49 protein-coding genes (2 of these 49 running past the window's edge) are annotated in these 57,671 nt (G+C 65.0%); 33 read left to right on the top strand and 16 right to left on the bottom strand.

All coding sequences use genetic code 11. The annotated features are described in order from the left end of the window. The 3 genes in view from GGD62_RS26280 to GGD62_RS26270 are tightly spaced (at most 54 nt apart) and all read left to right on the top strand, a layout consistent with a single transcriptional unit that may run on beyond the window. Window positions 1-209: the final stretch of a substrate-binding domain-containing protein gene (locus GGD62_RS26280; RefSeq protein WP_026201771.1), read on the top strand. Its footprint begins 619 nt before the window's first position; the window shows 209 of its 828 coding nt (coding positions 620-828); the start codon falls outside the window, past its left edge; its stop codon occupies window positions 207-209. A 54-nt stretch (window positions 210-263) separates the two neighbouring features. Next, window positions 264-1,370: a molybdopterin-binding protein gene (locus tag GGD62_RS26275; protein ID WP_183710996.1), complete on the top strand. Its 1,107-nt coding sequence runs from the start codon at window positions 264-266 to the stop codon at window positions 1,368-1,370. Between the two features lies 1 nt (window position 1,371). Next, window positions 1,372-3,333, top strand: a complete 1,962-nt coding sequence (locus GGD62_RS26270) for a molybdopterin biosynthesis protein (RefSeq protein WP_183710994.1) — start codon at window positions 1,372-1,374, stop codon at window positions 3,331-3,333. A 26-nt stretch (window positions 3,334-3,359) separates the two neighbouring features. On the opposite strand, the gene mobA is transcribed toward GGD62_RS26270, so the two are convergent. Continuing rightward, entirely contained in the window at window positions 3,360-4,001 is a 642-nt protein-coding gene (mobA, locus tag GGD62_RS26265; RefSeq protein ID WP_183710992.1) for a molybdenum cofactor guanylyltransferase MobA, read from the bottom strand. Continuing rightward, window positions 3,982-4,872 carry a formate dehydrogenase accessory sulfurtransferase FdhD gene (fdhD, locus tag GGD62_RS26260; protein WP_183710990.1) on the bottom strand — a complete coding sequence of 297 codons (891 nt, stop codon included), beginning with the start codon at window positions 4,870-4,872 and terminating at the stop codon, window positions 3,982-3,984. The genes mobA and fdhD overlap by 20 nt, the downstream gene beginning before the upstream one ends. Before the next feature lie 208 nt (window positions 4,873-5,080). On the opposite strand from fdhD, the gene mobB reads away from it, so the two are divergent. The 11 genes from mobB (at window position 5,081) to GGD62_RS26205 (ending at window position 19,672) form a co-directional block, all read left to right on the top strand. Then, window positions 5,081-5,608 (top strand): molybdopterin-guanine dinucleotide biosynthesis protein B, encoded by a 528-nt coding sequence (gene mobB, locus GGD62_RS26255; RefSeq protein ID WP_183710988.1) that lies wholly within the window; start codon window positions 5,081-5,083, stop codon window positions 5,606-5,608. Window positions 5,609-5,617: 9 nt separating this feature from the next. Further along, on the top strand, window positions 5,618-6,874 hold the full coding sequence (gene glp, locus GGD62_RS26250) for a gephyrin-like molybdotransferase Glp (RefSeq protein ID WP_183710986.1): 1,257 nt from the start codon (window positions 5,618-5,620) through the stop codon (window positions 6,872-6,874). Window positions 6,875-6,919: 45 nt separating this feature from the next. Beyond that, window positions 6,920-7,153, top strand: coding sequence for a sulfurtransferase TusA family protein (locus tag GGD62_RS26245; RefSeq protein WP_183710984.1), 234 nt, complete (start codon window positions 6,920-6,922; stop codon window positions 7,151-7,153). A gap of 139 nt (window positions 7,154-7,292) precedes the next feature. Then, window positions 7,293-8,726: a sigma-54 dependent transcriptional regulator gene (locus GGD62_RS26240; protein ID WP_183710982.1), complete on the top strand. Its 1,434-nt coding sequence runs from the start codon at window positions 7,293-7,295 to the stop codon at window positions 8,724-8,726. Next, window positions 8,719-10,743, top strand: coding sequence for a cache domain-containing protein (locus GGD62_RS26235; RefSeq protein ID WP_183710980.1), 2,025 nt, complete (start codon window positions 8,719-8,721; stop codon window positions 10,741-10,743). Before GGD62_RS26240 ends, GGD62_RS26235 begins: the two co-directional genes overlap by 8 nt. 343 nt (window positions 10,744-11,086) lie before the next feature. Beyond that, a complete protein-coding gene (locus tag GGD62_RS26230; protein ID WP_183710978.1) occupies window positions 11,087-12,739 on the top strand; it encodes an OFA family MFS transporter in 1,653 nt (550 codons plus the stop codon). 84 nt (window positions 12,740-12,823) lie between these two features. After that, window positions 12,824-13,105, top strand: coding sequence for a hypothetical protein (locus tag GGD62_RS26225; RefSeq protein WP_018317018.1), 282 nt, complete (start codon window positions 12,824-12,826; stop codon window positions 13,103-13,105). Between the two features lie 284 nt (window positions 13,106-13,389). Beyond that, the gene (locus tag GGD62_RS26220) at window positions 13,390-15,096 is read left to right on the top strand and encodes an NADH-ubiquinone oxidoreductase-F iron-sulfur binding region domain-containing protein (protein ID WP_179736901.1); all 1,707 of its coding nucleotides are present in this window, start codon (window positions 13,390-13,392) and stop codon (window positions 15,094-15,096) included. Next, window positions 15,093-17,861, top strand: a complete 2,769-nt coding sequence (fdhF, locus tag GGD62_RS26215) for a formate dehydrogenase subunit alpha (RefSeq protein WP_018317020.1) — start codon at window positions 15,093-15,095, stop codon at window positions 17,859-17,861. Before GGD62_RS26220 ends, fdhF begins: the two co-directional genes overlap by 4 nt. A 233-nt stretch (window positions 17,862-18,094) precedes the next feature. After that, window positions 18,095-18,568: a Cys-tRNA(Pro) deacylase gene (gene ybaK, locus GGD62_RS26210; RefSeq protein WP_018317021.1), complete on the top strand. Its 474-nt coding sequence runs from the start codon at window positions 18,095-18,097 to the stop codon at window positions 18,566-18,568. An 18-nt stretch (window positions 18,569-18,586) separates the two neighbouring features. Next, window positions 18,587-19,672, top strand: coding sequence for a HupE/UreJ family protein (locus GGD62_RS26205; RefSeq protein WP_183710977.1), 1,086 nt, complete (start codon window positions 18,587-18,589; stop codon window positions 19,670-19,672). 10 nt (window positions 19,673-19,682) lie between these two features. Here GGD62_RS26205 and GGD62_RS26200 read toward each other — a convergent pair whose 3' ends face one another. Further along, window positions 19,683-20,366, bottom strand: coding sequence for a GntR family transcriptional regulator (locus GGD62_RS26200; RefSeq protein ID WP_183710976.1), 684 nt, complete (start codon window positions 20,364-20,366; stop codon window positions 19,683-19,685). A gap of 153 nt (window positions 20,367-20,519) precedes the next feature. Between GGD62_RS26200 and tcuA the strand changes: the two genes are divergently transcribed. Together tcuA and tcuB are read left to right on the top strand one after the other, a co-directional pair. Beyond that, a complete protein-coding gene (gene tcuA / locus GGD62_RS26195) occupies window positions 20,520-21,911 on the top strand; it encodes an FAD-dependent tricarballylate dehydrogenase TcuA (RefSeq protein ID WP_183710975.1) in 1,392 nt (463 codons plus the stop codon). Further along, window positions 21,898-22,998, top strand: coding sequence for a tricarballylate utilization 4Fe-4S protein TcuB (tcuB, locus tag GGD62_RS26190; protein ID WP_183710974.1), 1,101 nt, complete (start codon window positions 21,898-21,900; stop codon window positions 22,996-22,998). Before tcuA ends, tcuB begins: the two co-directional genes overlap by 14 nt. Window positions 22,999-23,002: 4 nt before the next feature. Here the strand turns inward: tcuB and GGD62_RS26185 are convergent, their stop codons facing one another. Next, window positions 23,003-23,677: a triacylglycerol lipase gene (locus GGD62_RS26185; protein ID WP_183710973.1), complete on the bottom strand. Its 675-nt coding sequence runs from the start codon at window positions 23,675-23,677 to the stop codon at window positions 23,003-23,005. Between the two features lie 5 nt (window positions 23,678-23,682). After that, on the bottom strand, window positions 23,683-27,087 hold the full coding sequence (locus GGD62_RS26180; RefSeq protein ID WP_183710972.1) for an acyl-[ACP]--phospholipid O-acyltransferase: 3,405 nt from the start codon (window positions 27,085-27,087) through the stop codon (window positions 23,683-23,685). 651 nt (window positions 27,088-27,738) lie between these two features. Between GGD62_RS26180 and GGD62_RS26175 the strand changes: the two genes are divergently transcribed. Further along, complete coding sequence (locus GGD62_RS26175; RefSeq protein ID WP_026201775.1) at window positions 27,739-28,371, top strand: TetR/AcrR family transcriptional regulator; 633 nt, start codon at window positions 27,739-27,741, stop codon at window positions 28,369-28,371. A gap of 13 nt (window positions 28,372-28,384) precedes the next feature. On the opposite strand, the gene GGD62_RS26170 is transcribed toward GGD62_RS26175, so the two are convergent. The 4 genes from GGD62_RS26170 to GGD62_RS26155 all read right to left on the bottom strand — a co-directional run bounded on the left by GGD62_RS26170 (window position 28,385) and on the right by GGD62_RS26155 (window position 35,222). Next, entirely contained in the window at window positions 28,385-31,051 is a 2,667-nt protein-coding gene (locus tag GGD62_RS26170; RefSeq protein ID WP_312014296.1) for an autotransporter domain-containing protein, read from the bottom strand. 293 nt (window positions 31,052-31,344) lie between these two features. Further along, the gene (locus GGD62_RS26165; protein WP_183710970.1) at window positions 31,345-32,658 is read right to left on the bottom strand and encodes a GGDEF domain-containing protein; all 1,314 of its coding nucleotides are present in this window, start codon (window positions 32,656-32,658) and stop codon (window positions 31,345-31,347) included. 249 nt (window positions 32,659-32,907) lie between these two features. Continuing rightward, window positions 32,908-34,212, bottom strand: coding sequence for a nicotinate phosphoribosyltransferase (gene pncB / locus GGD62_RS26160; protein WP_018317032.1), 1,305 nt, complete (start codon window positions 34,210-34,212; stop codon window positions 32,908-32,910). Between the two features lie 89 nt (window positions 34,213-34,301). Further along, window positions 34,302-35,222 carry a LysR family transcriptional regulator gene (locus tag GGD62_RS26155; RefSeq protein WP_018317033.1) on the bottom strand — a complete coding sequence of 307 codons (921 nt, stop codon included), beginning with the start codon at window positions 35,220-35,222 and terminating at the stop codon, window positions 34,302-34,304. A 103-nt stretch (window positions 35,223-35,325) separates the two neighbouring features. On the opposite strand from GGD62_RS26155, the gene pcaH reads away from it, so the two are divergent. Both pcaH and pcaG read left to right on the top strand, forming a co-directional pair. Next, window positions 35,326-36,114, top strand: coding sequence for a protocatechuate 3,4-dioxygenase subunit beta (gene pcaH / locus GGD62_RS26150; protein ID WP_018317034.1), 789 nt, complete (start codon window positions 35,326-35,328; stop codon window positions 36,112-36,114). A gap of 3 nt (window positions 36,115-36,117) precedes the next feature. Then, the gene (gene pcaG, locus GGD62_RS26145) at window positions 36,118-36,744 is read left to right on the top strand and encodes a protocatechuate 3,4-dioxygenase subunit alpha (RefSeq protein WP_183710968.1); all 627 of its coding nucleotides are present in this window, start codon (window positions 36,118-36,120) and stop codon (window positions 36,742-36,744) included. Between the two features lie 24 nt (window positions 36,745-36,768). Here pcaG and GGD62_RS26140 read toward each other — a convergent pair whose 3' ends face one another. Continuing rightward, complete coding sequence (locus GGD62_RS26140; protein WP_183710966.1) at window positions 36,769-37,380, bottom strand: NYN domain-containing protein; 612 nt, start codon at window positions 37,378-37,380, stop codon at window positions 36,769-36,771. A gap of 355 nt (window positions 37,381-37,735) precedes the next feature. Continuing rightward, the gene (locus GGD62_RS26135) at window positions 37,736-38,641 is read right to left on the bottom strand and encodes a helix-turn-helix domain-containing protein (protein ID WP_183710964.1); all 906 of its coding nucleotides are present in this window, start codon (window positions 38,639-38,641) and stop codon (window positions 37,736-37,738) included. 50 nt (window positions 38,642-38,691) lie between these two features. On the opposite strand from GGD62_RS26135, the gene pobA reads away from it, so the two are divergent. Next, entirely contained in the window at window positions 38,692-39,864 is a 1,173-nt protein-coding gene (gene pobA, locus GGD62_RS26130; protein WP_183710962.1) for a 4-hydroxybenzoate 3-monooxygenase, read from the top strand. A gap of 26 nt (window positions 39,865-39,890) precedes the next feature. Here the strand turns inward: pobA and GGD62_RS26125 are convergent, their stop codons facing one another. The 3 genes from GGD62_RS26125 to GGD62_RS26115 all read right to left on the bottom strand — a co-directional run bounded on the left by GGD62_RS26125 (window position 39,891) and on the right by GGD62_RS26115 (window position 44,038). Further along, entirely contained in the window at window positions 39,891-42,041 is a 2,151-nt protein-coding gene (locus GGD62_RS26125) for an adenylate/guanylate cyclase domain-containing protein (RefSeq protein WP_183710960.1), read from the bottom strand. A 20-nt stretch (window positions 42,042-42,061) separates the two neighbouring features. Further along, on the bottom strand, window positions 42,062-42,730 hold the full coding sequence (locus GGD62_RS26120) for a hypothetical protein (protein ID WP_183237524.1): 669 nt from the start codon (window positions 42,728-42,730) through the stop codon (window positions 42,062-42,064). Window positions 42,731-42,916: 186 nt separating this feature from the next. Next, on the bottom strand, window positions 42,917-44,038 hold the full coding sequence (locus tag GGD62_RS26115) for an HD domain-containing phosphohydrolase (RefSeq protein ID WP_183710958.1): 1,122 nt from the start codon (window positions 44,036-44,038) through the stop codon (window positions 42,917-42,919). 271 nt (window positions 44,039-44,309) lie between these two features. Between GGD62_RS26115 and GGD62_RS26110 the strand changes: the two genes are divergently transcribed. The 13 genes from GGD62_RS26110 to GGD62_RS26050 all read left to right on the top strand — a co-directional run bounded on the left by GGD62_RS26110 (window position 44,310) and on the right by GGD62_RS26050 (window position 57,097). Continuing rightward, entirely contained in the window at window positions 44,310-44,633 is a 324-nt protein-coding gene (locus GGD62_RS26110) for a lipid asymmetry maintenance protein MlaB (protein WP_183710956.1), read from the top strand. Continuing rightward, complete coding sequence (locus GGD62_RS26105; protein WP_018317043.1) at window positions 44,633-44,998, top strand: response regulator; 366 nt, start codon at window positions 44,633-44,635, stop codon at window positions 44,996-44,998. The genes GGD62_RS26110 and GGD62_RS26105 overlap by 1 nt, the downstream gene beginning before the upstream one ends. Next, the gene (locus GGD62_RS26100) at window positions 44,995-47,070 is read left to right on the top strand and encodes a chemotaxis protein CheA (RefSeq protein WP_183710953.1); all 2,076 of its coding nucleotides are present in this window, start codon (window positions 44,995-44,997) and stop codon (window positions 47,068-47,070) included. Before GGD62_RS26105 ends, GGD62_RS26100 begins: the two co-directional genes overlap by 4 nt. Then, entirely contained in the window at window positions 47,070-47,531 is a 462-nt protein-coding gene (locus GGD62_RS26095; protein WP_177237422.1) for a chemotaxis protein CheW, read from the top strand. The genes GGD62_RS26100 and GGD62_RS26095 overlap by 1 nt, the downstream gene beginning before the upstream one ends. Window positions 47,532-47,568: 37 nt before the next feature. After that, window positions 47,569-49,266, top strand: a complete 1,698-nt coding sequence (locus GGD62_RS26090; protein WP_183237533.1) for a methyl-accepting chemotaxis protein — start codon at window positions 47,569-47,571, stop codon at window positions 49,264-49,266. Window positions 49,267-49,328: 62 nt separating this feature from the next. Then, window positions 49,329-49,817 (top strand): chemotaxis protein CheW, encoded by a 489-nt coding sequence (locus GGD62_RS26085; protein WP_038949575.1) that lies wholly within the window; start codon window positions 49,329-49,331, stop codon window positions 49,815-49,817. Between the two features lie 61 nt (window positions 49,818-49,878). Next, on the top strand, window positions 49,879-51,684 hold the full coding sequence (locus GGD62_RS26080) for a methyl-accepting chemotaxis protein (RefSeq protein WP_183710951.1): 1,806 nt from the start codon (window positions 49,879-49,881) through the stop codon (window positions 51,682-51,684). 136 nt (window positions 51,685-51,820) lie between these two features. Next, window positions 51,821-52,675 carry a protein-glutamate O-methyltransferase CheR gene (locus GGD62_RS26075; protein ID WP_028142306.1) on the top strand — a complete coding sequence of 285 codons (855 nt, stop codon included), beginning with the start codon at window positions 51,821-51,823 and terminating at the stop codon, window positions 52,673-52,675. 16 nt (window positions 52,676-52,691) lie between these two features. Further along, complete coding sequence (locus tag GGD62_RS26070) at window positions 52,692-53,783, top strand: chemotaxis response regulator protein-glutamate methylesterase (RefSeq protein ID WP_179736942.1); 1,092 nt, start codon at window positions 52,692-52,694, stop codon at window positions 53,781-53,783. A 5-nt stretch (window positions 53,784-53,788) separates the two neighbouring features. Next, window positions 53,789-55,516 carry a chemotaxis protein gene (locus GGD62_RS26065; protein WP_183710948.1) on the top strand — a complete coding sequence of 576 codons (1,728 nt, stop codon included), beginning with the start codon at window positions 53,789-53,791 and terminating at the stop codon, window positions 55,514-55,516. Window positions 55,517-55,657: 141 nt separating this feature from the next. Continuing rightward, window positions 55,658-56,107, top strand: a complete 450-nt coding sequence (locus GGD62_RS26060) for a hypothetical protein (protein ID WP_183710945.1) — start codon at window positions 55,658-55,660, stop codon at window positions 56,105-56,107. Window positions 56,108-56,216: 109 nt separating this feature from the next. Beyond that, window positions 56,217-56,498: a hypothetical protein gene (locus GGD62_RS26055; protein ID WP_018317053.1), complete on the top strand. Its 282-nt coding sequence runs from the start codon at window positions 56,217-56,219 to the stop codon at window positions 56,496-56,498. A gap of 152 nt (window positions 56,499-56,650) precedes the next feature. Next, window positions 56,651-57,097 carry a CHRD domain-containing protein gene (locus GGD62_RS26050; protein ID WP_038949582.1) on the top strand — a complete coding sequence of 149 codons (447 nt, stop codon included), beginning with the start codon at window positions 56,651-56,653 and terminating at the stop codon, window positions 57,095-57,097. Between the two features lie 45 nt (window positions 57,098-57,142). Here the strand turns inward: GGD62_RS26050 and GGD62_RS26045 are convergent, their stop codons facing one another. Both GGD62_RS26045 and GGD62_RS26040 read right to left on the bottom strand, forming a co-directional pair. Next, window positions 57,143-57,508 (bottom strand): antibiotic resistance protein VanZ, encoded by a 366-nt coding sequence (locus tag GGD62_RS26045; protein WP_018317055.1) that lies wholly within the window; start codon window positions 57,506-57,508, stop codon window positions 57,143-57,145. 139 nt (window positions 57,509-57,647) lie between these two features. Continuing rightward, a protein-coding gene (locus GGD62_RS26040) for an EAL domain-containing protein (protein WP_183710943.1) crosses the window boundary here: on the bottom strand, window positions 57,648-57,671 show its final stretch. Its footprint extends 1,563 nt past the window's final position; the window shows 24 of its 1,587 coding nt (coding positions 1,564-1,587); its start codon lies off the right edge, out of view; the stop codon is at window positions 57,648-57,650.

Below are 57,671 nucleotides of genomic sequence, written 5' to 3'. Positions count from 1 at the left end.
TCGATATCGTCGTCGAAGGCGACCGGCGGCTGCTCAATCAGTATGGCGTGATGCTGGTGAACCCCGAGAAGTTTCCGAACGTGAAGAAGGATCTCGCGCAGACCTTCATCGATTGGCTGACCTCGCCGGAGGGGCAGACGGCGATCGCAGGCTACAAGGTCGACGGACAGCAGCTGTTCTTCCCCAATGCGGACAGGTCGGGCGGTTGACGTCGGCATCGCCGGTGGTTGCCAAACCGGGCGATGCATGGTCCACCATGGCGCATGACCCAGCGCCTGCCGCCATCGCTGACGCCGCTCGACACCGCGCTCGCCGCGTTGCTGAGCGGGCTTGAGCCGCTTGCACCGGTGGAGTTGCCGCTGAGCGAAGCGGCCGGCTGCATCGCGGCGGGCACGCCGCTGCTTGCGGCCCATCCGCATCACGACATCGCCGCCGCGGATGGCTGGGCGCTTTGCGCCAACGATCTCGTCGGCGCGTCCTCTTATTCGCCGCTGCCTTTGCCACAAGCGCCCGCGTGGGTCGAGGCCGGTGACACGATGCCCGCCGGCTGCGACTGTGTGCTCGATGCCGACGCGGTCGATGCATCGGGGCCGCTCGTGCAGGTGCTGGCGGAGGGCGTGCCGGGGCAGGGCGTCAGGCGTGGCGGCAGCGACATCGCGGAGCGCACGCCGGCCGGCGCCGAGGGCCAACCGGTCGTCGCAGCCGATCTGCTGCTCGCACGCATTGCCGGTTTGGACAAGCTCGGCGTGCGTCGGCCCCGGCTGCGCATCGTCAACGTGCCGGGTGCAACGGCAACGATGCATATGATCGCGGGGATCGCGCGCGCTGCGGGACTGGATGTGAAGACGTGTGAGGCGAGCGCGCGCGATGCGGTGGCGATTGCCGATGCGCTCGATACGTCCTCCTGCGATCTGATCCTCACAGTCGGCGGCAGCGGCGTTGGCCGCGGCGATGCGGCCGTGACGGCGCTGGCTCAGCGTGGTCAGGTGATCGCCCACGGTCTTGCACTTCAGCCCGGGCGGACTGCTGCGGCCGCGAAGATCGGAAAGGTTCCCGTCGTCGCCTTGCCGGGCTCGCCGGATCACGCGCTGGCGGCGTGGCTCGCGCTCGTGCTTCCGCTCGTCGACCGGCTATCGGCGCGCCGGCCGCGCCGGCGCGTGACCCTGCCGCTTGCGCGAAAAATCGCATCCAGCGTCGGCATCGCCGAGATCGCTTTGCTGGCCCGGGAACAGCACGGCTGGATGCCGCTTGCCGTGGGCGAATGGCCGCTCCAGGCTATTGCCGGTGCGGACGCATGGCTGCTCATTCCCGAAAGGGACGAGGGATTTGCGGCGGGCGTGCCGATCGATGCCTATCTGATGCGGGAATGATATGGGTTTTGACATGTCGATGAACCCGCAATCGCAAATCCGCAGCGCGCTCGAACAAGAGCAGTTCCTCAAGATCCTCTCGCGCGAGGAGGCCCTGGCGCGCTTCGAGGCCGCGTTGTTCCCGCGCGCCGTTCCGAGCGAAAAGCGCAAGCTCGGCGATGCGCTCGGCGTGGCGCTCGCCGAAGACATCACCGCGCCGATCGACGTTCCCCCGTTCGATCGCTCCAATGTCGACGGTTTTGCCGTGCGCTCGGCCGACCTTGCGGCGGCTGGCGAAGGCGCTCCTCGGCGCCTCACGCTGAACGGCGAGACTATCCACTGCGGCACCGCGCCGAGGGTGCAAGTGGCGGCGGGAACCGCAACGCCGATCGCCACCGGCGGTCCGTTGCCGCGTGGTGCCGACGCGGTCGTCATGGTCGAGCACACCCAGCCCGCTGGATCCGATGCGATCGACGTCCGCCGTGCGGTCTCGCCGGGGCAATTCGTGTCGTACGCCGGATCCGACATCGCGCGCGGCGAGGCGCTGCTGCGTGCCGGCACCATCATCGGCTCGCGCGAGATCGGCATGCTGGCCGCGTGCGGCATCGCCGAGGTGAACGTCGCGCGCAAGCCGCGTGTGGTCGTGATCTCCACCGGTGACGAACTGGTCCAGCCCGGCGGGGCTCTTCCGCCCGCCGCGATCTACGATACCAACGGAGCGATCGTCGCCGCTGCGATCGACGAGAACGGTGGCGAGGCGGTCTTCCTCGGCGCCATTCCAGACGATGAGGCGAAACTCGAATCCGCCATGCGCCGCGCGCTTGCGGACGCCGACATGCTGGTGCTGTCAGGCGGTACCTCGAAAGGCGCGGGCGACCTGTCCCATCGCATCATCGGCCGGCTCGGCGTACCAGGCATCATCGCACACGGCGTTGCGCTCAAGCCCGGCAAGCCGCTGTGCCTTGCGGTGTGCGACGGCAAGCCGGTGGTGATCCTGCCGGGCTTTCCGACCTCGGCGATGTTCACCTTCCACGACATGATCGTGCCGGTGCTGCGCAGGATGGCCGGGCTGCCGCCGCGCTCGGATGCCAAGGTGAGCGCGACCGTGCCTGTGCGCATTGCGTCCGAGCTCGGTCGCACTGAGTTCGTCATGGTGTCGCTGGTCGAGGGCAGGGACGGCCTGATCGCCTATCCCTCCGGCAAGGGATCCGGCGCGATCACGTCGTTCGCACAGGCCGACGGCTTTCTGCGCATCGACGCGCTCGCCGACCAGATGCCGGCCGGGACCGAAGCCGAGGTGACGCTGTTCACGCCGCATGTGCGCGTGCCCGATCTCGTCATCGTTGGCAGCCACTGCACCGGCCTCGATCTTGTCACGGCGCAACTCGCGCATGCTGGCCTGACCGTGCGCTCGATCGCGGTCGGCAGCCTCGGTGGACTAGCGGCGACAAAGCGCGGCGAATGCGATCTCGCGCCGATCCACCTGTTCGACGAAAAAAGCGAGACCTACAACACGGCTTATCTCGTCGACGGGCTCGAGCTCGTGCCGGGCTGGCGACGGATGCAGGGCATCGTGTTCCGCAAGGGCGACAGGCGTTTCGAGGGTATTGGTGCGAAGGAGGCCGTCGCTGCTGCTCTCGCCGATCCCGCTTGCATCATGGTCAACCGCAACCAGGGCGCGGGCACGCGCATCCTGATCGACCGGCTGCTCGCCGGTGCGCGGCCGGAAGGCTACTGGAACCAGCCGCGCTCGCACAATGCAGTCGCGGCAGCTGTTGCGCAGCACCGTGCCGACTGGGGCATGACCATCGCGCCGGTCGCTCACGCGGCCGGCCTCGGCTTCATCCCGCTGGCGGAAGAGCATTATGATTTCGCGCTGGTCACGGTGCGCAAGCAACGACCGGCCGTGCAGGCGTTTCTCGACGCGCTCGGCTCGCATGAGACCCGCGCCGCGCTGGAGCGGGCTGGCTTTCGGCCCGCGTAGACGAATCCGGCCAAAACGGGCTTTCGCTAGGACGCGTCATCCAGTGCCGCCAGCCGCTCCGCTTCGGCGATGTCCTCGACCGTGTTGGCGTTGAAGAACGGATCGAGCGGCTCGGTCGGCCACGTCACCGTCGCGAGCGGATAGCGTGCGGTCCAGCGGTCGATCTTGCGGAGGTCCTCGACGACCAGCGCGTGCCGGAGCTCGTCGCGCAAGGTCACGCGCCACAGGCCGATCACGGGATGCGACTGCTCGCCTGATGCCGCGACCGCGAGCTGCGCGTTCTCGCGGGCACGTGCTTCATGCAGGCGCGCGACCAGATCGCGCGGCAGGAACGGGCAATCGCCGGCGGCGCTGAGCACCCACTCGGTGTCCGGCTGATTCGCCGCGGTCCAGTCGAGCGCGGCGAGGATGCCGGCGAGCGGGCCGGGAAAGCCGGGCACGTCGTCGGCGACGACCTGCAGGCCGAACGCGGCAAAGCGTGCGGGATCGCCGTTGGCATTCAGGATCAATCCGCTGCACTGCGGCGTCAACCGCGCGATCACGCGTTCCAAAATGGTGCGGCCGCCGATGGTGCGCATCGGCTTGTCGCCGCCGCCCATGCGCCGCGCCAGGCCGCCGGCGAGCAGCACGCCTTGCGTCGGCAGAATGTCAGTCGTCACCAGCTTCACCTTTGCGCTTGTGCTTCGCCGACTCTTCTTCGACGTAAGCGAGGTCCTGGTCGTAGACGATGCGCTCCTCGCCCGCGAGCGCGATAAAGCGCTTGCCGCGGGTGCGTCCGACCAGGGTCAGCCCGACCTGCCTTGCGAGATCGACGCCCCAGGCGGTGAAGCCGGAGCGCGACACCAGGATCGGAATGCCCATGCGCACCGTCTTGATCACCATCTCCGAGGTGAGGCGGCCGGTGGTGTAGAGGATCTTGTCGGAGGCGTCGACGCCGTGGCGGTACATCCAGCCGGCGATCTTGTCGACGGCGTTGTGGCGGCCGACGTCCTCGGTATAGCAGAGCGGGGTGCCCTCCCTGCACAGCACGCAGCCGTGGATCGCGCCGGCCTCCAGATAGAGCGAGGGCATGGTGTTGATGGTCTGCGTCATCTGGTAGAGCCAGGAGGTGCGCAGCTCGGCCTTCGGTAACGCGACGCTCTCGACCGCCTCCAGCAGATCGCCGAAGGCGGTGCCCTGCGCGCAGCCCGAGGTCTGCGTGCGCTTCTTCAGCTTGGCTTCGAAATTGGTGTGGTGGTCGGTGCGCACCACGACCACCTGGAGGTCGTCGTCGTATTCGACCTCGGTGACCACGTCATTGTACTTCAGCATGTTCTGGTTCAGCAAATAGCCGAGCGCCAGATATTCGGGGTAATCGCCGATCGTCATCATGGTGACGATCTCCTGCGAATTCAAATAGAGCGTCAGCGGCCGCTCCATCGGCACCTTGATCTCGACCTTGGCGCCGGTCTGGTCGGTCCCGGTCACGCTCTGGGTCAGGCGCGGGTCGTCCGGGTTGGGGATGATCAGGGGCACCGGGGCTTTGTCGATCTTCATCATGGCGGCGAGGTTAGCATGACATTCGGGTCAAGCCGATATAAGCATGCCGTGGAGAGAACGAAATGCCTCGGTTCGTCATTGCGAGCGCAGCGAAGCAATCCAGAGTACCTCCGCGGAAAGATTCTGGATTGCTTCGCTGCGCTCGCAATGACGGGGAGGGGACGGTGGTTCCACCAAGGACCAGGCAGCTTGCGGAGACGGAGCTGGAATGAAAGTCATCGGCCTTGCGGGCTGGAGCGGTGCGGGCAAGACCACGCTGTTGACGCGGCTGATCCCGCATTTCAACGCGCAAGGCCTGCGCGTCTCGGTCATCAAGCATGCGCATCACCAGTTCGACGTCGACGTGCCCGGCAAGGATTCCTGGCGCCATCGCGAGGCCGGCGCGGCCGAGGTGCTGGTGGCGTCGTCAAACCGCTGGGCCCTGATGCACGAACTGCGCGGGGCGGCGGAGCCGCGGCTGCCGGAACTCTTGAGCAAGCTGTCCGCGGTCGATCTCGTCGTGGTCGAAGGGTTCAAGCGCGAGCCGCATCGCAAGATCGAGGTGCATCGCGCGGCGAATGGCAAGCCGCTGATGTTTCCCGACGATCCCGGAATTGCCGGGATCGCGACCGACACCGCGGTTGACACTGGGCTGCCGACTGTCCATCTCGACGATATCGCAGCGGCCGCGGCATTGATGCTGCGCGCGGCGATGCCGGTCGAGGAAGCGGTGGCGAAAAGCGCCGCGATACGCTGACGAGGCACCATGGCGCAACTCTCGGACGATTGCTTTGCCTTCGGCGGCCCGATGATGTCGGTCGACGAGGCCGTTGGCCTGATCACGACGCGCGTCAATGCGATCGCCGATATCGAGACCGTGGCGCTGGTCGAGGCGGACGGGCGGGTGCTGGCGCGCGATGTCGCAGCGCCCCTGCCGCTGCCGCCCTTCACCAACTCGGCCGTCGACGGCTATGCTTTGCGCAACACCGATATCCCTGAAAGCGCGGAGCGGGCGTTCCCGCTCGATGGCCGCATCCAGGCCGGCGGCCTTGCCCAGGCGCCGATAAAGCCCGGCCACACCGCGCGCATCTTCACGGGCGCGCCGATGCCGCCGGAGGCCGAAACCGTCTTCATGCAGGAGGACGTCCGCATCGATGTATCAGGCAAGATCGTGCTGCCGCCGGGGCTGAAGCCCGGCGCCAATGTCCGCCCCGCAGGCGAGGACATTCCAAAGGGGCACATCGCGCTGCGCGCCGGCCAGCGCTTGCGGCCGCAGCATGTCGCGCTTGCCGCCGCGTTCGGTCTTGTCAGTCTCGACGTCGTCAGGCGCATTCGCGTCGCGGTGTTCTCGACCGGCGACGAACTGGCCTCGCCCGGCGAGCCGCGTGCGGCCTCGCAACTGTTCGATTCCAACCGCTTCATGCTGATGGCGATGCTGCGCCGGCTCGGCTGCGAGGTCAGCGATCTCGGCATTCTGCGCGACGAGCGCGCTTCGCTCGCGAATGGCTTGAAGCAGGTGGCCGGTCATCATGACCTGCTCCTCACCACCGGCGGCGTCTCGACGGGCGAGGAGGATCACGTTAAGGCGGCGGTGGAGAGCATCGGCTCGCTGGTGCTGTGGCGGATGGCGATCAAGCCCGGCCGTCCCGTGGCGATGGGCATCATCGACGGCACGCCGCTGATTGGATTGCCGGGCAATCCCGTCGCGAGCTTCGTCACCTTCGTCCATGTGGTGCGGCCGACCGTGCTGGCGCTCGCCGGCGGCCTGCCGGAGCCGCTTCTGCCGATCCCGGTGCGGGCGGCTTTCACCTACAAGAAGAAGGCGGGCCGGCGCGAATATGTTCGCGTCTCCTTGCGGCGGGCGCAGGACGGCCGGCTCGAGGCGGTGAAGTTTCCGCGCGAAGGGGCCGGGCTGTTGTCTTCGCTGGTCGAGACCGACGGCCTCGTCGAACTCGGTGAGAGCATCACGGGCGTTGAGCCAGGGCAGGACGTAGGCTTTTTGTCCTACGCCGATCTGCTCTAGCGGCCTTGCGTTGACGCCATCGATCGGTCCCGCCATGTTGCGCCCATGACCAGAACGACGCTCGATCTCACCGGACTGAAATGCCCGCTGCCCGCCCTGAAGACGCGCAAGGCGCTCAAGCCATTGCGGCCGGGCGATCAGCTCGAGGTCCACTGCACCGACCCCTTGTCGGTGATTGACATTCCGAACTTGATCCGCGAGACCGGCGACAAGGTCGAGATCACCGAGCGCAACGAGGCGCGCATCGTGTTCCTGGTCGAAAAGAGCGACGCCCCGTAGAAAGGCGAATGTTCACGGCGGCGACGTTTGACTATGTTGCGCCTGCGCGGGACACGGCCGGAACTTCGCTGCAATGCGAAAGGGGCCGATCAGTGCGGTGGATGATCTCAAACCTACTCTCAAACCTAAGACCTCGGGCATGACTTTCTCAACATCGAGGGCAAGCGCGGCCGCAAACCCTGCGGTTGGCCGCGAGCCTGCCGCCAAGCCCGGCAAGACGGTTGCAGGGCCGGAGTTCGGGGCGTTGGCACAGGCCTCCATCCTGATCGTCGACGACGAGCCGGGCATGCGCAATTTCCTGGTGCGCACGCTTGGACCGCGCTGCAAGCTGGTGGACGAGGCCGCCGATACCGACCAGGCTTCGCGCAAGCTCGATTCCAATCGCTATGACGTCGTCATTCTCGACAACATCATGCCCGGCAAGAACGGCGTCGATTGGCTCGCCGAGCAGCGCGCCGTCGGCTTTTTCGCCGACGCCATCCTGATCACCGCCTATGCCGACCTCGACACCGCGATCCAGGCCTTGCGCGCCGGCGCGGCCGATTTCGTGCTCAAGCCGTTCCGCTCCAACCAGATCCTCAACGCGGTGGCACGATGCCTCGACCGTGTCCGCCTCCAGCGCGAGAACTATGTCCTGCGCTACGCCCTGCGCGCCTCGTCCGACCGCACCTTTCTGCGCGACAATCTGATCGGACAGTCGGCAGCGACGCTGCGCGTGCGTGAGACCATCGCGCGCGTCGCGCGCCTGCCGACCTCGGTTCTCCTCACCGGCGCGTCCGGCACCGGCAAGGAAGTGGCGGCGCGCTCGATCCACTCGCTGTCCGATCGCGCCGACAAGCCCTTCGTGCCCGTGAATTGCGCGGCGATCCCGCCCGAGATGATCGAGGCCGAGCTGTTCGGGCACATCAAGGGCGCCTTCACCGGCGCCGATTCGGGGCGTGAGGGCCTGTTCCTGTATGCGCATGGCGGCACGCTGTTCCTCGACGAGATCGGGGAGCTGCCGCTGCCGATGCAGAGCAAGCTGCTTCGCGTGCTCGAAGACCGCCGCGTCCGTCCGGTCGGCTCCGAGCGTGAAGTTCCGGTCGACCTGCGTTTCATCTTCGCAACCAATGCCGAGCTTCAGAAAGAGGTCGAAAAGGGCCGTTTCCGAGCCGATCTGTTCTACCGGCTCAACGTGATGCAGATCCACCTGCCGCTCCTGAAGGATCGCGGCGATGACGTGCAGGAGCTTGCCGCCATCTTCATGAGCAAGCTGTCGACCCAGCTCGGCATGCCGCCGGTGTCGATCGACGCCTCGGTGCGGGCGGCGCTCGCAAGCTATGACTGGCCGGGCAATGTGCGCGAGCTGCGCAATTTGATCGAGCGCACGCTGATCCTCGGCGCCTTCCCCGACGATTTCGCAGGCTCCCGCAACGACGGTCAGTCGGCGCCTGCCGACAGTCTCGCCGAACTCGAGCGACGTCACATTCTCGGCGTGCTGAAGGAGGTCAATGGCAATCGCGAGGAGGCGTCTCGGCGTCTCGGTATCTCGCGCAAGACCATCGACCGCAAATGCGCGTTATGGGATGTCTGATGGTGTCCGCCGCAGCGGTGAACTCGTGCGGGGACGCTCCGTCCGCTTCCGGTTGCTCGCGATCGCTCTGCTGCCGATGCTGGTCATCCTGCCGCTCCTGCTCGGCGTTGCAATCTATCGCTGGAACGCGAAATTCGACGCGGCCCTGATCTCCAAGGTGAACGGCGATCTCACCATCGCCCACCAATATCTCGCCCGCATCCTGGAAAAGACCGGCGTCCAGATCCGGGCGCTCGGCCTGTCGGCCCGCTTCCAGGAGGTGCTGGCGCCGGATGCGCGCGGCTCGCTCCGGGATCTGCTCGACGAGACCCGCAAGGAGATCGGTCTCGATTTCCTGTACCTGACCAACGATCGCGGCGACGTCCTGGCCTCATCGCCGCCGCTGCAGCATCAACCGAGAAGTGACTGGCCGATCATCGTGTCGGCGCTGTCGGGCCGGGTCCCCGCGACCGGCGTCGACATCTTCGGCAATGACGAGCTCGCCGCAATTTCGCCGGCCCTGGCCGAGCGCGCGCGATTGGACCTCGTGCCGACCCCGAACGCGGTGCCGACCGACCGCAGCACGGAGACGCGCGGCATGGTCGTGCACGCGGCGAGTCGGGCGATGCTGCCCGACGGGGGTGCCGCTGCGCTGGTCGGCGGCACGCTGCTCAACCAGAACCTCGAATTCATCGACACGATCAACGATCTCGTCTACCGCGCGGCGAGCCTGCCGGAGGGCAGCCAGGGCACCGCGACGCTGTTCCTGGACGACGTGCGGATATCGACCAACGTGCGTCTGTTCGAGGGACGGCGTGCGCTCGGCACGCGCGTGTCGGCGGCGGTGCGCTCGGCCGTGCTGGGCGAGGGGCACACCTGGCTCGACAGCGCTTTCGTGGTCAATGACTGGTACATCTCCGCTTACGAGCCGCTGGTCGACAGTTACGGCAAGCGGGTCGGCATGCTCTATGTCGGCTTTCTGGAGAAGCCGTTCAGCGAAGCCAAATACCAGACATTGGTGATCATCATCGCAGCGTTTATCGCGATCACCGTCGCGACCGTACCGATCTTCCTGCGCTGGGCGACCTCCATCTTCATGCCGCTGGAGCGCGTCACGGCGACGATCGGCGAGGTGGAGCGCGGGAACCTCTCCGCCCGCACCAAGATGCCGGTGCTGGGTGACGAGATCGGCCGCGTCGCGGTTCATCTCGACAGCCTGCTCGACCAGATCCAGGAACGCGACCGGCAGCTCCGGGAATGGAATGAGGAACTGAACGTCCGCGTGCTGGAGCGCACCCGGGACCTCGAGCACGCCAATCTCAAGCTCGAGGCAACCACCAAGCAGCTCATCATGTCCGAGAAGCTGGCTGCGATCGGCGAGATCACCGCCGGCGTTGCGCACGAGATCAACAATCCGATCGCGGTGATGCAGGGCAATCTCGACGTCATCCGCAGCGTGTTCGGGGCCGATGCCGACAAGGCGAAGGTCGAGTTTCGCCTGCTCGACGAGCAGATTCACCGCATCAGCCAGATCGTGACCAAGCTGTTGCAGTTTGCAAGGCCGGAGGAATATGCCGGCTATCTCGAGCGCCATGCGCCGACGAGCGTCATCTCCGACTGTCTGCCGCTGGTGCAGCATCTTCTGAACAAGACCGAGATCGCCGTGGTCAGGGACGACCGCGCCAGCCGGCTCGTGCTGATGAACCGGAACGAGCTGCAGCAGGTCCTGGTCAATCTCATCGTCAACGCGATCCACGCCATGCCGGACGGCGGAACCCTGACGCTCCGCTCCTTCGATGCCGAGCGCGACGGCCATCAAGGCGTTGCCATCGAGGTCACTGATACCGGAATCGGCATGAGCGCAGACGTGATCGAAAAGATATTCGACCCCTTCTACACCACCAAACGGCGGCAAGGCACCGGACTGGGCCTCTCCATCAGCCAGACGCTGATCAAGCGCCAGGGCGGACAGATCACGGCGGAAAGCCACCTCGGTTCCGGCAGCACCTTCACGATGTGGCTGCCCGAAGCGACCTGATTGGACATTTTGTCCTTGGAGTCAGGACATTCTGTCCGAAGCGGCGCGCTGCGCTGCGGGAAGTCGTTGAATCGTCACGATGCGACTTCTGGCACGCGCGTTGCTCTTCTCAAGACAGGGTGTTGAGGGGGATGAGGGCGCGATAGCCGTCAAGGCAACGCTGCTTGCGAGGCGAAGGGACATCGCCCGCGATCAGTTGCTTGCTCGGCGCACAAGACGGATGCGCACCAGACGATTCCACTCGGCATGAATGAAGTCCGACCTGTCATGCGCGGCTGAAAGCACGCACACGACCGGTCTCAAACCGATGTGCCGGCAAGGCCGCGCTTGGGAGGGAATGCTTATGACAACTGCCGATACCGTTCTTGCACCGGTTGGTGCTTCCGGCTTCCTCGATCGTGAACGCACGATCGCGAAGGCCGGGTTCAATCGCTGGCTGGTGCCGCCGGCCGCGCTGTGCATCCATCTCTGCATCGGCATGGCCTACGGCTTCTCGGTGTTCTGGCTGCCGCTGTCGCGCGCGATCGGCATCACGCAGAGCAAGGCTTGCCCGGACATCTCGCTGTGGCAGGAGCTGTTCACCACGACCTGCGATTGGAAGGTCGCAAGCCTCGGCTGGATGTACACGCTGTTCTTCGTCCTGCTCGGCGTCTCTGCCGCGATTTGGGGCGGTTGGCTCGAGCGTGCCGGCCCCCGCAAGGCAGGTTTCGTTGCCGCGCTTTGCTGGGGTGGCGGCCTGTTGATCGGCGCCTTCGGCGTCTACGTCCATCAACTCTGGATCATGTGGCTCGGGGCCGGCGTCATCGGCGGCGTCGGGCTCGGCCTCGGCTATATCTCGCCGGTGTCGACGCTGATCAAATGGTTCCCCGATCGTCGCGGCATGGCGACGGGCATGGCCATCATGGGTTTTGGCGGTGGTGCGATGATCGGTGCGCCGCTCGCCAATCTGCTGATCAACTACTTCAAGACCGCAACGGATGTCGGCGTCTGGCAGACCTTCGTCGTGATGGGCGTGATCTATTTCATCTTCATGACGATCGGTGCCTTTTCGTATCGGGTGACGCCGCCCGGCTGGCAGCCTGATGGCTGGACGCCGCCAAGCGAGAAGAAGTCGATGATCACCGAGCACCATGTGCACCTCAACAACGCGCACAAGACGCCGCAATTCTGGCTGATCTGGTGGGTGCTCTGCTTGAACGTCTCGGCGGGTATCGGTGTGATCGGCATGGCCTCGCCCATGCTCCAGGAAATCTTCGCCGGCAAGTTGATCGGGCATCCGGAGCTGACGTTCAGCCAGCTTTCGGTCGAACAGAAGGCATCGATCGCGGCGATCGCCGCCGGCTTCGCCGGCCTGCTGTCGCTGTTCAATATCGGCGGCCGGTTCTTCTGGGCGTCGATGTCGGACCTCATGGGGCGCAAGAACACCTACTACACGTTCTTCATCCTCGGCATCGTGCTCTACGCGCTGGCGCCCACCTTCGCGGCGATGGGCTCGAAACTGCTGTTCGTGCTCGGATTCGGCATCATCCTGTCGATGTATGGCGGCGGCTTCGCGACGGTGCCGGCCTATCTTGCCGACATGTTCGGCACCCAGTTCGTCGGCGCCATCCACGGCCGGTTGCTGACGGCATGGTCGACTGCCGGCATCATCGGTCCGGTCGTGGTCAACTACATCCGCGAGTTCCAGCTCGCGGCCGGCGTGCCGCGTGATCAGCTCTACAACACGACGATGTACATCCTGTGTGCCATGCTGATCGCCGGTTTGATCTGCAACTACCTGATCAAGCCGGTCGATCCGAAGTGGAACATGAGCCACGAGGAGGTGGCCCGCCTGCAGGCGGCCAGTGCGAAGAGCGAAGCGTCGGTCCAGCACGGCTCGTTCGGCATCGGCAAGGGCGGTCTGGATGCCAATGCGGCGCTGTTCTGGGCCTTTGTCGGCGTGCCGCTGGCTTGGGGTGTCTGGAAGACGCTGGAGAGCGCGGTCAAGATCTTCTGATCGCACGTTCATCGCGGCGGGAGCGCACCATGCGCGCTCCCGCCGCTCATTTCGATTGTTTCAAAACTTCCCTGGGGGAATTCGATGGTTCGTAAGCTCGTTTGTGCAGCCGCCGTGCTGCTCGTCGCCGGCGCCCTGCAATCCGCATCCGCACAGACCGCCGCGGCACCGGCTGTAACGCCGCCCGCCGCGACCGAGGCCAAGCCCGGCAAGATCAAGCTGACCGCGCAGAAGCTCAAGGACATGAAGGCCAAGTGGAGCGCCAACAAGTCAAAGCTTAGGGAGTGCCGCAAGGACGTGAAGGCCAAGGGCCTCGCGGGCGACGATCGCTGGTTCTATATCGAGGAGTGCATGGGCAAGAGCTGACCCGTCAGCATTGGGGCACGGAGAGGTCACCTGCAGCCTCGGAGCGGAGCTCGATACGATTTCGCTATCGCAGCATAGGAAGCCTTTATTGATCTCCAGACCAATTCAGGCTTCGTTCTATCGATTGGCGCGTTGGACGAACGCAAGGCCGTGTCCGGGCAGCGATCCTGGGTTGCCCTTGGGCTGCGCTTAACTGCTTCCGTGAGCATGATAATTTGCTTGGCATCTGGCATGCCAGGAGCTAGAACTGGAGTCGTTCTAAAAGACGAGATCGAGACGAATCGATGAGCCACGACGACGTGCACAAGGTCCGCCCGTTTGAGCATCCCGGTGAGGGACGCAAGCGCGCCAAGGCCACGCCCAAGGGGCGGCAGGTCGATCCCACCGCCGCGCACGAGATCGAGCAGCTGCTCGGCGACAGGCCGCGGCGGCGTGATCTCCTGATCGAATATCTGCACCTTATCCAGGACAGATATCATCAGATCTCGGCCGCGCATCTGGCCGCGCTCGCTGACGAGATGAAGCTCGCCTTCGCCGAAGTGTTCGAGACCGCGACGTTCTACGCGCATTTCGACGTGGTGAAGGAGGGCGAGCCGGATATCGCCCCGCTGACGATCCGCGTCTGTGACTCCCTGACCTGTGCGATGCTCGGCGGTGAGAAGCTGCTCGAGGATCTGCAAAGCGCAAGCGGCCCTGGCATCCGTGTGGTGCGCGCGCCCTGCGTCGGTCGTTGTGATACTGCGCCGGCAGCCGAGGTCGGGCACAATTTCGTCGATCATGCGACCGTCGCCAATGTGATGGCGGCGGCGAAGGTCGGCGACACTCACGCGCATCTGCCCAACTATATCGGCTACGAGGCCTACGTCGCGGGCGGCGGCTACAAGCTGCTGGGCCGCCTGCGCTCGGGCGAACTGTCGACCGACAATCTTTTGAAATCGCTCGACGATGCTTCGCTGCGTGGCCTTGGCGGCGCCGGCTTCCCGACGGGACGTAAATGGCGCGCCGTGCTCGGCGAACCCGGTCCGCGGCTGATGGCGATCAACGGCGACGAGGGCGAGCCCGGCACCTTCAAGGACCGCGTCTATCTCGAAAGCGACCCGCATCGCTTCATCGAGGGCATGCTGATCGGCGCGCATGTGGTGCAGGCCTCCGATGTCTACATCTACCTGCGCGACGAATATCCGGCCTCGCGCGAGATCCTGGAGCGCGAGATCGCAAAGCTCCCGCCGGGCGGCCCGACGCTGCACATGCGCCGCGGCGCCGGCGCCTATATCTGCGGCGAGGAATCCTCGCTGCTGGAAAGCATCGAGGGCAAGCGTGGCCTGCCCCGGCACAAGCCGCCTTATCCGTTCCAGGTCGGCCTGTTCGGCCTGCCGACGCTGATCAACAACATCGAGACGCTGTGGTGGGTGCGCGACATCGTCGAGAAGGGCGCTGATTGGTGGAAGGGCAATGGTCGCCACGAGCGTCATGGCCTGCGCAGCTTCTCGGTCTCGGGCCGAGTCAAGAATCCCGGCATGAAGCTCGCACCCGCGGGCATCACCGTGCGCGAGCTGATCGACGAATATTGCGGCGGCATGGCCGATGGCCATCAGTTCTATGCGTACCTGCCGGGCGGCGCATCCGGCGGTATCCTGCCGGCGTCGATGGACGATATCCCGCTCGATTTCGGCACGCTGGAAAAATACGGCTGCTTCATCGGCTCTGCCGCGATCGTGATCCTGTCGCAAAAGGACAGCGTGCGCGCGGCGGCGTTGAACCTGATGAAATTCTTCGAGGACGAGAGCTGCGGCCAGTGCACGCCGTGCCGCGTCGGAACCCAGAAGGCGGCGCTGCTGATGCAGAAGCCGGTCTGGAACCGCGCTCTTCTGGAAGAATTGAGCCAGGCGATGCGCGATGCCTCGATTTGCGGGCTTGGACAGGCGGCATCGAATCCGCTGGCCACCGTGATCAAATATTTCCCTGACGAGTTCAAGGAAGCGGCCGAATGACCAAGATTACGTTTGAGCTCGACGGCAAGCAGGTCGAAGCCAATCCCGGCGAGACAATCTGGCAAGTCGCAAAACGCCAGGGCCGCGAGATCCCGCATCTGTGCTATTCGCCCGCGCCCGATTATCGGCCCGACGGCAATTGCCGCGCCTGCATGGTCGAGATCGAGGGCGAGCGCGTGCTGGCTGCGTCCTGCAAGCGCACGCCGTCGGTCGGCATGAAGGTGAAGTCGGAGTCCGCGCGCGCGGTGTCGGCGCAGAAGATGGTGATGGAGCTGCTCGTCGCCGACCAGCCGGCACGCGAGACCAGCCACGATCCGGATTCGAAATTCTGGCACTGGGCCGAGACGACAGGCGTCACCGAGAGCCGCTTCCCCGCCGCCGAGCGCTGGGCAACCGACGCCAGCCATCCGGCGATGCGGGTCAACCTCGATGCCTGCATCCAGTGCGGCCTGTGCGTGCGCGCCTGCCGCGAGGTCCAGGTCAACGACGTCATCGGCATGGCCTATCGCAACCATGGCTCGAAGATCGTGTTCGACTTCGACGATCCCATGGGCGAGTCCACCTGCGTCGCCTGCGGCGAATGCGTGCAGGCTTGCCCGACCGGCGCGTTGATGCCGGCCGTGATGCTCGACGAGAAGCAGACCCGTGTCACCTATGCCGACAAGAAGGTGGATTCGCTCTGTCCGTTCTGCGGCGTCGGCTGCCAGGTGACCTACGAGGTCAAGGACGAGAAGGTGATCTATGCGGAAGGCCGTGACGGCCCCGCCAACCGCAACCGTCTCTGCGTCAAGGGCCGCTTCGGCTTCGACTACATCCATCACCCGCATCGCCTGACCAAGCCGCTGGTGCGGCTGCCGAACGCGAAGAAGGATGCCAACGACCAGGTCGATCCCGCCAATCCCTTCACCCATTTCCGTGAAGCGAGCTGGGAGGAAGCGCTCGACATCGCCGCCAAGGGCCTCGTCAAGATCCGCGACGAGAAGGGTGTGAAGGCGCTGGCGGGCTTCGGCTCGGCCAAGGGCTCGAACGAAGAGGCCTATCTGTTCCAGAAGCTGGTGCGTACCGGCTTCGGCTCCAACAACGTCGACCATTGCACCCGACTGTGCCACGCCTCGTCGGTGGCGGCGCTGTTCGAAGGCTTAAGCTCGGGCGCGGTATCGGCGCCATTCTCGGCTGCGATGGATGCCGAAGTGATCATCGTGATCGGCGCCAACCCGACCGTGAACCATCCGGTCGCCGCGACCTTCATCAAGAATGCGGTCAAGCAGAACGGCGCAAAGCTGTTCGTGATGGATCCGCGCCGGCAGACGCTGTCGCGCCACGCGACCAAACACCTGCAGTTCAAGCCCGGCTCCGACGTCGCAATGCTGAACGCGATGATCCACACGATCATCACCGAAGGGCTGACCGACGACCAGTACATCGCCGGCTACACCGAAGGCTTCGAGGACCTCAAGGAGAAGATCAAGGAATTCGCGCCGGAGAAGATGGAAGCGATCTGCGGCATCCCGGCGCAAACCTTGCGCGAGGTTGCCCGGACATATGCCCGCGCAAAATCGTCGATCATCTTCTGGGGCATGGGCATCAGCCAGCATGTCCACGGCACCGACAATGCGCGCTGCCTGATTGCGCTGGCGCTGATCACCGGCCAGGTCGGCCGTCCCGGCACCGGCCTGCATCCGCTGCGCGGCCAGAACAACGTGCAGGGCGCCTCCGACGCCGGCCTGATCCCGATGTTCCTGCCGGACTATCAGCCGGTTGGTCGCGACGATCTGCGCGGCAGCTTCGAAAAGCTGTGGCAGCAGGATCTCGATCCCGTCCGCGGCCTGACCGTGGTCGAGATCATGAATGCGATCCACGCCGGCGAGATCACGGGAATGTATATCGAGGGTGAGAACCCCGCGATGTCCGATCCGGATCTGCAGCATGCGCGCCATGCGCTCGCCATGCTCGATCATCTCGTGGTGCAGGATCTCTTCGTCACCGAGACCGCATTCCATGCCGACGTCATCCTGCCGGCCTCGGCCTTCGCGGAGAAGGACGGCTCCTTCACCAATACGGATCGCCGCGTGCAGCTCGCCCGCCAGGTGATCAAGCCTCCGGGCGATGCGCGGCAGGATCTCTGGATCATTCAGGAGATCGGCAAGCGCATGGGCCTGCCCTGGAATTACGCCGGCCCGGGCGACGTCTTCACCGAGATGGCAGAGCTGATGCCGTCGCTGAAGAACATCACCTGGGAGCGGCTGGTGCGCGAAGGCGCGGTGACCTATCCGGTCGACGATCCTAACAAGCCCGGCAATGAGATCATCTTCACCACGGGCTTCCCGACCGCCAGCGGCCGCGGCAAGATCGTGCCGGCCAAGGTCATCCCGCCGGACGAGATCCCCGACGCCGAGTATCCGATGGTGCTGTCGACCGGTCGCGTGCTGGAGCACTGGCACACGGGTTCGATGACCCGCCGCGCCCAGGTGCTCGACCAGATCGAGCCGGAGGCGGTCGCCTTCATGTCGCCGAAGGACATGCGCAAGAAGAACCTTACACCGGGCGATTTCATTCGTCTGGAGACCCGCCGCGGCGCGGTCGAGGTCAAGGTCCGCTCGGACCGCGACGTGCCGGAGAACATGGTGTTCATGCCGTTCTGCTACGCGGAGGCGGCGGCGAACCTGCTGACCAATCCGGCGCTCGATCCGTTCGGCAAGATCCCGGAGTTCAAGTTCTGCGCGGCCCGGGCCGAGCGCGTGGAAATGCGGGACGCGGCGGAGTAGGGCTCTGGCGTTAGTTGGCGGCTCAGTGCCGCCCCGGCGAACGCCGGGACCCATACCGCGTGATCCATCGAGTGCGAGTGGTCGCAGTCCCGGACTGCGAGCCTTAGCCAAACTCTTCCCTGGGGTTATGGGTCCCCGCGTACGCGGGGACGACAACGGAGAGCGTGGCGGGGAATTGTACCCCTACATCGTCATCGCTTCGCTCCTCGCAATGACGGTGCTAAACGTGGCCCATGTCCAAGGTCACCCCCGCCACTCGCGCGCTCACCGCCGCCGGTGTTGCCTTCACCGTCCATGCCTACGACTATGATCCTGACGCCGAGAGCATCGGGCTGCAGGCGGCCGCCGCGCTCGGTGAAGACCCGGCACGTGTCCTCAAGACGCTGATGGCGCTGGTGGACGGCAAGCCGGTCTGTGTGGTCGTGCCGTCCGACCAGGAGGTCTCGATGAAGAAGCTCGCCGCAGCCGCGGGCGGCAAGTCGGCGCAGATGATGAAGCCGCCGGAGGCCGAGCGCGTCACCGGCTACAAGGTTGGCGGCATCAGCCCGTTCGGGCAGCGCAAGCCCATTCGCGCCGTGATCGAGCAGAGCGCGCTCGCGCATGATCTCGTCTATCTCAATGGCGGCCAGCGCGGGTTGCAGGTGCGGCTCAAGCCGGGTGATGTGAGGGACGTCGTGAAAGCGGTCGTCGCGGATGTGCTGGCGTGACGGCAATGGAGCGCGATCATGAGGCGGCCACTGCTACTGTGGTTCGCGATCTTGCTTGTGGTCTGCCCGCCGGCTGAGGCGCATCAGATCAATCTTGTGACCGCGCGCGTGGCCCTCACCGCCGATCGCATTGTGAACGTCGAGTTGGGATTGAAGGGCAGCGATGTCGATCGCCTGATCGGCACGCAGATCCATGATGCAGGGCAGGACGCGGTCGACCCGGTCGCGGTCGAAGCGGCCAAGTCCGCAATTGTCGATTATCTCCGCAGGCACCTGGCCGTGACAGGCGGCGGTACGGCTTGTTCGGCGGGCGATGCCGCGATCCTGCCTGATGGTGACGGCATCGTCTATCGCAACAGCTTTGCTTGCGCGGACGCGGCCGGCGACATCGTCTATCGCTCCACCGTGCTGACGGCGAAAGACAAGACCGCGCGACAGCTGGTGCTGATCGCGCAGGGCAGGTCCGAGGCGCAGGCCTTGCTCGATGCCGACAATACGACGGTGACGCTCTCGACGGCGCCGCCATCGCCGTTCTCGATCATGCAACGCTATTTGCTCACCGGCATCGAGCACATCTTTCTCGGTTACGATCACATCGCATTTCTGGTCGCGATCGTCTTGTGGGCGCGACGGCTCTTGCCTGTCGTCAAGATCGTGACCGCTTTCACCATCGCTCACTCCCTGACATTGTCGCTCGCGGCGCTGAATGTCCTGGTCATCCCGAGCCGCATCGTGGAGCCGGCGATCGCGGCCTCGATCGTGTTCGTGGCGGCCGAGAACTTCTTCTCGCGGGACGTCGACAAGCGCTGGCGCGTGGCCCTTCTGTTTGGTCTGATCCACGGCTTTGGCTTCGCCGGCGCTCTTCACGAGATCGGCCTGCCGCCGGATGCGATCGTCCCGGCGCTGGCCGCCTTCAACATCGGCGTCGAGATCGGGCAGATCGCGATCGTCGCGCTGATGGTGCCTTTACTTGGCCTGTTGGACCGTGTGACTATGGTCGGGCCGGATGAGCCGGCACGCGCGACAAGACTGGTCTACTCGGTGTCCGCGGCGATTGGGCTGCTCGGTGGATATTGGCTGCTGACGCGCGTGCTCGAGGCGTGATCGGGCCGGCCTACTGCTTCTGTAACAGCTTCAGCCGGCAGCGCAGCGCCTCGCGGATGTGTGCGCGGGCAAGCTGCTCTGCTTTGTCGCCGTCGCGCGCGGCGATGGCGTTGATGATGGCCTTGTGCTCGCCATGGCTGGACGAGGGGCGGCCCGATACGGAGAAGGTGGTCGGGCCGAGCAGGGCGATCCAGTCCTGCAATTCCCGCGAAGCGTTGTCGAGATAGCGGTTGCGCGCGGCCCGGCATATGGCCTCGTGGAAGCTGCGATTGAGTCTTGCCATCTCGGCCGCGTCCGCTGCAGGAGCTTCGACAAAAGCCTGCTCGATATCCCGGAGCGCATCGACCTCGGGCGCCGAAGCGTGCTCGGCGGCAAGGCGCGCCGCGGCGCCTTCCATGATCTCGCGCATGGCGTAAAGCTCGAGGACCTCGGAGATGTCGAGATTGCGCACGATCAGCCCGCGGCCGCCGGCGGGCTCGACGAAGCCGCGCGCGGCGAGCCGGCCGAGCGCTTCGCGCACCGGGGTGCGGCTGACCTTGAGCCGCTGTGCGACCTCTTCCTCGCGCAGGCGATCTCCGGCGCGGTAGTTGCCGGCCTGGAGTGCTTCACAGAGCGAGCGGAACACGGCCTCGCCGAGCGCAACGCCGCCGCCGCGCGCGATTGATCCGCCTGTCTTTGCCGGGCGCCTCGCCATGTTCCCTCGACGCAAGGCGCATCCTGCCCATGCAGAGATGTCGCTTGCACAGCTTATGTATATCTTTGTATACAAAAGTACGCAATGGCGGTGCGGGTGACCGGTGCCGCCGGTGGATAGAATGTCTCCACTTCGTCGTATCGGACGGACGGCATGAGCAGCAAATACGACGTGCTGGTGATCGGCGGAGGCAACGCGGCGCTGTGCGCGGCGATCGCGGCGCGGCGCGGTGGTGCCTCGGTGCTGGTGCTCGAAGGCGCGCCGAAGTTCTATCGCGGCGGCAACACCCGCCACACCCGCAACATGCGTTGCGCCCATGACGCCGCAACCGAAATCCTGACCGGTCCCTACACTGAGGACGAATTCTGGGAGGACCTGCTGCGCGTCACCGGCGGGCAGACCGATGAGGTGCTCGCGCGCCACATGATCCGCGAATCCAAGGACATCCTGAACTGGATCGTGGAGCAGGGCGTGCGATGGCAGCCCTCGCTCGGCGGCACGCTGAGCCTCGGCCGTACCAATTCCTTCTTCCTCGGCGGCGGCCGGGCGATGCTGAATGCGCTCTATCTCACCGCCGAGCGGCTCGGCGTCGAGGTCGAATACGACGCCGAGGTCGCCGACCTCTTGATCGAAGACGGCATGTTCCTCGCCGCGCGCCTGAAACGGCCGATCAAGGGCGAGACCGAGATCCGCGCGACCTCGCTGGTCGCGGCGGCCGGCGGGTTCGAGGCCAACATCGAATGGCTCAAGCAATATTGGGGCGAGGCCGCCGACAATTTCCTGATCCGCGGCACGCCCTATAATCGTGGTTCGATCCTGAAGATGCTGCTCGACAAGGGCGTGCAGGAGGTCGGCGATCCCACCCAGTGCCATGCGGTCGCGATCGACGCCCGCGCGCCGAAATTCGACGGCGGCATCATCACACGTCATGACTCCGTGGTGTTCGGCATCGTCGTCAACAAGCACGCACAGCGCTTCTACGACGAGGGCGAGGACATCTGGCCGAAGCGCTACGCGATCTGGGGCCGGTTGGTCGCGGCGCAGCCCGACCAGATCGCCTACATCATCTTCGACTCCACCGTGGTCACGAGCTTCATGCCGACGCTGTTTCCGCCGATCGCCGGACAGACCGTGGCCGAGCTCGCCGGTAAACTGGAGCTCGACCCGCCAGCGCTGGAAAAGACGATCGCCGAATTCAACGCCGCGGTGCTATCAGGCACCTTCGACCACACGATTCTGGATGACTGCCGCACCGAAGGCATCACGCCGCCCAAGACGCACTGGGCGCGCAAGATCGAGACGCCGCCTTATCTCGCCTATCCGGTGCGGCCCGGCATCACCTTCACCTATCTCGGCACGCGCGTGACCAAGGAGGCGCGGATGCTGATGGCTGACGGCAAGCCGTCAGGCAACATGTTCGCCGCCGGCGAGATCATGGCCGGCAACGTGCTCGGCAAAGGCTACGCAGCTGGCATGGGCATGACCATCGGCAGCGTGTTCGGGCGGATCGCGGGACGGGAAGCGGCAAAACATGCACGGAACTAGGATCCTGGACGAAGCCGACCGCCTGATGACGGTCTGCAATTCCTGCCGCTATTGCGAGGGCCTCTGCGCGGTGTTTCCGGCCATGGAAATGCGCCGCGCCTTTTCCGACGGCGACCTCAACTATCTCGCCAATCTCTGCCATGGCTGCGGTGCCTGCTATGTCGATTGCCAGTTCTCGCCGCCGCACGAGTTCAACGTCAACGTTCCCAAGACGCTGGCGGTGGCGCGCGCTGAGTCCTATGCAGCCTATGCTTGGCCGCGGGCGCTCTCAGGCACATTTGCGCGGAACGGCCTCGTCATCAGCATTGTCGCCGCGCTCAGCATGGCAGTTTTCATCCTCGGCTTCGCGGCCCTGAACGACCGCGGCGTACTGTTCGGCGTGCATACCGGCCCCGGCGCCTTCTACAAGCTGATGCCGCATAACGTCATGGCCGCGCTGTTCAGCGTCGTCTTTCTCTATGCGATCCTCGCACTGACCATGAGCGTGCGGGCCTTCTGGCGCGACATCGGGCCGCCGATCGGCGGTCGCGCCGATGGGGGATCGATCTTCCGGGCGATCCGCGATGCGGGCGAGCTGCGCTATCTCCATGGCGGCGGCGTCGGCTGCTACAACGAGGACGACAAGCCGACCGACCGGCGCAAGCTGTATCACCACCTGACCTTCTACGGCTTTCTGCTGTGCTTCGCCGCCACCTCGGTCGCCACGCTGTATCACTATCTGCTCGGCCGCGAGGCGCCGTATCCGTGGTGGGACCTGCCGGTGGTGCTTGGCACGCTCGGCGGCATCGGCCTTGTCGTCGGGCCAGTCGGGCTGTTCGTCGCGAAGCTGCGCAGGGCGCCGGAACTGCTCGACGAGAACCGTTACGGCATGGATGTCGGCTTCATCGCCATGCTGTTCCTGACCGGGCTCACCGGCATGGCGCTTCTGGTCCTGCGTGAGACCGCCGCAATGGGGCCATTGCTGGCGCTGCATCTCGGCGCGGTGTTCGCGCTGTTCGTCACCATGCCCTATGGCAAGTTCGTGCACGGCATCTACCGTTTCGCCGCGCTGGTGCGCTACGCGCAGGAGCGGCGGACTGCAGGGTGACCCGTTACCTCGGTTGAAAGCGGCCCTCGCGCAGGAAGGCGATGGTCTGCGCGATCGCGGCGGCGTGGCGCGGAAGCCCGGTATGCGACGTCTTCACGACGATATGGTCGGCCATGCCGGCCAGCCCCGCGCTTTGCACCGAGACCCGGCCGTCATTTGGCTTAGGCAGAACGAGCAGGCCGGCGACGGGATCGATGAAGCGGCTTCCGGCGATCACGCCGACCGGATAGTCGATGGCGGGGAGGGCATTCGGCGCGGTCGCAGGCGTGGTGGTGAGCTCGAGCCCGGCTGGCCCGTAGAATTTGCGATAGGGCAAAGATCCCCGCAGGAGATCGGCGACCTCGCTGCCGCTGTTCGGCGTGCCCAGCATCACGACGCGGCCAAGCCGGGCCGGCCGGTGTTTCGCGATATATGCGCGCGCGACGAGCCCGCCCATCGAATGCGCGACGAAATGCAGCGGTGCGTCGCGCTCGGCGAAAGGGGTGATCGCCGGGTGGATATCGTCCGCAAGCGCGGCGATCGGCTTGCTGCGGCTGGGATAGTCGATGTTGAGCGTTGCGAAGCCGGCCGCACGAAGCGCCCGTTCCAGCTTCATCAGAGATGCCGAGGTCCGCGCGATGCCGTGAAGCAGAACCACTCCCGGGCATCGCGCGTCGCCTGAATGAGGCGCCTCGTGCATCTGTCTTACGCCACCTCGCGCTCCGGCGCGGACGCCTGCTCGCGCGCCATCGTCGTCGCGGTGACGTAGTCGGTCTTGCCGGTGCCGAGCAGCGGCACCTTGTCGACCACCAAGATCGCCGCGGGAACGGTCAGTTCGGACGCGCCGATCGTCTTGGCTTGGCCCTGCATCGCGCTGCGCTCGGCATTCTTCTCCGTCGTCAGCAGCACGATGCGCTCGCCCTTGCGCGGGTCGGGGATCGAGACGGCGACCGATGCGGCCTGCGGCCACAACGTCGCGGCGATGCTCTCGACCGCGGACAGCGAGACCATTTCGCCGGCAATCTTGGCAAAGCGCTTGGCACGGCCCTTGATGGTGATGAAGCCGGCTGCGTCGATCGCGACGATGTCGCCGGTGTCGTGCCAGCCCTCGGGAAGCTTTTCGAGCACGCCCGGATTTTCGGCCCTGAGGTAACCGAGCATCACGTTCGGCCCGCGCACCGAGAGGCGCCCACCTTCCTCGATGCCGGGGACCGGATCGAGGCGGCTTTCCATCAGCGGCGAGAGGCGGCCGACGGTGCCGGGACGGTTGGCCATCGGCGTGTTCATCGCCAGCACCGGCGCCGTCTCGGTGACGCCGTAGCCTTCGAGGATGCGGATGCCATAGCGCTCCATGAACACCTGCCGCGTGCGGTCCTTGACCGCCTCGGCGCCGGCGATCACGAGGCGCAGGGTGCGGAAGTCGTAGGCGTGCGCCGAGCGGGCGTAGCCGGTGAGGAACGTATCGGTGCCGAACAGGATCGTGGCGCCGGTCTGATAGATCAGCTCGGGCACGATCCGGTAGTGCAGCGGCGAGGGGTACATGTAGATTGGAATGCCCCCGAGCAGCGGCATCATCATCCCGCCGGTCAGCCCGAACGAATGGAACACCGGCAGCACGTTGAACACCTTGTCATTGGCGTTGGCATCGACCCGCGCCAGCGCCTGCGCCGCGTTGGCGAGGATGTTGCGGTGGGACAGCACCACGCCCTTGGGCGTGCCTTCCGAACCCGACGTGAACAGCACGACGGCGGGGTCGCTGGCCTGGCGGGCGACGCGCGGCGCGGTGCCTGCGAGCAGGCCCTTGATCTTGTCGGCCGTCCCGATCGAGGCGCGGACGTCCTCGAGATAGACGACCCGGGCTTCCGCGGAGATCGCAGCCATCAGCTTGTCGAGCTTGCCCTTCTCGATGAAGGCCTTCGATGTCAGCACGGTCTTGACCTCTGCGGCCTTCATGGCGGCGAGGACGTTGACGGGGCCGGCCGAGAAGTTGAGCATCGCCGGTACCCGGCCGATGTTCTGCAGCGCCATGAAGACCACGGCGACGCCTGCGGAATTCGGCAGCAGCACGCCGACATTCTCGCCCACGGCGGTGCCGGTCTCGAGTTTCCGACTCAAGACCTGCGCGCCAAGGATCAGCTTGCGATAGGTCAGCTTGGTACCGAGCGCGTCCTCGATGATGACCTTGCCGGTGTCACGGTCGCGATAGGCGTGTCCGAGCGCTTCGAACAGGGTGTGATCGAGCATGGCGTTCTTGACCATCGCATCGATCATCACGTCCTGGAGTGCGGCGCCGGCGGCGTTGCGGCGGGCCTTGCCTTTCAGCGCCGGGTCGACCGGCAGCTTGATCGGCGGCAGAATGGTGACCGTCACACGCGGAAACCACGAGCGCTTGATCTGGCTGGAGTTGAGGTAGCTGAGATGCGAGCGCTGCGCGCCTTCGATGCGAACGGGTACGACCACCGCATCGGCCTTGTCCGCGATCATCGCGGTGCCGTCATAGACCTTCATCAGCGAGCCCGAGACGGTGATGCGTCCTTCCGGGAAGATCACCACCGGCTCGCCGGCGGCGACCAACTTGATCAGGTCGCGCGCAGCCAGCGGCTTGCTCGGATCCATGGTGTAGTGCTTGACGACGCGCAGGAACGGCTTGGCCCACCAGGCCTTGGCGATGCCGGTATCCACCGCGAAGCTCGCGTCGATCGGCAGCACGGCATGGAGCAGCGGGCCATCGATCAGGCTGACATGGTTGGGCGCGATCAGCATGCGCGTGCCGGCAGGCGGCAGGTTCTCGAGGCCGCGAACCTCGGTGCGGAACAGTGCGCGGAACAGCAGTCCGCCGAAATCGCGCACGCCTTCCTTGCCCCATTTCGTCAGCACGAACCACACTGCGCCGAAGCTGGCGACGCCGAGCCCGAAGAAGATCCAGCCGATGTGAAGGCCGGCCGCCTGCAGCAGCGCGACGAACAGCGAGCCGACCACCATGAAGGCGGCCTGCAGCACGTTGCCGGCGGCGATGATGCGGGCGCGCTCGGATGGTGCCGACCAGGCCTGGACCGCGGCAAAGGAGGGAACGACGAACAGGCCGCCGCCGAATGCGAAGGCGACGAAGTCGACGAGCATACGCAGGCCTGCGAACGAGGTCGCGAAGCCGGCCGCGGTGATGTCCTGCCCCTTGGCGGTCACGCCGATGGCCCAGGCGAGATCGAGGCCGGCAAACCCCATGATGATGGCGCCGATCGGCACCAGCGCGAGATTCGGGCGAACGTGGCTGAGGCTCGCAGCGAACAGTGAGCCGATGGCGATGCCGATCGCGAAGATCGCAAGGCACAGCGTCACCACGCCCTCGGTGCCGCCGACGACATCCTTGACCAGCGCCGGCAGCAGCGACAGCACGATGGCGCCGACCAGCCAGAACCAGGAGACGATCACCGTGCCGTCCCACAGCCGATGGTCGGCATGCAGGGTCTTGAGAAGGCCCACCGTCGAGGTCCAGGGATTGGCGTCGACGGGCAGATCGGGCGCCGACGGCGTCGTCTGCGGAATGCGGGAGGCGAAGGCCCATGACAGCAAGGCCAGCACGACCACGGCCGATGCGACCCAGCCCATATGCGCGGATCCCGCCACGAACTGGCCGCCGGCGACGGTGCCGAGCAGGATGGCCATGAAGGTCGCGCCCTCGACCAGCGCGTTGCCGGTCGCGAGCTCGCCGAGCTCGAGCTGATCCGGCAGCATGGCGTATTTCACGGGTCCGAACAGCGCGGCGATGGTGCCGAACAGGGCGAGCGCTGCGAACAGGAGCGGCACCGAGTGCAGGAAGAAGCCGGCGGCGGCAAAGCAAGCAGCGAAGATCTCGGCGAACTTGAGCCGCCTTGCGACGACGGATTTGACGTATTTGTCGGCGAGTTGGCCGCCGAGCCCGGACAGGATGAAATAGGGGAAGATGAAGACCGCGCCTGCCACCGTCACCAGCGCATCGCCGTGGCCGGTTGCGGCGCTGTAAAGCAGGATGATGACGAGCGCGTTCTTGAGCACGTTGTCATTGAGCGCCGAGAAGAATTGCGCCCAGAACAGTGGAGCAAAGCGGCGTGACGACATCAATTCCCTGATCATGACTAGTCCTGTTTTGGAAAGGCAGAATGAGGTTCGTTACGTTGTCTTTGAAGCGTCACGACCGGAAGGGGAGGGGACGAACGATTGCGGGCGCTGATGGCCGGCCTGCCTTGTCCCCTCGATCCCTCTGATCCTGTTGGTCTCCAAGCGGCGTCGTTAGGTTCGCAAAATATCTGGGCGCGCCTTACCGGGTATGCGTCGAGCGATGAGGAAAAGCTGAACCGCGTCACTGAAGTCTGGCGAGATCGGCCGCGAACATCGGGACATGGTAAGTCCTTCCTTGCAACCAGTTCTTGCATTCGAGACGACCTGCGTGTGCAGGTCGGGTGCGCCTCAGGTGAGATGGGCGAGGTGACGAAAGGGCGAGAGGCGGCGGAGCAGGCTGATCCGGCGGCCGTCCTGACGGGCACGCGCGCGGCTCGCCCGCCACATCCGGAAGGTCGCCCGGCGTTCTGTCAGCACGCCGGCAATGTCGCAGGCATTTGCGATGCGATCGATCGGCGTCATGGCGAACCGCAGCAGGGCGCGGCCAAGGCCGGTCACGAGGGCGGTGGCGTCGTCGACGAAGGTGGCGGCGATATCAACAGCGAGGGTTTGCATTTTGGTCGTCTCCAGGTTAATTTGAACAATGTTCACATGAGTAGCTCGAAAATGAACAATGTTCAAGAAGAATCGTTGCGGGATCAGAAAAAAAATCGGCGACGGCTCCAGATCCTGGAGATCGCGCGGGGGATTATCGCGACTAAAGGATTGAGATCGTTGAAGGTTCGGGACGTTGCCGAGGCCGCCGGCTGCTCCGTTGGCAGCGTCTACAACGAGTTCGGCGACTTCGACGGGGTCATCCTGACCGTCAATCGGGAGACCGTTCAGGCGCTCACGGCCCGGCTTCGCGGGGTTCCGGCCGAAGATCCCGTTCGCCAGCTCTACGGGCTTGCCGAGACCTATCTCGAATTCTTCGCGGAGCACGCCAATCTGCTGCGCTCGCTGTTCGAGCATCGGATGGAGGACGACCGTCCTTATCCCGACGACATCCTGCAGATGGTGATGGATGCATTTGCGCTGATGCACCCACCCCTGGTGCGGCTGCTACCGGATGCGGATGACGTGAAGATCGCGCTGTTGTCGCGCACCTTGTTTTCTGCCGTGCACGGAATCATCTCGCTCGGTCTCGAGGAGCGCATGGTGGCCGTGCCGCCGCAGATGCTGCGTCAGCAGATCGAACAGTTCGTCGACGCCCATCTCGCCGGCCTCGGCATTCTGCCGGTCGGCGCGCGGAAGTCTTGATCGGGCGCCGGTGCTACCAGGCGTATCGCAGGCTCGCGGTGCCGGAATAGGTGGTGCTGCGGGCCGCGAACTCGCCGTCGAACTTGGTCGACAACGCAACACCGTTCGTAAACTTCAGCTCGGCCCCGGCCGATGCAAGCGCGGCGTCCTTTGCCGGCGTCGCGCCTTGCACGATGAAGCTCGCGCCGGGCAGCGCCTGGAATGCGGCGACGAGCGTCGGATCGCTCACCCAATCATGGGCCCAGGCCGCGCGGCCGCGCAACGTCAGGACCGCGTTCGGTGCGACCAGCGTGGCGCGATCGAAGCGCGCGCCGAGTTCGCTGCGCGTGTCGGAGGCCGTACGCCCCCGATAGGTCAGGCCGAAGCCGCCGGCGCCGAGGTCGGTCTCGGTGTAGGTCGGCGTGCGGAAGACCTGTGCCTGCGCCGCTGCGTATGGCGTGATGCCGCCGAGCGGCGTTGCGAAGCGGTAGCCGCCCTCGATGCGGCCGCCGACGGTTTGTGCGTCGAACTTCGCGGTCAGCCGGTTGCCAAAGGGGGCGAAGCGATCCGTCGACATCCAGTGATTGGCCACGGCGAGGGATGCGGCGAAATAGGCTGGCCCCGTACGCGCGGCGGTGTAGACACCGGCCTGCATGGCATCACTCCTGCCGCCGCCGATTGCCTGCGCGAGGTCCCATTTGGTAGCGCCGCCCGAAAGCGCGAAGCCGACCAGTGCATCGCGGCTGACATGATAATCGGCGCCGGCAGCAAAGCCGCCCGCGCGCGCGCCCAAATCATGGCTGCCGATCACGACCGGGTCGCCGCTGGTCCGGTTGGTGCCGCCGAATGCCGTGCCCCAGGCCGTCCAGCGCTCCGCAAAGGGCACTGCTTTCGCAGACGGCGCACCCAAAACCTTGTTGTAGGCGAGGGCGATATCCGCAGGCAGCGCGGCACGTTCGGGGCTGAAGCCGAATGCCGTATCGCCTGCGCCCGTAGCCGGGCCGCCGCGTCCGCTCACGAACGGATCGAGCATGAGGCCGAGGAATTGGCCCGTGAACTGGAAGGCGCCCTGTTGCGCGCCGGTCGCAGCCTCGCCCGAGAGCTGATCCAGATTGTAACGGAGCTGTGCATCGCTCTGGCCCGCGAACGAGGACAGGAAAGGCAAATTGGCGCCGAACGAGCTCAGCGCGCCGGCCACGGCCTTCTGGTTCTGCGTCTGGGCGACGGTAGAGAAGGCTGTCGCGTTGTAGTTGAGTGTCAGGAAGACAGAGAATCCGTCATAGCCAAGGGCAGAGGAGAAGAACTGCGGATTGTATCCGCTAATCGTCACACCGGAAAACGTCCCGGTCAGGCCGTTCGGCGCGCTGAGGATGGTATATTTCGTCGAGGGGCCGTAGGCGCCCGCAAGCGTGGTGACAGCGACGGTGCCGCCGTTCAGCGTCGCGGTCGAGGCAGCAATCTTGTCGGATTGTCCGGCCCCGTTGACGGAGATCGCGTAGGTCGAGCCCGCGTTGAACGTGGTATTGCCGTAGCTCGTGAGAGAACCGAGATTGCCGGGTGCGACCGTGCCGCCCGAGAGCACGGTGAGATCGCCGATGGCGCCGTTTCCGGCGAGGGTGCCGCCGCTGATCGTCATCGCAACGTTGGGCATCCCGCCATCGACGACGAGGCTGCCGGCCTGGACATTCATGGTCGCTGCGTCCGTCGTCGAACCCGTCAGCGTCCAGGTGGAGCTGCCGGTTTTCTGCATCATCTCGAAGTCCTTGAACTGGCCGGCCGCACCGAATGTGCCGAGGTCGAACGCCGCGTTGGCGGTTCCGCCCAGGCGCAACGTGTCCATTCCGCTACCACCCACGACCCAGCCCGTGATGTTCGATCCCGCGCGGAGCTCGAAGACGTCGTTGCCGCCCTTGAGGTCGACGGCCGTGCTGACGATGTTGTGGACGATCGTGCCGGCGTTGATGATGATGTCCTGACTGTTCGAGCCGATGATCGCGGTGCCCGAGGCATTCGATATCGTGCCGGCGTTGTTGATGGTGTTGCCGTCTGCCGCGCCGTTGAGCTCGAAGGCCGCCGGGCCGTTGCCCTGGACGAGGCCGCTCGACAGGATGGTCACCTGATTGCTCGCCGAGCCGGCGAATATGCCGATGCCGGCGCTTCCGGCAGTCCCGCTTCCAACCGTCCCTCCGATCACGATGGTGTTGTTGCTCGAACCGGACAGACTGAGCGCCGTCGAGCCGAGGACCGGTGACCCAACTGCGGCACCCGCATCCACGGTGATTGCATTGTTGGCTCCGCCTGATACGATGATGCCGTCGCTGTTGGCTGACCCGACCGAGGCGTTGTTGAAGACCCTGATCGAGCTGTTGGATGCTGTTTGAAGCACAATGCTCGCAAAAGTGGGGTCGTTCACCGTGGTCGCGGTGGTGCCGTCGCCGATGTTGATGGTGACGCCGTTGACTACGGGGAATGTCTTGATCTGGGTGTTATTCCCGACGCAGGTGATTGAATCACCCGACTGAAGCGTCGTCAGCGTGCCGGCTCCGGTCACCACACACACCGCTTGCGCCGGCGTGATGAACCACGGTAGCGGACCGCTTGCGGCGAGGGCACCGATCGCGGTGCCCAGAAATAGCGTGCGCCGCCGGGGCAGGTTCGAACGGACCTTATTGCGGGGGGCTGGTAGACGATTCCGAGGCACTTCCAAACTCCTTCTGCGGCGCAACCCGTGGAATCGCGCCGCAAATATCGGGCAGGGCCATGCTTAGAGAAGGAGACGCCGGCCATCGTGGCCCGGCGCGCAACGTGATGTGTCCGAATGCGAAGAGCGGCGCTTTTTCAAAGCCATGTGGCCGCGGCGTCACAACTGCGCCGTATCACTGCACTGTCCGGCGCGCCAGAGTGGACCGAGACGTCATCGGATCGGTCTGAGGCGAACTCAACCCGATCGCAATGTCGGCCGACCGTCGAATTGAAATGATGCGCGGGCGGCAATCAGCCTTGCGCGGCGGCGGCTTCGCGGTGCCAAGGCGCGACCACGACGACGTCCGGTCGCCCGCCATCGACCTGAACGCGGTTGCGTCCCTTTTCTTTGGCGCGGTAGCAGGCCGCATCGGCGCGCCGCATTGCATCCTCGAGCGTGATGTTGCGATCCGCGATGCAGGCGACGCCGACGCTGGCGGTCACCGCAAAGCAGCGATCGTCCCAGGCGAAGTTGAACAGCTCGAGCGATCGCCGCAGCCGTTCGGCGATGTCGACCGCGTTCGCAGGCGAGCACTGCGGCAGGATCAGGCCGAATTCGTCGCCGCCGAGCCGGGCCACCAGGTCATGCGGCCGCCGATCCCGTTGCAGCAGGTTCGAGATCTGGCAGAGCAGGCGGTCGCCGGCGAGATGACCGCAGCCGTCGTTGACGCTCTTGAACTGGTCGAGGTCGAGCAGGATCAGTCCGAGCGGACCGGCCGCAACGTTGTCCAGCTCGCTTTGCAGGCGTGCCTCGAAGGCGCGCCGGTTGGCGAGGCCCGTCAGCCAGTCGTGCGATGCCTGCCACGCCAGGCGTTCCTTCTCGGCATGCAGAGCGTCTTCGAAGGACTGTCGCTGCAGCACCAAGCGCCTGGTGTGCCAGATCAGGAGCAGGATCAGCGCCGCGGCGGTGGCGATGTTGATGCCGGTCAGCGTCAGCTTGATGGCGCGGGAGCCTTCGCCGAGCACCGTGGAGAACCGTTTGGCATGGACCGTGAATTGGGCGTTGAGCTCGGAGAGCCGCGATGACAGGACTTGCAGGCGGTCCTCGTCCTGAATGGGTCCCTTCGCGAGCTCGGACCGGATGACCTCGCCGAACACGCTCAGCTCCAGCAGCATCGGATCGGTGGCAGCCCACTCGCGGATCGCGTCCTGAAGGAAGCTGACGCGGTTGAAGTAGCGGAACAGCCAGATCAGTCCCGGCACGTCGTCGGGATGGTTGCCGCCTTGCAGGAAGCCGATGCGGGCGGCCTCGACGTCGACCGGATCACGCTCGAGTGCCCAGCGCGCGAACTCGTCACCGATGGGAACGGCAAGCGAGGCCTGGTATTGCGTGAACTGGCTGGCATCGCCCGAATGCAAATAGAGATTGAGGAAATAGACGGCGTTCTTCTGCGAGCGCGACCACATCGCTTCGCCCGCGATATAGGCGCGGACCGACGACATCACCTCGAGACTGAATCCCGCGATCGCCGCCTGGAGCACGACGACCATCACGAAAGGCGATACGAGCTTGATGACATGAAGGAAGCTGTGTCCCTTCGTCGACGTCGCTGTTCTGCGAAACACCCTGCGTTCCCCAAATCGCGCAATGACCCCCAGCGGAGCGCTGCGCCTGCAACGCCAAGTAGAGGATATGGTTGCTTAACTCGGCCTGAAAGGCGCGGGAGACTGCATCGCAGGGTGAAACCGCTGTGAAGCCGATATGCGCAGATCGCTTCAAATGCCGGTAAATAGGACAAGGCGCCGCATCGACGAACGAATGCCTCGCATTCGTCGTGCGCGGTTTACCCGATCGAGAGAGTTTCGTCGGTGCCGTTAGACCAGCACCGGCTTGCGGACGCGGCCGGCGTCGCCGAACACGCGCAAATAACGCTCGATCTCCGAGGGCATGCCGGTCGCCTTCTCCGGATTGTCGGAGAGCTTGACGGCCGGATGGCCATCGACCGACGACACCTTGCAGACCAGCGAGATCGGATCGAGATTGAACGAGCCGTCCGGCGGGCAGCCGACGAAGTCGTTGGTGAGGTTGGTGCCCCAGCCGAAGGAGAGCCGCACCCGGCCGGCGAAGTGGTGATAGGTCTCCTCGATCGAGCCGACATCCATGGCATCCGAAAAGACGAGCAGCTTGTCCTTGGGATTGCGCCCCTTCCTTTCCCACCAGGCGACGATCTCCTCGCCGGCCTGGATCGGCGGCGCGCTGTCGGGGCGGAAGCCGGTCCAGTCCGCGACCCATTCCGGCGCATCGCGCAGGAAGGCCTTGGTGCCGAAGGCGTCGGGCAGCGCGATCAGCAAATTGCCGCCGTAAGTCTGGCGCCACTGGTCGAGAATGCGATAGGGCGCCCAGCGCAACTCCTCGTCGTCCCTGGCGAGTGCCGCGGCGACCATCGGCAGCTCATGCGCATTGGTGCCGATGGCTTCGAGATCGTTGTCCATCGCGAGCAGCACGTTGGAGGTGCCGATGAAGGACGGACCCAGGCCTTCCTTCACCGCCTCCACGCACCAGCGCTGCCAGAGGAAGCCGTGACGCCGACGTGTGCCGAAGTCGGACAGGCGCAGATTCTCCAGCTTGCGCAGCCGCTCCACCTTGGTCCACAGCTTGGCCTTGGCGCGGGCATAGAGCACGTCCAGCTCGAAGCGGCCGCGGCCCTTCGTCGCCGCGCGCGAGCGCAGCTCGTTGAGGATCGCGAGCGCCGGGATCTCCCACATCGTGGTGTGGGTCCACGGTCCGTGGAAATGCAATTCGTACTGGCCCTCGACCTTGCGCAGCTCATACTCGGGGAGGCGGAATTCGGCCAGCCAGCGGATGAAGTCCGCCGAGAACATGTGGGTCTTGCCGTAGAAGGTGTTACCCGCCAGCCAGATCAGCTCCTTCTTGGTGAAGCGGATGGTGCGGGCATGGTCGAGCTGGGCGCGCAGCTCGCCTTCGTCGATGATCTCGGCAAGCCGGACATGGCGCGAGCGGTTGATGACCGAGAAGGTCACCTGCTGATCCGGGTAGTCTTCCCGAATCATTTGCAACATCAATAGCTTGTAGAAGTCGGTATCAAGCAGGCTGCGGATGATGGGGTCCAGCCGCCAGCTGTGATTGTAGGTCCGGCTCGCAATATCGGTCACTGTCATGGGGGGATTTTAGCGCGGCGGCCCGCGCGCAACCAGTGGGTTTGGCGAAGGGTGGTCTTCCGAAAGGCGGTATCGGCGATCAGGCCTTATCAAGCCTTGGCGGCCGTCGCTGCGACCGTCTCGAGCTGGCTCCTGACCCAACGATGAGCCGGATCTTTCTGATAGCGCTGGTGCCAGACCATGAACATCGGCAGCTCGGCCAGCGTCCGCGTGCGGGACGCCAGCGGTATCCGCGTTTGCGCGAAGCCGCGCATCACGCCGGATGCGAGCAGGCTCGGCATGCTCGCCAGCATTTGCGAGCCACGCAGGAAGGACGGCACGCCGGAAAAGCTCGGGACCGAGATCGCGATGTCGCGGTGAAGACCGTTGGCCGCCAGCCGGCGGTCGAAATCGAGCCTCTCATTGTCGGTATAGACGACGGTGATGTGGCGCGCGGCGAGATAGGTGCTGCGGCTGGCCGGCGCAGTACGCGCCTTGGCATCGAAATAACAGACGTAATGATCCCTCAGCAGGCGCTTCTGCACGATGTCGATGCCGGACGGCGGCAGCGGCGTGATCAGGAGATCGCAGCGGTTCTCACGCAGCATCGCGGGGGAGGGCGACTGCGAGGGGATCACGCGCAAATTCAGGCTCTTCACCTGGCCGGCGACATGATCGAAGAACCGGGGCAGCAGCAGATCGCGCTGGAAGTCATTGGCCGCGATCGTCAACGAAAGCTGCGCGCGCGGCGGCTCGAAGCTGACGCCGCCGGCAAAGCTTCGCATCTCGTCGATCAGTGCGCGCGCCTTTGCGGCCAACGCTTGCGCATGCGCGGTTGCGACGATGCCGCGGCCGGACTTGGCGAACAGGGGATCGCCCGCGATCCGCCGCAGCTTGTTCAGGGCGTGGCTGACGGCGGACTGCGTCAGGCCGAGCCGGGTGGCGGCCGCCGTGACCGAGCCTTCCTCCAGCACCGCAAGGAACAGCTCGAGGGCGTGGCCGTCGAGGGCCAAATGATCGATTTCCTTCATGCAATATATTATAATCAATCTATTTATCTGCGGAATAGACCGGCCCATGATCTCCCGATAAGCCGCGCGTCCGGACCCCGGGCGCCCCAGGGAGAGAGACACGATGAATGCCCAGGCGCCAGCCTTGCGGGATCCCCGCCTCAACCGCCCCGAGCCCCTGACGCCGCCGCTTGGTGATGGCGGCTTCTTCCAGCGCGATCGTTCGATCCATCCGCCCGCGCATGCGCCCGGTTACAAATCCTCGGTGCTTCGCTCGCCGCGGCAGTCGCTGCTGTCGCTGGAGGGCTCGGTCTCGGAGATCACGGGGCCGGTGTTCGGCCACAACGATCTCGGTCCGCTCGACAATGATCTGATCCGTAACTACGCCAAGGACGGCGATCCCGTCGGCGAGCGCATCATCGTCCACGGCCGCGTGCTGGACGAGACCGGCCGCGGCGTTCCGAACACCCTGGTCGAGTTCTGGCAGGCCAACGCCGGCGGCCGCTACCGGCACAAGAAGGACACCTATCTGGCGCCGGTCGACCCGAATTTCGGCGGCTGCGGCCGCGCGCTCACCGACGACACCGGTTACTATTATTTCCGCACCGTGAAGCCGGGGCCCTATCCCTGGCGCAACTACGTCAATAGCTGGCGTCCCGCCCACATCCATTTCTCGGTATTCGGTTCGGGCTTTGCGCAGCGGCTGATCACGCAGATGTATTTCGAGGGCGATCCGCTGATCCCGGTCTGTCCGATCCTGACGACGATTCCGGACCAGGATGCGCTCGACCGCCTCGTGGCGCCGCTCGACCTCAACGCCTCGGCGCCGTTCGACTCGCTGGCCTACCGCTTCGACATCGTCCTGCGCGGCCAGCGCTCCACCTATTTTGAAAACCGCACCGCGGGGAACTGAGCCATGCCGCAGCCGCTCAACTATCTCAAGGAAACCGCCTCGCAGACGGCCGGGCCCTACGTCCATATCGGCTTGATCCCGGCGATGGCCGGCTTCGACATCTTCGAGAAGAACTTCTCGAATGTCCTGACAACGCCGAATACAGAGGGCGAGCGCATCACGCTGGAAGGTAAGGTGCTCGACGGCACCGGTACGCCGCTGCGCGACGTGCTGCTGGAGATCTGGCAGGCCAATGCGAACGGCCGCTACAACCATCCGGCCGATCGCTCGGCCGGCGCGCTGGAGCAGGAGTTTCGCGGCTGGGGCCGCGCCGGCTCCGACTTCGAGAGCGGCCTCGTGACCTTCGAGACCATCAAGCCGGGCGCGATCGTCGACGAGGCGGGCCGGACATGTGCGCCGCACATCAATGTCTGGATCGTCGCGCGCGGCATCAATATCGGCCTCAACACGCGGCTCTATTTCTCGGATGAAGAGACCGCCAACGCCGCCGACCCCGTGCTCAACCTGATCGAACAGCCGTCCCGGCGCTCGACGCTGGTCGCCAAGCGCAGCGAGCGCGGCGGCAAGGTCGTGTATTCCTTCACGATCAATCTGCAGGGGCCGGAGGAGACGGTGTTCTTCGACGTGTGAGGATTGGGCCGCCGTCCGGCAGGATCACTCCACCGGATCGCCGCGATTGATCGCTCCGCGCGCGGGGAATTGCGGCGACTGACGCATTTCGCGCGATCCCGGCCGGTCGACCGGATCGCGCCCCACTTTTTGTCTCAGTTCTGCCAGGTCAATGAATACATCGGCCTGCCGGCGCAGGTCGTCGGCGACCATGGGTGGCTGAGTGGAGAGTGTGGAGACGACCGTCACGCGGACGCCGCGGCGTTGCAGGGCTTCCACCAGCGAACGAAAATCCCCGTCGCCCGAGAACAGCACGATCTGATCGACGTGCTTGGCGAGCTCCATCGCACTTACGGCGAGATCGACGTCCATGCTGCCCTTCACCTTGCGGCGGCCCGTGGTGGCGTCGACGAACTCCTTGGTGAGCTTGGTGACGACGGTGTATCCGTTATAGTCGAGCCAATCGATCAACGGGCGGATCGACGAATACTCCTGATTCTCAATGAGGGTCGTGTAGTAGAAGGCCCGCAACAGCACACCCCGGCTTTGGAATTCGCCGAGCAGACGCCTGTAATCGATGTCGAAGCCGAGCGCCTTGGAGGTGGCATGGAGATTGGAGCCATCGATAAAGAGTGCGATCTTCTCAATCGAAGACATTGTGCTCAAATCTCCAGTCCACACGAAAGCTGGCCGATCAGCTGTCAGGGTACGGTATGTCGGCCGGAAAATACTGAAGGCGCCGATGGCTTGCTGAAAAAGCGGCGCAGACGACCGGACAGGGGTGGCCGTCTTGCGCCAAGGTAAGGGAGGTTCCATGCCACCAGCGCCAGGGCGCCGAATGCAGCCACGCTAAGGCGCGAGCAGGCCCTGCTCAATTGTACTGAGGTAAGGGGCTTCTATGCAAAGGATAGGGCCCGATATACGAAGGTAAGTGGCTGCACCGGCAGCAAAGGCGGCCATTGCGGCAATGTCGCCTTCATCCATGGGCGCGCTCGGTCTTTCGTCCGACGTGTCAAATTTCATCACCATGCAGCTGCGCGCGGAAGGCGCGCGGCGACACTCCCGTGGCTGCGGCATAGACCCGGCTGAAATAGGCGGGATCCTCGAAGCCGAGCGTGTAGGCAATCGTCGAGATCGGCAAATTGGTGTAGACGAGGTTGCGCCGCGCCTCGCGGATCAGCCGGTTGAGGATGAGGTGCGAGGCGGTATCGCCGGTCGCCGCCCGCGTGATCCGGTTGAGATGTGTCGGCGTCACCGCCAGCGCCTCGGCATAGTCCGCGACGCTCCAGCGTTCCAGGTGATGCTGCTCTAGCAGCGCCTCGAAACGGCGGAACAGGCTGGATTCGACCGTGCCGTTGCCGCCGCTCTCGCTCATGAGCGCGCGGGCCACCAGCCCGATCATGGCCGACGACAACGCCCGCAGCACATGCGCGCGGCCGAAATCGCGCGCGGCGTGTTCGGCGAAGATCTGCTTCATGGTGGCGCGGATCTGCGGCGTTCCGCGCACCACGGCTGAGCGGGCCAGTGCACCGCGCAGACCCTCAACGGCAAGCAGCGCCTCATCCAGAATCTCCGCGGCGATGGTCAGCACCCACCCTTGCGTATCCGGCACGAAGCGGAAGCCGTGGACGTGACCGACCGGCACGTTGACGATCTGCATCGGTTTCAACGGCACCACGCGCCCGTCGAGCGTCGCCTCGCCGCCGCCGCGCTCGATCAGCAGCACCTGGTGCAGCCGGGCATGACGGTGCACGGCGAGGGTCCAGTCGTGCAGCACTGAGCGGGACGCAATGGTCTCGCAATGCACGACATCAGGCAGATCGCCGGACTCGCCGAACAAATTGTAGACCCGGATCGCCGGGGCAGGGAGCGCGCTTCTCATGTTCGAATAGTACAAGACAATGGCGAAACCCTCCATCGGTCTGCGCCGCCAAATCTGCAAAAAAGTGCCGACGGGAGGACGCGAAAATGAAGGTTCAGGTCTGTATCATCGGCGGCGGGCCGTCCGGGCTGTTGTTATCCCAGCTGCTGCACCTCAAGGGCATCGACGCGGTCGTGCTCGAGAAATACAGCCGCGACCATGTGCTCGCTCGCATCCGCGCCGGCGTGCTCGAGCATGGCTTCGCCGAGCTGATGCGCGAGGCACAGTGCGGCGAGCGGATGGATCGCGAGGGCGAGATCCACACCGGTTTCGAGATCGCCCATGACGGCGTGCTGTCCAAGATCGATCTGCACAAGCATTCCGGCGGCAGTTCGGTGCTGGTCTACGGCCAGACCGAGCTGACGCGCGATCTCTATGAGGCGCGGGACCGCCTCGGCGGCAAGGTCGTGCACAATGCGCAGGACGTGACGCCGCATGATCTGACATCGGACCGCCCCTACGTGACCTATCGAGCGAACGGTGAGACCGTCCGCGTCGATTGCGACTATATCGTCGGAGCCGACGGCTTCCACGGCGTCAGCCGCAAGTCGATCCCGATGGATGTGCTGCGCGAATATGAGAAGGTCTATCCGTTCGGCTGGCTGGGGGTGCTGTCGCGCACAAAGCCGGTGTCGCCCGAGCTGATCTATGTGAAGCACGAACGCGGCTTTGCGCTCTGTTCGCTCCGCTCGCAGGTGCTGAGCCGCTACTACGTCCAGGTGCCGCTGACCGATAAGGTCGAGGATTGGAGCGACGATGCGTTCTGGGCCGAGCTGAAGCGCCGCTTGCCGGAGGAGGTCGCCGGCAAGCTGATCACGGGGCCGTCGACCGAGAAGAGCATCGCGCCCTTGCGCAGCTTCGTCGCCGAGCCGATGAGCTATGGCCGCCTGTTCCTCGCCGGCGATGCCGCTCACATCGTGCCGCCGACGGGCGCGCGCGGGCTGAATAGCGCGGCGTCCGACATCTACTATCTCTATCACGCCCTGCTCGCGCATTATCAGCGCGGCGATGATTCCGGGCTTGCCGGCTATTCCGCCAAGGCGCTCGCGCGGATCTGGAAGGCGCAGCGCTTCTCCTGGTGGATGACGATGCTCTTGCACCGCTTCCCCGACCGGCTCGAATACGAGGACCGGCTTCAGCAGACGGAATTGGACTATCTGCTCTCGTCCGAGACGGCGCAGCGCCTGCTCGCGGAGAATTACGTGGGACTGCCGTTTTAGGCGCGGAGCGTCTGGCGCTGACGTCGCTACTTCCCTTCCAGCGTATTGACCGGGGTCCAATCTGGCGGCGGTGGATTCGCGGTGAATGCCGTCGCGCGCTTCGCAAACAGCGCTGACGCCGGATCAGTCTCCGCCATCTGCCCGAAGGCATCAGCCGCCTTCGCGAAATGCCGCGCGCGCCAGCGCGCCAGTCCTTCAGCATAAGCTGCGGCGACCTTCGCCTGCTCGGCGCCTTCCGCGCCTTTCTCCGCCAGCGGCTCGAACACCCTGATGGCTTCGCCGCGCCCCAGCACCCTGATCGCATCCAGCTCACGCCAGGCAAAGGCGTCGCCGCTCTGCGTCATGGTCGTCTCCGAGGCCATGATCGCGGTACCGTAATATTTGTTGGCGCCCTCGAGCCGCGAGGCGACGTTCACGGTGTCGCTCATCACGGTGTAGTTGAAGCGGCGGCGCGAACCGATATTGCCGACCACGGCTTCGCCGCTGTTGAGCCCGATGCGATGCGACAGGCCGTGACCGGCGAAGACGGGATTGCCCGCATTGAGCTCCGCGAGCTTCTCATGGCACTTCAGCGCAGCGCGAACGGCGTTGGCGGCATGTGCGGGATCGTCGGCCGGCGCGCCGAACATCGCGACGATGGAATCGCCGATATATTTGTCGACGTAACCGCCATGGCCTTCGATGATATCCGTCATGGCGGACAGATATTCGTTCATCAGCGTCACCAGTTCTCCCGGCGTCATGGTCTCGGCAATGGACGAGAAACCGCTGAGGTCGGAGAAGAACATGGTGACGTTGCGCATCTCGCCGCCGAGCGCCGGCATCTTGCCGGAGGTGACCATGGTCTCGATGACCTCGGGCGCGAGGTAGAAGGCAAAGCTCTTGCGCAGGAAGCGTTCGTCGCGATCGGCCAGCATGAATCGGTAGCCGATCATGATCGCGAGCGCGGCAAGGCTGGCGAGTGCCGGCTCCGTCAGCGGCAGCGCCAAGGCATGGACGAACGCGCTGACGGCTATGGCTGCATAAACGACGGTGAGAGCGGACCACGTGAGCAGCGCGCCACTCGGTGCGAGCAGGCAGGCCGCACAGGCGATGATCGCCGCGAACGCGATCGTGAGAATGGTCCGCATTGGGAAGCCGAGCTCGGTCACGGCATCGCGCTCGATCAGATTTCGGACCGCGGTGGCGTGCACGAACACACCGGCGACGTCGCTGCGAGACCTTTGCACAGTGCTTGCCGGCGCGGGCAGGGCACATCGTGCCGCCGGCGTGCCGTCATACCCGCCGGAGAGGCGCATCGAAGTGAGCTTGCGGTCCTCGAAATTCAGGACCGTACCGAGCAGCACGACCTTGCCGCCGAAAGCGCGGCGAAAAAAGTCGCGGTCACCCTTTTCGACGCAGGCGCGCAGATCGACGAAGGAGAAGGTCGGGATGTCGCGTCCCAGCCCTCGGAAGTTGAGCGTCATTGTATTCGGCACGGCACTTGGGATCGCATAGCCGGACAATTCGGTCGCGCCAGAGGGCGCAATCTCGGGCTTTGCGCCCGTCGCGCGCGCAGTGAGCTCGACCGCCATCGCGGGGACCGGCCGGCCCTCGATGGCAAAGCTCAGCGGCATCCGTCGGATGACGTCGTCGTGGTCGGTGTGGACATTGAGCGCCCGCACGGTGTTGCGCACGGCGACTTGCTGGGCGCGATAGGGCACTTCCGGATGGTCATTGCTCAGGATTTCGCCGAGCACCAATTTGCCGCTGTCGGAGATTTGCCGGAGCGCGATCAGGTAATCCCGATCGAATCCCTTCATGCGGCCGCCAACGGCGGTGTCGCCAAAAGGAATCTCCGATTGCTCGATCGAGCTCGGAAAGATGACGTCGAAGCCGATCACCTTGGCGCCGCCTTCGGTGACGCTGCCGAGCACCCGGCCGATCTCGCGCGTCCAGGTCTGCGTCGGCGATCCCTTGAACGGTGGCGTGTCGTAGGTTTCACTGTCGATCGCCACGACGACGACCGGCGATGTCGCGATGTCGCGGCTGTCGCCGAGAAGCCTCCCGCGCATCGCCATGAGGATGTCGAGCGAAAGGCCTTGCAGGGTCTGAAGCGGCGGCGACGTGAAGATCGCGCCCGTCACGAGCGCAATCAGGGTCGCCGCAACGATGTCCCGTCCCCCGATCCGCCGCATCGCCCGGTCGCTAGGTCTGCTTATTCGAGCCGCAGCAGGCGGCCGATGATCGGGGTTGGCGAGGCGGTCGCGCTGGCATCGACCTGGAAGGTGTAACGCTTGGCCCCGAGGCTTGCGAGATAGCTGCCGCCTGGGGTCAGCGACTTCCCGGCCTTGGCAAAGTCATAGAATTTGCCGCGGATCATGATGTCGTTCTTGAGCGGCACGCTGATCGTGGGTTCCTTGCCGTCGGTGCGCTCGATCACCAGCGTGCTGCCGCTCTTGGCCTGGATCAGGGGCGCGACGCCGTAAATCGTCGGCAGCTTGGACGGAGCGCTCTTGGCATCGGACCGCATGGTCCGGAACGTGGTCGCCGCACTCTGGTTCGCCTCGCGTTCGGAGAGCTGCGCCGCCTTGGTGTCACAGGGCACCTTGGCGCGCTGCACGTCGCCGAGCTGCACGGTGCTCTGCTCGGCGCCGATCAGCACGACGCCCTCGCTGATGGTCTCGCGCAGGCAGGATTTGAGATAGCTGAGCGTAATGCTGGCCTTGGGCCCGAGCTTGATGATCTTGCCCGCGGCGACATAGTCCATGAACTCGACGCCATCGACCTTGCCTTGCACATCCTCGACGATCGCGGCCGGCGTCTCTGCCAAGGCAGGGGCCGCAGTACAGAACGCGCCGACAACAGCGCCGATCAGGCTTCTCATGACTATTCTCATTCAATTCGACCGATACTTTGCTGGTCCCCGTCCCGGCGCGATTTTTAGCATCGGGGCGCCCAGGCAAGTGTGACCAGAATCACTCTTTGATTATTGGTGCACTCTAGCAGGAAGTGGTTCAAGCCGGCCATCGCCGACGAAGGAAGATGCCAAGCTGTTGGCCCGACGGCGAAATCAGCTGGCCGGGACAACCTCAGGCGAACGGCCCTCGGCCGGTGCCTCCATGGCCGGAGGGAGCGGAGCCTCGGCCTTGTGAAATGGCGTTGCCCGCTCACCGGCGATCTCGACCACCTCGTCCCAGCGCGACAAGAAAGCCTCGACGCAGGCCGGATCGAACTGGCGGCCCTGGTTCTCGACCAAATAGCCGCGAGCCAGCTCGATCGGCATCGGCTCTTTATATGGTCGTCGCGTCGTCAGCGCGTCGAAGACGTCGGCGACCGCGACCACGCGCGCGGCGACCGGGATCTCGTCTGCCCTCAGACCGTTTGGATAGCCCGCACCGTCCCAGCGTTCGTGATGGCCTGCGGCAATTTGCGCACCGAGCTGGATCAGCTCGCAGCCGGAGTTCGCCAGGATCCGCTCGCCGATCGTTGCATGGGTGCGGATCACCGCCATCTCATCGTCGGTCAGCCTGCCGGGCTTGAGCAGAATGTTGTCGGGAATGGCGACCTTGCCGACGTCATGCAGGGGCGCGGCCAGATAAATGTCGCGACAAAGCCGGGCCGGCAGTCCGAGCTGCTCGGCGATGATGCGGCTGTACCGGGCAACTCGCAGCGTGTGTTCGCCGGTGTCGTTGTCACGATATTCGACCGCGAGTGCGAGCCGCAGGATGATCTCCTCCTCGCGTTCGCCGAGCTTTCGCGTCGCGGCTGCGACTTCGCTGGCCAGATGCGCCGCACGATCGTTGAGCTTGCGTACGGCTGCACCAAGCTGAATCAAATTCCGCAGGCGCACCGTCATCTCGACGCTTTGCGGCTGCTTGGGCAGGAAGTCGGTTGCACCGGCCTGCAGCGCTTCCATCTTGACGTCATCGGTCTGCCGCGACGTGATCATCGCGATCGGGATGTCGGCACAGCCGGGCAGGGCACGGAAGGTGCGGATGAAGCTGATGCCGTCCATGTGCGGCATCTCGTAGTCGACCAGCACGAGATCGAAGCCGCGTTCGCGCGCGCAAGTCAACGCTTCCACGGGATCGAGGAAGGTCGTGGCCTCGACCAGGCCTTCGGCCTCGATGTGACGTTTCAGGAAGTTGAGGACGGAACGGCTGTCGTCAACCAGAAGCGCTTGGGTCAGCATCGGCGGCCGGGGCTCTCTTCGCTGGCAAAGACACGAACCCAAGCCATAGCCCGAGCGAATTTAACGCGAAGCAAATGCGCTGTACGGGAGCACCCGCGCCGCGGATATGCGCGCCGCGCATGAAAGATTTCAGGAGGTTGTACACGTCTGCATGCAGTTGCGCGAATTCCGCGAGAATGTGACCCGTAGTTGTACGGATGCCCGCGTTAGGAGTTTGCTCACCGGATTCGCGTCAAACGAGTAGTGGAATTTTAGCAAAGGCGGGGCAGCGTTGGCGCTCAATCCCTCGGAGCCAAAGTGGTCGTTGCGGTTGCCCGCCGATTGCAGCATCGCGGCCATCCGCAATGTCTATGAGCTCATTCGCGAGGCGTTCGGCCGCCAGGAGCGGCTCGAGATCGACTGTTCGAGCGTCGACAAGGCCGACGTGACCTCGATCCAGCTTCTGCTGTCGACAGCCAAGACGGGCCAGGCTCAGGGCCGCCCGGTGGTGCTGACCTCATTCTCACAGTCTCTTCGCAACACCCTTCGCCGCGCCGGCTTCACCAGCGAGGCGATGATCGATCAGCATTTCCCGCAAAAGAAAGATGGCACCTAATGGCCACGATTCTGACCGTCGACGATTCCCCCAGCATCCGGCAAATGATCAAGGTGGTGCTCGAGCCGGCCGGTCACAGCGTGATCGAGGCCGGCGACGGTGCGCAAGGGCTCGCCAAGGCGCAGGCCGGCAAGCTCGATCTCGTGATCACCGACCTCAACATGCCCGTCATGAACGGGCTGGAGCTGATCCGGGCGCTGCGCAAGCTGCCGAGTGCGGTCGGCATGCCCATCGTGTTCCTGACGACCGAATCCAACGACACGGTGAAGCAGGAAGCCAAGAGCGCCGGCGCCACCGGCTGGATCACCAAACCGTTCAAGCCTGAGCAGTTGCTCGCCGTGGTCGGCAAGCTGGTGCGCGCATGAGCGCAATGGACCCGACCGAGGTCTTTCGTCAGGAAGCCAGCGAGCTCTTCGAAGTTCTTGAAGGGGCCTTGCTCGATCTCGGCCAGCGTCCCGACGACCGCGAACTGGTCGATTCCGCCTTCCGCGCCCTGCATACGATCAAAGGCTCGGGCGCCATGTTCGGCTTCGACAAGGTCGCCTCCTTCACCCACGAATTCGAGACCGCCTTCGACCGCGTCCGAAAGGGCGAGATCAAGCCGACCCAGGAGCTGATCTCGGTCGCGCTCGCCGCCAAGGACTACATCCGCGCGTTGATCGAAGATCCCCAGTCGACCGACGACATCATCGGCGAGGCCATCCTCGACGACCTCAAGCGCTTCGTCTCGGCCGACCAGCCTGTTGCAGCGGTGATGGAGATTGCCGAAGCCCCGCCGCTGGCTCCCGCCGGGACCAAGCAGGCCGGCTGGCACCTTTATCTAGAATTCGAAACCCATATCCTGCGCAACGGCTCGAACCCGCTCGACCTGCTGGAAGACCTCTGCAAGCTCGGCCCCTGCTTCGTCGTGCCCGTTACCGACGGCGTCCCGTTCCTCGACGAGATGGAGCCGGAAGACTGCTATCTGAAGTGGGACGTCAAGCTGCACGCGGCCTGCGACAAGGATGCGATCGACGACGTCTTCATGTTCGTCCAGGACGAGATGAAGCTGACGCTGTCGCCTTTGGAGCATGTCGAAGCGCCTGCGCCGGCACCGCTGTTCCAGCTGCTCGACGAGGAGCTGGCCCCGGTGGCCGAAATGCCTGCGCCGCCGGTCGAGGCTGCTGCGGCGCCCGTCGCCCAGCAGGCGGTCGCAAAGGCGGAGCCGAAATCCGAATCAAAGTCTGAACCGAAGCTCGAGGCCAAGCGCGACGATCGCGGCATTGCCACCGTCCGCGTCCAGGCCGAGCGTCTCGACGAGCTGATGGACCGCGTTGGCGAGCTCGTCATCGCCCAGGCGCGGCTGACCCAGCTAGCCGCCTCCGGCTCCGATCTCTCGATCAAGATGATCGCCGAGGAGATCGAGCGCCTCGCCTCCTCCTTGCGCGATACCACGATGGGTGCGCGCATGGTGCCGATCGGATCGCTGTTCGGTCGCTTCCGCCGCCTCGTGCATGATCTGTCGCGGGATCTGTCCAAGCCCGTCGAATTCGTCACCTCGGGCGAAGATACCGAACTCGACAAGACAATGATCGAGTGCCTGGCAGATCCGCTGGTGCATCTGATCCGTAATGCCGTCGACCACGGCATCGAAGACACCGCCACGCGCGCTGCCAATGGCAAGACCGAGCAGGGCCGTATCGAGCTCGCCGCCGTCCATTCCGGTGCGCAGGTGCTCGTCACCGTGAAGGACAATGGCGGTGGCCTCAACACCGCGCGCATCCGTGCGAAAGCCGAAGAGCAGGGGCTGATCGCGACTGGCGCCGTGCTCACCGATCACGAGGTCCATCAGTTCCTGTTCCATCCCGGCTTCTCGACTGCGCAGACCATCTCGGCGCTATCAGGCCGCGGCGTCGGCATGGACGTGGTCAAGCGTACCATCGAGAACATGCGTGGCTCGATCGACCTGTCGACCCGGCCGGGCCAGGGCACCACGGTGACGCTGCGCCTGCCGCTGACTCTGGCGATCATCGAAGGTCTTCTGATCCGCGTCGGCGAGGGTCGCTACATCATTCCGCTGTCCGCGGTCGAGGAATGCATCGAGCTGACCGCCGAGGACGAGCGCTCGCGCGGTCGCAATTTCCTCAACGTGCGCGGCAATCTGGTGCCCTTCCTCCGGCTGCGCGAGATTATGACGGCATCGGGCACGCCCGACCGTCATCAGAAGACGATCATCATCTCGACCGGCGAGACTCACGTCGGTCTCGTCGCCGACCAGATCATCGGCAACCACCAGACCGTGATCAAGTCGCTCTCAAAGCTGCATTCGGATGTCACGATGTTCTCGGGCGCGACCATCCTGGGCGATGGCACGGCGGCATTGATCCTCGACGTCGCGCAGCTCGTCGCGTTGGCGCAGTCGAAGGTCGAGAAGCAGCATATCAGCGAGGCGGCGTGATGAACGATAGTTTGGCCGGCGAACGGCAGGCTGACGCGATGCAGGTCGTGATGATCGGCCTTGGCGAGGAGAAGTTCGCGCTCGACGCCGGCCTCGTGCGCGAGATCATCGATCCCGTCCCCGTGACGAAGGTGGCAGGCGCGCGCGCCTTCGTTCCCAGCGTGATCAACGTGCGCGGCAACGTCATTCCGCTCGCCGACCTGCGCATCCGCTTCGGCATGCCGCAGCTCGAGGATTCGGCCGATACGCGCATCGTGGTCATCGAGCTCGAGCTCGATGGCGAGCCGGTTCTGGTCGGCGTCACCGCCGACAAGGTCTACGAGGTCACGGAGATCTCCCAGACCGACGTGCAGCAGACGCCGCGCGTCGGCATGCACTGGAAGCCGGAGTTCATCCGCTTCATCGCGAAGTGGCGCGAAGAGTTCGTCATCGTTCCGAACATGGAACGCATTCTAAATTGAGATGAGGTCTCGGGCGAGACCGGGGTAGGGGCTGGAAATGAGATTTACCGTCAAGGCAAAGCTTGCCAGTGCGTTCGGCGTGATCATCGTCCTGTCCGGGATTGCGGGCGGCGTGGCTTACATGAAGCTCGGCGACATGATGGCGACCGCCGACAGCATGGTTCTGCGCGCAAACCGCATGGAAAAGGCGACGCAGATCGAAAAGGACATCCTGCTTCAGCTGCGCGCCGAGAAGAACTCGGTGCTCGGTACGGAGGCTCAGGCCGAACAGTTTGCCGCCGATGCCGCCAGGCTTCGCGAGGAAGCGATGAAGACCAGGGATGAGGTCTACGCGCTGGCGAGCGAGAACGGCAGGAAGCTGCTCGACAGCTTTGCAGCCACATACGCCAAGATGAATACCTACCAGGAAGAAACGATCCGGCTGGCGAAGACCGACAAGCCGAAGGCCATGGAGCGCTCGATGGGTGACGGCCGCAAGGTCGTCGCAGACGCGATGGAATCCATGGGCGCCTATGTCGCCAACACGAAGAAGCAGATGGCTGAGCAGGCCGTCCAGTCCAAGGCAGAGGGGCACCAGGCCCAATTCCTGCTGATGACGCTGATCGGCATCTCGCTGGCGGTTGCGATCGGGGCTGCGCTCTGGATTTCCATCTCGATCAGCCGCTCGCTCGGAAGAGCGGTTGGCCTTGCAGGTGCGGTCGCGGAGGGCGATCTCAGCCAGACCATTCCCTCGGCGAGCAACGACGAGATCGGAGATCTCGTCAGGTCGCTGAACGGAATGGTCGAAAAGCTCCGGCAAATCGTTGCCGAGGCGATCACTGCGGCCCAGAACGTCTCCGCCGGAAGCCAGGAGCTGTCCGCCAGCGCCGAGCAGCTCTCGCAAGGCGCGACCGAGCAGGCTTCGTCCGCCGAGGAAGCCTCCTCCTCGATGGAGGAGATGGCCTCGAACGTGAAACAGAATGCCGACAACGCCAACCAGACCGAGAAGATTGCGGGGCAGTCGGCCAAGGACGCTGAAGCCAGCGGTGTCGCCGTGGGCCGTGCCGTCGAGGCGATGCAGACCATCGCCGAGAAGATCACGATCGTGCAGGAGATCGCACGCCAGACCGACCTGCTCGCCCTCAATGCGGCCGTGGAAGCCGCTCGCGCAGGCGAGCACGGCAAGGGCTTTGCGGTGGTCGCCTCCGAGGTCCGCAAGCTTGCCGAGCGCAGCCAGGCCGCCGCGGCCGACATCGGGACGCTGTCCACGGAGAGCGTGAAGGTCGCCCAGGAGGCCGGCCAGATGCTGTCCAAGCTGGTGCCCGACATCAAGAAGACCGCCGAGCTGGTGCAGGAAATCACCGCGGCCTGCCGTGAGCAGGACGTCGGCTCGGCCCAGATCAACCAGGCGATCCAGCAGCTCGACAAGGTCGGCCAGCAGAACGCCAGCGCCTCCGAGCAGGTGTCGTCGACCTCGGAAGAGCTCGCCTCGCAAGCCGAGCAGCTGCAGTCCACCATCTCGTTCTTCCGGATCGAGCATGCCACGCGCAAGGAGAAGGCCGCGGCCGAGCCGATCGACCGCGCCGTCGGTCAGCTCCGCGCCAAGGCTGCGCACATGGCGGCCGCCGACCGCGGCATGAAGAAGCCGGTGCCTGCCCGCAAGCCGGCACGTGCGATGAAGGTCGCCGGTGGCGGCGGCTTCGCCTTCGACATGAATGACGGCGAAGACGACCGCGACGCCGAGTTCCAACGCTGATCAACCGGTCCGGCCTTGTGCCGGACCGTACTCATTTCCAACCGGGAATCCTGGACTGCATCATGGCCGCAACCTCGCAATATCTGACGCTCGGGCTCGCCGGCGAGACGTTCGGCATCAGCATCCGCAACGTCCGGGAAATTCTCGACATGCGGCCGATCTCGCGGCTTCCGCACGCGCCGAACTTTCTGCTCGGCATGATCGACGTGCGCGGCAGCGGCTATCCGATCGTCGATCTCAGGAACAAGCTCGGCCTGCCCAGCGTGGCCGCCACCGAGGCGACCCGCATCATCATCCTCGATGTGCCGATGAAGGACCGTCTGGTCGGCGTCGGCTTCGTCGCCGACTGCGTGTTCGAGGTCACGGACATCGACGAGCAGGCGATCGAGCCCGTGCCAGAGGTCGGCGGGAAATGGCAATCGGACTATGCCGCCGGCATCGGCCGCAAGGGCGAGAAGTTCGTCGTGATCTTCGATCTCGCCAAGCTGATGGCCAATGACGAAGTTCCGGAAGGCCGCGACACGGCTACAGATGCGCCGCGCGCCGCCTGAGTTTGCAAGAGTGAAGCGTGGTCACGCGTAAGCACCCCAATTCGAACCAACGAGACTGAAAATGAGATTCACCGTCAAAGCCAAGCTCGCCAGCGCGTTTGGCGTCGTCATTCTTCTGTTCATGGTAGCAGGCGCCGTGAGCTACATGAAGCTGTCCGACATGGCCGCGACAGCAGATTCCATGGTGCTTCGCGCCAAGCGGATGGAGAAAGCAGCCGAGGTCGAAAAGATCATCTGGCAGCAGGTCAGGGCGGAAAAGAACGCAATTCTTGGAACGGCAAGCGAGGCCGAGGAATTCGCGGTGAACGCGGCCAAGCTCCGCGATGAGGCCATGAAGATCAGGGACGAGGTCTATGCGATGGCCAGCGAAGGCGGCAAGAAGCTGCTCGACAACTTCGCCAGCGCCTACGCCAGAATGAACGTCTTTCAGGAAGAGACGATCAGGCTGGCAAAGACCGATAAGACCAAGGCAACCGAGCGCTCGATGGGTGACGGGCGCAAGGTGGTTGCGGATGCGACGGAGGCGATGGGAGCCTATGTCGCCAATACGAAGAGGCAGATGGCCGAGCAGGCTGTGCAGTCCAACGAAGACAGCCGCCGTGCCCAGTTGGTTCTGATCGTCCTCGTCATCGTCTCGCTCATCGTTGCCGCGATTGGCGCAGTCTGGATCTCGATCAATATCAGCCGGTCCCTCGCCAAGGCGGTCGGGCTGGCGGATGCCGTCGCGATCGGTGATCTCAGCCACAAGATCGATGCTTCCAGCAACGACGAGATCGGCGATCTCGTGAAATCCCTGAACGCGATGACCGCCAATCTGAACGCCACCGCGGCCGTCGCCAACGAGATCGCGCAGGGCAACCTCACGATCGAAGCCAAGCCGCTGTCGGACAAGGACACGCTGGGCCTTGCGCTCGAGCGCATGGTGGAGAAGCTTCGCCAGATCGTGTCCGAAGCGCTGACGGCGGCGCAGAACGTCTCGGCCGGCAGCCAAGAGCTCTCCGCGAGCGCCGAGCAGCTGTCGCAGGGCGCGACCGAGCAGGCCTCGTCCGCGGAGGAAGCCTCCTCCTCGATGGAGGAGATGGCGTCCAACGTGAAGCAGAATGCCGACAACGCCAACCAGACCGAGAAGATCGCCGCGCAGTCGGCCAAGGACGCCGAAGCCAGCGGTGCCGCGGTCGGCCGCGCCGTCAACGCGATGCAGACCATCGCCGAGAAGATCACGATCGTTCAGGAGATCGCGCGGCAGACCGATCTGCTCGCGCTCAACGCCGCGGTCGAGGCCGCGCGCGCCGGCGAGCACGGCAAGGGCTTTGCGGTGGTCGCCTCCGAAGTGCGCAAGCTCGCCGAGCGCAGCCAGGCTGCCGCGGCCGAGATCGGCACGCTCTCGGCCGACACCGTCAAGGTGGCACAGGAGGCCGGCGCGATGCTCTCCAAGCTCGTCCCTGACATCAAGAGGACCGCCGAGCTCGTCGAGGAGATCACCGCGGCCTGCCGCGAGCAGGACGTCGGATCGGCCCAGATCAACCAGGCGATCCAGCAGCTCGACAAGGTCGGTCAGCAGAACGCCAGCGCGTCCGAGCAGGTGTCCTCGACCTCGGAGGAGCTCGCTTCGCAGGCCGAACAGCTTCAATCCACCATCGCCTATTTCCGCATCGAGCACGGCGCCAAGAGCCAGGCGCCGGCGCCGATCGACCGGGCGGTGAGCCAGTTGCGTGCCAAGGCGGCCACCATGGCGGCTGCCGAGCGTCCGGCGAAAAAGGTCGTGCAGGCCAGGCCGGCGCGCGCCGTGAAGGTTGCCGGTGGCGGCGGCTTTGCGTTCGACATGCATGACGGCGAGGATGATCGGGACGCCGATTTTCAGCGCTAGGATTTTTGCAGGCCGGTCTGCCCTGGGACGGTGGACCGGTCTTCTTTCATCGGTTGTTTAAACCCGTAGGATTCGAGATGGCCCGTACGGCCCGACATTCAGTGCAGGTGGCCGTCGCGGACCGGGGCCGGCGGCCATGATGCCCGCCGTACAGGACACGGCCGTGCATCTGTCGGACCGCCATTTCCGCACCATCGCCGAACTGATCGAGGGCCAGGTCGGCATCAAGCTGCCGCAGGGCAAGCGGCTGATGCTGGAGGGGCGGCTGCACAAGCGCGTGCGCGCGCTCAACTTTACCGGTCTCAACGAATATGTCGAGAACCTGTTCGAGGCGGATCATTTCGATACCGAGCTCACCCATCTCATCGACGTGGTGACGACCAACAAGACCGACTTCTTCCGCGAGCCGCAGCACTTCACCTTCATGCGCGACGTCGCGATCCCCGGCCTGCTCAAGTCGCATGGACGCAAGAACGCGAACCTGAAGATCTGGAGCTCGGCGAGCTCCACCGGCATGGAGGCCTACACCACCGCGATGGTGCTGGACGACATGACGCGGAACGGCTCGCGCTTCCAGTACCGGATCCTCGGGACCGATATCTCGACCGCGGTGCTGCGCCTCGCCAAGACGGCGATCTACACGCGCGACGTGCTCGGCCCGGTGCCGGAGCAATTCGTGAAACGATATTTCTCGACGTCGCGGGACAAGTCGCGCGGTGAGGTGCGGGTCGTACCCGAGCTGCGGCGCGCGACACATTTCATGAGGATGAACCTCATGGACAAGTCCTATCCGGTCGATCGTGACGTCGACATCATCTTCTGCCGCAACGTCCTGATCTATTTCGAGCGCGAGACCCAGCGCAAGGTGGTCGAGCAATTGTGCAGCCATTTGCGTCCGGGCGGCTATTTGCTGGTTGGACATTCGGAATCGATGATTCACAGTGCCGTGCCCGGGCTGAAGCAGGTTCAGCCAACCATTTTCCAGGTCTAGCCGGAGCGCAACCAAGATGCCGAGGGAGAAGGTTCGCGTGCTGATCGTGGACGATTCGGCGTCGGTGCGCCAAATCCTGCAGACGATCCTCAACGACGATCCTGATATCGAGGTGATGGCAACGGCCTCCGATCCGTTCGTGGCTGCGAAGCGTCTCCAGGACGAGATCCCCGATGTCATGATCCTCGACCTGGAAATGCCGCGGATGGACGGCATGACGTTCCTGCGCAAGATCATGGCGCAACGCCCGATCCCGGTGATCATCTGCTCCTCGCTGACCGAAGAGGGCTCGAACGTGATGTTCGAGGCGTTCGAGGCGGGCGCGGTCGATATCGTGCCGAAACCGAAGATCGACACGCGCCTTGCGCTGCTCGAATGCTCGACGCGGCTGCGCGAGGCGGTGAAGTCGGCTGCGCGCGCGCGGGTGCGGCCGCGTGCGGAACGCCGGGCTATCGAGAAGAAGCTGACCGCCGACGCCATCATCCCGCCGCCGGTGCAGGGCAGGGTCCGGCCGACGACGGAGCGCATCGTCTGCATCGGAGCATCGACCGGTGGGACCGAAGCGCTCAATGACGTCCTCGAGATGCTGCCGCCGCACTGTCCGCCGATCGTCATCGTCCAGCACATGCCGGCAGGCTTCACCGCGGCCTTTGCCAAGCGTCTCGACGGCGTCTGCCAGATCAGGGTCAAGGAGGCCGAGGACGGCGAGCCGGTGCTGCCGGGCTGCGCCTATATCGCGCCCGGCGCCCGCCACATGCTGCTCCAGCGCATCGGCCTGCGCTACCAGATCGCGATCAAGGACGGCCCGCCGGTGTCGCGGCATCGCCCCTCAGTCGACGTGTTGTTTCGCTCGGCGGCCCAGCATGCCGGCGCCAACGCGCTCGGCGTCATCATGACCGGCATGGGCGACGACGGCGCGCGCGGAATGCTGGAGATGCGCAAGCTCGGCGCCTCGACGCGGGCGCAGGACGAAGAGAGCTGCGTGGTGTTCGGCATGCCCAAGGAAGCCATCGCCCATGGCGGTGTCGAGAAGGTCGTTTCGCTGCATCACATCCCGCGCGAGATCATGCTCTGGTATCAGGCCGGGCACGCCGCGGTGGCGGGTTGATGGCCATGTCGCCCGTTCCGGCCAACACGCTCGCCGAGGCAACCACCGCGATCGAGGACGTCTCCTCGCGCATCGAGGACGTCTTCGCACGCGTCGGTCACGAGCTCGGCTGCGGCCACCTCATCTTCAAGGAGCTGAACCAGGGCTTAGCTACGCTCTCGGGCGAGCTCTCCGGCGCCGAGATCGAGGGTGCAGCAACGGCGCTGCAGGAGATCGCCGCGCAGCTGAGCGAGCTGGCGCAGGCGCTGCCGGCGGAGAGCGCCCTGCTGGAGACGATCGGCAAGAGCACGGCGGAGGCGTCCTCGCTGCTCAAGCCGCTGTTCAAGCACATCCAGATGATCACCATCATCGCGCGCAGCGCGCGGATCGAGGCGGCCTCGCTCGACGGCGACCGCGAGGGCTTTCTCGCCTTCACCCAGGAAGCCTACGATCTCGGCAGGGCCGTGCAGCGCTCGATCGAAGGCTGCGCGCGCGACCAGCAGCGGCTGTCCGAGGCGGTTGCCACGGCCTCCGGCCGGCAGAAGGAATTCGAGAGCCGCTACCGGGCCCAGCTGATGTCGGAGAGCGCCGAGCTCGGCGCGGCCTATTCCGGGTTACGCGACCAGCGCAGCAAGAGCAGCCATCTGGCCGACCGCGCCAGTGCCAGCACCAGGAAGATCGCCGAGGCGGTCGGCAGCGCGATCATCTCGCTGCAGGCGGGCGACAGCACGCGTCAGCGTCTCGAGCACGTGTCCCATGGCCTCGGCCTTGCGTCGGAAGCCGCGCCGAGCCTCGTTCCTGAAACGGTGCCGAGCGATGACGGCGTGCGTGCGATTTGCCGGCTGCAGGCGGCCCAGCTCAGGGATGCCCAGCGCGAGTTCGGCGGCGACGTCGGCCAAATCGTCGGCGCGCTGACGGCCATCCTGCACGATGCGGGCAGCGTCGTCGGCCACGGCCGCACGCTGTTCGGCGGCGAGGAGGGCGGCTCGTCGTCGTTCCTGACGCGCATCAAGCAGACGCTGGCGCACGCATCGACCCTGATCGCTACCTGCGAGAGTGCCGGCCGCTCGGTCGACGAGGCGCTGGCGATCGTCGAGGACACGCTGACGAAATTTCGCCAGGCGATCGCAGGGCTTGCCGAAGCGACTATCGACATCACGCTGATCGGAATGAATGCCGGCCTCAAGGCGAGCCATCTCGGCAGCCGCGGCAGCGCCTTCGTCGTCATCGCCAACGAGCTCAAGGCGACCGCCGACCAGGTCTCCGCGGGGGCCGCGCGCCTGAGGCCCGTGCTCGACGGGATCGAGCGCTCGGCCAATGAGCTGAAGGAGCTCCGCGTGCAGGGTGATCCCACCCAGCTTGCCAAGCTGGAGCCGCAAATCCTTCAGGCACTGCGCGAGGTCGAGGCCGGCAATGAACGGCTCGGCAAGCTGATGAGCCGGCTCGTCGACGAAGGCGCGGAATTCGAGCGGCTGATGAATTCGGCCCAGGGTCAGATGACCAGGCTCGGCGAAAGCTCCGCAGCCTTGCCTGCGGTCGCCACGCGGCTCGAGACTGCGAGCGCAAGCGTGCAGCGGCTACAGCCGGAGCTGCAGGATCAGGCGATCCTCGACGATCTCTTCGCGCGCTACACGATGGAGCGCGAGCGGGACGTTCATCGCGAGTTCCTGCAAGCACTCGGACTGGCATCGATCGCCGCCATGCGCCGGGTCGAGGCGGTCGAGACTGCGGATGACGGCATAGAATTGTTTTGATTGCGTCGCCACGTGATGCGGCGGCAATTTGACGAGTCGGCTTTGCAGGGCGTTAACCGTCGCGGAATACTCGCCGCGTCGGTCATTGTCGCGCCCCAGAGTTGGTTGCAAATATCAGTGAATTTTACGGCGGACATTTCCATGATGCGAGACGGCAAATACGCGGCCTGGTTCAGGACGCCGCGCGGCCAGGGCACGGGTATCGTGCATCTGGCGGACGGACGGATCTCCGGCAGCGACAGCTTCTTCACCTATGGCGGCTCCTATCAGTTCGATGACGATCAGCGCTTCACGGCCGTGCTGACCACGCGGCGCTATGCCGAGGGGCCGCCGACTGTGTTCGGTCTGGACGAGGTCGAGGTCAGCCTCGCCGGCGTGTGCAGCGGTGCGATGGCGACTTGTTCCGGAACGGCCAGGGAAGCGCCCGACGTGATGTTCGAGGTGACGCTGATCTACAGCCAGGAAGATGCGCCGGCTGTGGAGGCGCGAGGCGCCGTCGTGAAGCTCAATGACAAATTGCCCAAGGGCCTCGACAGCCGTTCGCGGCCGCGCCAATTTCCTGCGCCTTCCAGGCCGCCGCCCGCATCTTAGTCTTGCGTTGACGCTATCGCAGCGAAGCGGGCTGCGACCGCGCTGCGGCAACGATGCATTCAGGCGCAGAAAGTTAGGAATGAGGCGGCAATAAAGGACGGACGAGACCATGCCTCAGATCTGGATGACATACGACGAACTGGCGACACTCAGCGGCTGTACAGCCGCAGAAGCCAGAATGCGGGCCATCCATCTGTCGCTCGACCGTCGCAAGAGCCGCGACGGCGCAACGCGCGTCAAGCTCGACCTGGCGCTGACGGCCAAGTTCTTCGCCTCAATCCGCGAAGCGGATTTCGATCTCGACGGCGCCATCGAGGCGCTGCAGAGCACGCACAGGCAGATGGCCGAACTCCTGGCCCCGACCGGGTTCCGCGAGCGCGGGGCAGCCTAGCTCGCTTGGCGTCAGGCCCCGCAGATCGTTCCACGTGCCACCGGTGGATCGCCGCCAGCTTTTCGCGAATCAGGCATAGACTCGTCTCCGGAATTTCGAGCCGGGGCCGGGGTTTCAACCGCATCGGGCCGTAGAGCCTGTAGGAGAATGCCATGAGGAAAGCCAAGTATCGGGTCGGCGTGACGCTATTGGGAACGGTGATGCTCGGTGGGCTGCTGATCGTCACAACCGCGCCGTCACGTGCGGAGGTCGTCAAGCTGCAGGCCGACCTCAAGGGCAGCAATGAAGTGCCTCCGAACGGCTCGTCCGGTTCAGGCAAGGCGGAGGCCGCGTTCGACACCCAGACCAAAGTGCTGACCTATACGATTACGTTTGCCAATCTGACTGGTCCAGCGATGGGGGCACATTTTCATGGCCCCAGTGATGCGGGCAAGAACGCCGGCATCGCTTTGCCCTTCAAGACGGTCCAGAGTCCTATCCAGGGCAGCGCCACGCTCACGGATGCCCAGGCGGCGGATCTATTGGCCGGCAAATGGTACGCGAACATCCATACGGCCGCGAACCCAGGCGGCGAATTGCGCGGGCAGATGATGAAGTAGGGGGATGTCGCCGTGGCGCTGAAGAATGTGTCAGCGCCGTGGGCCTCAGGCTGGCGGCCGAGGCAAGAAGGCCAGGATCGTCTGGGCGAGGATGACACCGACGGTGCCTCCTGCCGCCTTTTGCAGCACGTCCAGGAAACCCGGATCACGATCGGGGGTCAGCGTTTGCAGGACTTCCAGCCCCATCGCAACTGCGATGACGAGCGAGCAGGCCAAAGCGAGTCGGCCGGGCAACAGGAAAGCGAGCAGGAAGCCCAACAGGCCATAGGCGCTGAAGCGCTCGATGACGACGATCCAGTAAGCCTCGTGATGCCCCATCAGCGCCGGCCGCCCCGCCAGCCTTGCCAGGGTGGCATAGGCGATGAGGGCGAGGCAGATTCCCGCGGCTGCGATGAGGTGATTTCGACGCATGGCCTACCATAACCGCTCGAGGGCCATTCCGCTTCGAAAGACGAGAACATCGTTAAAGCGCCTCGTCGCTCTTCGGGCGGCGCGGGCTGCCTAAAACCTGGCCGCTATCGCCGGCCGGGAGGCGGTCCGGCGAAGATGGTCAGGCCACCAGGACGTCGCCGGC

Source organism: Bradyrhizobium sp. ERR14 (assembly GCF_014198235.1).
Taxonomy (GTDB): Bacteria; Pseudomonadota; Alphaproteobacteria; order Rhizobiales; family Xanthobacteraceae; genus Bradyrhizobium.
This window is presented reverse-complemented; position numbering and strand designations above follow the sequence as displayed.

Bases quoted from the DNA above. Each gene is read 5' to 3' on its own strand.
- GGD62_RS26275 (WP_183710996.1), top strand. From the start codon at position 264: ATGACCCAGCGCCTGCCGCCATCGCTGACGCCGCTCGACACCGCGCTC.
- GGD62_RS26270 (WP_183710994.1), top strand. From the start codon at position 1,372: ATGGGTTTTGACATGTCGATGAACCCGCAATCGCAAATCCGCAGCGCG.
- fdhD (WP_183710990.1), bottom strand. From the start codon at position 4,872: ATGATGAAGATCGACAAAGCCCCGGTGCCCCTGATCATCCCCAACCCG.
- mobB (WP_183710988.1), top strand. From the start codon at position 5,081: ATGAAAGTCATCGGCCTTGCGGGCTGGAGCGGTGCGGGCAAGACCACG.
- glp (WP_183710986.1), top strand. From the start codon at position 5,618: ATGGCGCAACTCTCGGACGATTGCTTTGCCTTCGGCGGCCCGATGATG.
- GGD62_RS26245 (WP_183710984.1), top strand. From the start codon at position 6,920: ATGACCAGAACGACGCTCGATCTCACCGGACTGAAATGCCCGCTGCCC.
- GGD62_RS26240 (WP_183710982.1), top strand. From the start codon at position 7,293: ATGACTTTCTCAACATCGAGGGCAAGCGCGGCCGCAAACCCTGCGGTT.
- GGD62_RS26235 (WP_183710980.1), top strand. From the start codon at position 8,719: ATGTCTGATGGTGTCCGCCGCAGCGGTGAACTCGTGCGGGGACGCTCC.
- GGD62_RS26230 (WP_183710978.1), top strand. From the start codon at position 11,087: ATGACAACTGCCGATACCGTTCTTGCACCGGTTGGTGCTTCCGGCTTC.
- GGD62_RS26225 (WP_018317018.1), top strand. From the start codon at position 12,824: ATGGTTCGTAAGCTCGTTTGTGCAGCCGCCGTGCTGCTCGTCGCCGGC.
- GGD62_RS26220 (WP_179736901.1), top strand. From the start codon at position 13,390: ATGAGCCACGACGACGTGCACAAGGTCCGCCCGTTTGAGCATCCCGGT.
- fdhF (WP_018317020.1), top strand. From the start codon at position 15,093: ATGACCAAGATTACGTTTGAGCTCGACGGCAAGCAGGTCGAAGCCAAT.
- ybaK (WP_018317021.1), top strand. From the start codon at position 18,095: ATGTCCAAGGTCACCCCCGCCACTCGCGCGCTCACCGCCGCCGGTGTT.
- GGD62_RS26205 (WP_183710977.1), top strand. From the start codon at position 18,587: ATGAGGCGGCCACTGCTACTGTGGTTCGCGATCTTGCTTGTGGTCTGC.
- GGD62_RS26200 (WP_183710976.1), bottom strand. From the start codon at position 20,366: ATGGCGAGGCGCCCGGCAAAGACAGGCGGATCAATCGCGCGCGGCGGC.
- tcuA (WP_183710975.1), top strand. From the start codon at position 20,520: ATGAGCAGCAAATACGACGTGCTGGTGATCGGCGGAGGCAACGCGGCG.
- tcuB (WP_183710974.1), top strand. From the start codon at position 21,898: ATGCACGGAACTAGGATCCTGGACGAAGCCGACCGCCTGATGACGGTC.
- GGD62_RS26185 (WP_183710973.1), bottom strand. From the start codon at position 23,677: ATGCACGAGGCGCCTCATTCAGGCGACGCGCGATGCCCGGGAGTGGTT.
- GGD62_RS26180 (WP_183710972.1), bottom strand. From the start codon at position 27,087: ATGATCAGGGAATTGATGTCGTCACGCCGCTTTGCTCCACTGTTCTGG.
- GGD62_RS26175 (WP_026201775.1), top strand. From the start codon at position 27,739: ATGAACAATGTTCAAGAAGAATCGTTGCGGGATCAGAAAAAAAATCGG.
- pncB (WP_018317032.1), bottom strand. From the start codon at position 34,212: ATGACAGTGACCGATATTGCGAGCCGGACCTACAATCACAGCTGGCGG.
- GGD62_RS26155 (WP_018317033.1), bottom strand. From the start codon at position 35,222: ATGAAGGAAATCGATCATTTGGCCCTCGACGGCCACGCCCTCGAGCTG.
- pcaH (WP_018317034.1), top strand. From the start codon at position 35,326: ATGAATGCCCAGGCGCCAGCCTTGCGGGATCCCCGCCTCAACCGCCCC.
- pcaG (WP_183710968.1), top strand. From the start codon at position 36,118: ATGCCGCAGCCGCTCAACTATCTCAAGGAAACCGCCTCGCAGACGGCC.
- GGD62_RS26140 (WP_183710966.1), bottom strand. From the start codon at position 37,380: ATGTCTTCGATTGAGAAGATCGCACTCTTTATCGATGGCTCCAATCTC.
- GGD62_RS26135 (WP_183710964.1), bottom strand. From the start codon at position 38,641: ATGGAGGGTTTCGCCATTGTCTTGTACTATTCGAACATGAGAAGCGCG.
- pobA (WP_183710962.1), top strand. From the start codon at position 38,692: ATGAAGGTTCAGGTCTGTATCATCGGCGGCGGGCCGTCCGGGCTGTTG.
- GGD62_RS26125 (WP_183710960.1), bottom strand. From the start codon at position 42,041: ATGCGGCGGATCGGGGGACGGGACATCGTTGCGGCGACCCTGATTGCG.
- GGD62_RS26120 (WP_183237524.1), bottom strand. From the start codon at position 42,730: ATGAGAAGCCTGATCGGCGCTGTTGTCGGCGCGTTCTGTACTGCGGCC.
- GGD62_RS26115 (WP_183710958.1), bottom strand. From the start codon at position 44,038: ATGCTGACCCAAGCGCTTCTGGTTGACGACAGCCGTTCCGTCCTCAAC.
- GGD62_RS26105 (WP_018317043.1), top strand. From the start codon at position 44,633: ATGGCCACGATTCTGACCGTCGACGATTCCCCCAGCATCCGGCAAATG.
- GGD62_RS26100 (WP_183710953.1), top strand. From the start codon at position 44,995: ATGAGCGCAATGGACCCGACCGAGGTCTTTCGTCAGGAAGCCAGCGAG.
- GGD62_RS26095 (WP_177237422.1), top strand. From the start codon at position 47,070: ATGAACGATAGTTTGGCCGGCGAACGGCAGGCTGACGCGATGCAGGTC.
- GGD62_RS26090 (WP_183237533.1), top strand. From the start codon at position 47,569: ATGAGATTTACCGTCAAGGCAAAGCTTGCCAGTGCGTTCGGCGTGATC.
- GGD62_RS26085 (WP_038949575.1), top strand. From the start codon at position 49,329: ATGGCCGCAACCTCGCAATATCTGACGCTCGGGCTCGCCGGCGAGACG.
- GGD62_RS26080 (WP_183710951.1), top strand. From the start codon at position 49,879: ATGAGATTCACCGTCAAAGCCAAGCTCGCCAGCGCGTTTGGCGTCGTC.
- GGD62_RS26075 (WP_028142306.1), top strand. From the start codon at position 51,821: ATGATGCCCGCCGTACAGGACACGGCCGTGCATCTGTCGGACCGCCAT.
- GGD62_RS26070 (WP_179736942.1), top strand. From the start codon at position 52,692: ATGCCGAGGGAGAAGGTTCGCGTGCTGATCGTGGACGATTCGGCGTCG.
- GGD62_RS26065 (WP_183710948.1), top strand. From the start codon at position 53,789: ATGTCGCCCGTTCCGGCCAACACGCTCGCCGAGGCAACCACCGCGATC.
- GGD62_RS26060 (WP_183710945.1), top strand. From the start codon at position 55,658: ATGATGCGAGACGGCAAATACGCGGCCTGGTTCAGGACGCCGCGCGGC.
- GGD62_RS26055 (WP_018317053.1), top strand. From the start codon at position 56,217: ATGCCTCAGATCTGGATGACATACGACGAACTGGCGACACTCAGCGGC.
- GGD62_RS26050 (WP_038949582.1), top strand. From the start codon at position 56,651: ATGAGGAAAGCCAAGTATCGGGTCGGCGTGACGCTATTGGGAACGGTG.
- GGD62_RS26045 (WP_018317055.1), bottom strand. From the start codon at position 57,508: ATGCGTCGAAATCACCTCATCGCAGCCGCGGGAATCTGCCTCGCCCTC.